The sequence below is a fragment of the Okeania sp. KiyG1 genome, from assembly GCF_014132355.1.
Taxonomy (GTDB): Bacteria; Cyanobacteriota; Cyanobacteriia; order Cyanobacteriales; family Microcoleaceae; genus Okeania.
Map to the genome: position 1 here is coordinate 1 of NZ_BLZO01000044.1, position 56,261 is coordinate 56,261.

The 56,261-nt window shown below is 35.8% G+C and carries 62 protein-coding genes and 10 pseudogenes (1 of these 72 running past the window's edge); 33 read left to right on the forward strand and 39 right to left on the reverse strand.

Going from position 1 to position 56,261, the window contains the following annotated elements; all coding sequences use genetic code 11:
- Positions 1–1,217: 1,217 nt before the first annotated feature.
- From SAGCYANO_RS07805 to SAGCYANO_RS07830, 6 genes and pseudogenes are all read right to left on the reverse strand, one after another.
- Positions 1,218–2,242: pseudogene (locus SAGCYANO_RS07805) on the reverse strand (ABC transporter permease).
- A 309-nt stretch (positions 2,243–2,551) separates the two neighbouring features.
- Positions 2,552–3,400 carry a dihydropteroate synthase gene (folP, locus tag SAGCYANO_RS07810; RefSeq protein WP_202219559.1) on the reverse strand — a complete coding sequence of 283 codons (849 nt, stop codon included), beginning with the start codon at positions 3,398–3,400 and terminating at the stop codon, positions 2,552–2,554.
- A 705-nt stretch (positions 3,401–4,105) separates the two neighbouring features.
- Positions 4,106–4,855 carry a triose-phosphate isomerase gene (gene tpiA / locus SAGCYANO_RS07815; protein ID WP_202219560.1) on the reverse strand — a complete coding sequence of 250 codons (750 nt, stop codon included), beginning with the start codon at positions 4,853–4,855 and terminating at the stop codon, positions 4,106–4,108.
- A 387-nt stretch (positions 4,856–5,242) separates the two neighbouring features.
- A complete protein-coding gene (locus SAGCYANO_RS07820) occupies positions 5,243–5,428 on the reverse strand; it encodes a PCP reductase family protein (protein ID WP_202219561.1) in 186 nt (61 codons plus the stop codon).
- Between the two features lie 57 nt (positions 5,429–5,485).
- Positions 5,486–6,070 (reverse strand): TIGR04376 family protein, encoded by a 585-nt coding sequence (locus SAGCYANO_RS07825; protein ID WP_202219562.1) that lies wholly within the window; start codon positions 6,068–6,070, stop codon positions 5,486–5,488.
- Between the two features lie 448 nt (positions 6,071–6,518).
- Positions 6,519–7,901: a hypothetical protein gene (locus SAGCYANO_RS07830; protein WP_202219563.1), complete on the reverse strand. Its 1,383-nt coding sequence runs from the start codon at positions 7,899–7,901 to the stop codon at positions 6,519–6,521.
- A gap of 458 nt (positions 7,902–8,359) precedes the next feature.
- Between SAGCYANO_RS07830 and SAGCYANO_RS07835 the strand changes: the two genes are divergently transcribed.
- Positions 8,360–8,806 (forward strand): DUF29 domain-containing protein, encoded by a 447-nt coding sequence (locus SAGCYANO_RS07835; protein ID WP_202219564.1) that lies wholly within the window; start codon positions 8,360–8,362, stop codon positions 8,804–8,806.
- Between the two features lie 165 nt (positions 8,807–8,971).
- Here SAGCYANO_RS07835 and SAGCYANO_RS50095 read toward each other — a convergent pair whose 3' ends face one another.
- The 6 genes from SAGCYANO_RS50095 to SAGCYANO_RS07850 form a co-directional block, all read right to left on the reverse strand.
- Positions 8,972–9,085 carry a hypothetical protein gene (locus SAGCYANO_RS50095; RefSeq protein ID WP_375339898.1) on the reverse strand — a complete coding sequence of 38 codons (114 nt, stop codon included), beginning with the start codon at positions 9,083–9,085 and terminating at the stop codon, positions 8,972–8,974.
- Between the two features lie 54 nt (positions 9,086–9,139).
- Entirely contained in the window at positions 9,140–9,532 is a 393-nt protein-coding gene (locus SAGCYANO_RS07840) for an ACP S-malonyltransferase (RefSeq protein WP_202219565.1), read from the reverse strand.
- Positions 9,529–9,906 (reverse strand): DUF433 domain-containing protein, encoded by a 378-nt coding sequence (locus SAGCYANO_RS07845; RefSeq protein ID WP_202219566.1) that lies wholly within the window; start codon positions 9,904–9,906, stop codon positions 9,529–9,531. Before SAGCYANO_RS07845 ends, SAGCYANO_RS07840 begins: the two co-directional genes overlap by 4 nt.
- A 274-nt stretch (positions 9,907–10,180) precedes the next feature.
- Positions 10,181–10,294 (reverse strand): hypothetical protein, encoded by a 114-nt coding sequence (locus SAGCYANO_RS50100; RefSeq protein WP_375339899.1) that lies wholly within the window; start codon positions 10,292–10,294, stop codon positions 10,181–10,183.
- Positions 10,291–10,395 (reverse strand): hypothetical protein, encoded by a 105-nt coding sequence (locus SAGCYANO_RS50105; RefSeq protein WP_375339901.1) that lies wholly within the window; start codon positions 10,393–10,395, stop codon positions 10,291–10,293. Before SAGCYANO_RS50105 ends, SAGCYANO_RS50100 begins: the two co-directional genes overlap by 4 nt.
- Positions 10,396–10,694: 299 nt before the next feature.
- Positions 10,695–10,901: a hypothetical protein gene (locus SAGCYANO_RS07850; RefSeq protein ID WP_202219567.1), complete on the reverse strand. Its 207-nt coding sequence runs from the start codon at positions 10,899–10,901 to the stop codon at positions 10,695–10,697.
- An 848-nt stretch (positions 10,902–11,749) separates the two neighbouring features.
- On the opposite strand from SAGCYANO_RS07850, the gene SAGCYANO_RS07855 reads away from it, so the two are divergent.
- The 4 genes from SAGCYANO_RS07855 to SAGCYANO_RS07870 all read left to right on the forward strand — a co-directional run bounded on the left by SAGCYANO_RS07855 (position 11,750) and on the right by SAGCYANO_RS07870 (position 13,495).
- The gene (locus SAGCYANO_RS07855) at positions 11,750–12,337 is read left to right on the forward strand and encodes a hypothetical protein (RefSeq protein ID WP_202219568.1); all 588 of its coding nucleotides are present in this window, start codon (positions 11,750–11,752) and stop codon (positions 12,335–12,337) included.
- Between the two features lie 101 nt (positions 12,338–12,438).
- A complete protein-coding gene (locus SAGCYANO_RS07860; RefSeq protein ID WP_202219629.1) occupies positions 12,439–12,660 on the forward strand; it encodes a hypothetical protein in 222 nt (73 codons plus the stop codon).
- Positions 12,660–12,896 carry a type II toxin-antitoxin system mRNA interferase toxin, RelE/StbE family gene (locus tag SAGCYANO_RS07865; RefSeq protein ID WP_202219569.1) on the forward strand — a complete coding sequence of 79 codons (237 nt, stop codon included), beginning with the start codon at positions 12,660–12,662 and terminating at the stop codon, positions 12,894–12,896. The genes SAGCYANO_RS07860 and SAGCYANO_RS07865 overlap by 1 nt, the downstream gene beginning before the upstream one ends.
- Before the next feature lie 110 nt (positions 12,897–13,006).
- Entirely contained in the window at positions 13,007–13,495 is a 489-nt protein-coding gene (locus tag SAGCYANO_RS07870) for a DUF29 domain-containing protein (protein WP_202219570.1), read from the forward strand.
- A 351-nt stretch (positions 13,496–13,846) separates the two neighbouring features.
- Here SAGCYANO_RS07870 and SAGCYANO_RS07875 read toward each other — a convergent pair.
- The 4 genes and pseudogenes from SAGCYANO_RS07875 to mnmG all read right to left on the reverse strand — a co-directional run.
- Positions 13,847–14,098, reverse strand: a pseudogene (locus SAGCYANO_RS07875) (type II toxin-antitoxin system RelE/ParE family toxin); the annotation flags it as partial.
- Between the two features lie 13 nt (positions 14,099–14,111).
- A complete protein-coding gene (locus SAGCYANO_RS07880; RefSeq protein ID WP_202219571.1) occupies positions 14,112–14,387 on the reverse strand; it encodes a type II toxin-antitoxin system ParD family antitoxin in 276 nt (91 codons plus the stop codon).
- 263 nt (positions 14,388–14,650) lie between these two features.
- Complete coding sequence (locus SAGCYANO_RS07885) at positions 14,651–15,721, reverse strand: hypothetical protein (protein ID WP_202219572.1); 1,071 nt, start codon at positions 15,719–15,721, stop codon at positions 14,651–14,653.
- A 564-nt stretch (positions 15,722–16,285) separates the two neighbouring features.
- A complete protein-coding gene (mnmG, locus tag SAGCYANO_RS07890) occupies positions 16,286–18,190 on the reverse strand; it encodes a tRNA uridine-5-carboxymethylaminomethyl(34) synthesis enzyme MnmG (protein WP_202219573.1) in 1,905 nt (634 codons plus the stop codon).
- Between the two features lie 371 nt (positions 18,191–18,561).
- Between mnmG and SAGCYANO_RS07895 the strand changes: the two genes are divergently transcribed.
- The 5 genes and pseudogenes from SAGCYANO_RS07895 (at position 18,562) to SAGCYANO_RS07915 (ending at position 21,757) form a co-directional block, all read left to right on the forward strand.
- On the forward strand, positions 18,562–18,711 hold the full coding sequence (locus tag SAGCYANO_RS07895) for a helix-turn-helix domain-containing protein (RefSeq protein ID WP_202219574.1): 150 nt from the start codon (positions 18,562–18,564) through the stop codon (positions 18,709–18,711).
- A 1,675-nt stretch (positions 18,712–20,386) separates the two neighbouring features.
- Positions 20,387–20,470 (forward strand): annotated as a pseudogene (locus tag SAGCYANO_RS50110) (hypothetical protein); the annotation flags it as partial.
- Positions 20,471–20,891: 421 nt separating this feature from the next.
- Positions 20,892–20,975: pseudogene (locus tag SAGCYANO_RS50115) on the forward strand (hypothetical protein); the annotation flags it as partial.
- A gap of 247 nt (positions 20,976–21,222) precedes the next feature.
- Positions 21,223–21,306 (forward strand): annotated as a pseudogene (locus SAGCYANO_RS50120) (hypothetical protein); the annotation flags it as partial.
- A gap of 259 nt (positions 21,307–21,565) precedes the next feature.
- Complete coding sequence (locus SAGCYANO_RS07915; RefSeq protein ID WP_202219575.1) at positions 21,566–21,757, forward strand: hypothetical protein; 192 nt, start codon at positions 21,566–21,568, stop codon at positions 21,755–21,757.
- Positions 21,758–22,083: 326 nt separating this feature from the next.
- Here SAGCYANO_RS07915 and SAGCYANO_RS07920 read toward each other — a convergent pair whose 3' ends face one another.
- Positions 22,084–22,710, reverse strand: coding sequence for a transposase (locus SAGCYANO_RS07920; RefSeq protein WP_237395947.1), 627 nt, complete (start codon positions 22,708–22,710; stop codon positions 22,084–22,086).
- A 20-nt stretch (positions 22,711–22,730) separates the two neighbouring features.
- On the opposite strand from SAGCYANO_RS07920, the gene SAGCYANO_RS44345 reads away from it, so the two are divergent.
- From SAGCYANO_RS44345 to SAGCYANO_RS07945, 6 genes are all read left to right on the forward strand, one after another.
- Entirely contained in the window at positions 22,731–22,919 is a 189-nt protein-coding gene (locus SAGCYANO_RS44345) for a hypothetical protein (protein WP_237395948.1), read from the forward strand.
- 37 nt (positions 22,920–22,956) lie between these two features.
- Positions 22,957–23,175: a PIN domain-containing protein gene (locus SAGCYANO_RS44350; RefSeq protein WP_237395950.1), complete on the forward strand. Its 219-nt coding sequence runs from the start codon at positions 22,957–22,959 to the stop codon at positions 23,173–23,175.
- A 1-nt stretch (position 23,176) separates the two neighbouring features.
- Positions 23,177–23,392, forward strand: a complete 216-nt coding sequence (locus SAGCYANO_RS07930) for a hypothetical protein (RefSeq protein ID WP_202219576.1) — start codon at positions 23,177–23,179, stop codon at positions 23,390–23,392.
- Between the two features lie 379 nt (positions 23,393–23,771).
- Entirely contained in the window at positions 23,772–24,401 is a 630-nt protein-coding gene (locus SAGCYANO_RS07935; RefSeq protein ID WP_202219577.1) for a Uma2 family endonuclease, read from the forward strand.
- 87 nt (positions 24,402–24,488) lie between these two features.
- Positions 24,489–25,121, forward strand: a complete 633-nt coding sequence (locus SAGCYANO_RS07940; RefSeq protein WP_202219578.1) for a tyrosine-type recombinase/integrase — start codon at positions 24,489–24,491, stop codon at positions 25,119–25,121.
- Positions 25,122–25,282: 161 nt separating this feature from the next.
- On the forward strand, positions 25,283–25,804 hold the full coding sequence (locus SAGCYANO_RS07945; protein WP_202219579.1) for a hypothetical protein: 522 nt from the start codon (positions 25,283–25,285) through the stop codon (positions 25,802–25,804).
- 123 nt (positions 25,805–25,927) lie between these two features.
- On the opposite strand, the gene SAGCYANO_RS47395 is transcribed toward SAGCYANO_RS07945, so the two are convergent.
- The 3 genes from SAGCYANO_RS47395 to SAGCYANO_RS50125 all read right to left on the reverse strand — a co-directional run bounded on the left by SAGCYANO_RS47395 (position 25,928) and on the right by SAGCYANO_RS50125 (position 27,078).
- Entirely contained in the window at positions 25,928–26,149 is a 222-nt protein-coding gene (locus tag SAGCYANO_RS47395) for a transposase family protein (protein WP_255502490.1), read from the reverse strand.
- The gene (locus tag SAGCYANO_RS07950) at positions 26,133–26,759 is read right to left on the reverse strand and encodes a transposase (RefSeq protein WP_255502491.1); all 627 of its coding nucleotides are present in this window, start codon (positions 26,757–26,759) and stop codon (positions 26,133–26,135) included. The genes SAGCYANO_RS47395 and SAGCYANO_RS07950 overlap by 17 nt, the downstream gene beginning before the upstream one ends.
- 235 nt (positions 26,760–26,994) lie before the next feature.
- Positions 26,995–27,078 (reverse strand): hypothetical protein, encoded by an 84-nt coding sequence (locus SAGCYANO_RS50125; RefSeq protein ID WP_375339902.1) that lies wholly within the window; start codon positions 27,076–27,078, stop codon positions 26,995–26,997.
- Between the two features lie 102 nt (positions 27,079–27,180).
- On the opposite strand from SAGCYANO_RS50125, the pseudogene SAGCYANO_RS50130 reads away from it, so the two are divergent.
- A pseudogene (locus SAGCYANO_RS50130) lies at positions 27,181–27,327 on the forward strand (hypothetical protein); the annotation flags it as partial.
- Between the two features lie 120 nt (positions 27,328–27,447).
- Positions 27,448–27,798, forward strand: a pseudogene (locus SAGCYANO_RS50135) (hypothetical protein).
- Positions 27,799–27,878: 80 nt separating this feature from the next.
- Here SAGCYANO_RS50135 and SAGCYANO_RS07970 read toward each other — a convergent pair.
- Positions 27,879–28,676 carry a site-specific DNA-methyltransferase gene (locus tag SAGCYANO_RS07970; RefSeq protein ID WP_202219581.1) on the reverse strand — a complete coding sequence of 266 codons (798 nt, stop codon included), beginning with the start codon at positions 28,674–28,676 and terminating at the stop codon, positions 27,879–27,881.
- A 444-nt stretch (positions 28,677–29,120) separates the two neighbouring features.
- Between SAGCYANO_RS07970 and SAGCYANO_RS07975 the strand changes: the two genes are divergently transcribed.
- The 9 genes from SAGCYANO_RS07975 to SAGCYANO_RS08010 all read left to right on the forward strand — a co-directional run bounded on the left by SAGCYANO_RS07975 (position 29,121) and on the right by SAGCYANO_RS08010 (position 34,519).
- Entirely contained in the window at positions 29,121–29,261 is a 141-nt protein-coding gene (locus tag SAGCYANO_RS07975; RefSeq protein WP_202219582.1) for a hypothetical protein, read from the forward strand.
- A gap of 16 nt (positions 29,262–29,277) precedes the next feature.
- Positions 29,278–29,949: a hypothetical protein gene (locus SAGCYANO_RS07980; protein WP_202219583.1), complete on the forward strand. Its 672-nt coding sequence runs from the start codon at positions 29,278–29,280 to the stop codon at positions 29,947–29,949.
- Positions 29,950–29,963: 14 nt separating this feature from the next.
- Positions 29,964–30,182, forward strand: coding sequence for a hypothetical protein (locus SAGCYANO_RS07985; RefSeq protein WP_202219584.1), 219 nt, complete (start codon positions 29,964–29,966; stop codon positions 30,180–30,182).
- Entirely contained in the window at positions 30,179–30,625 is a 447-nt protein-coding gene (locus SAGCYANO_RS44355; protein ID WP_237395952.1) for a hypothetical protein, read from the forward strand. Before SAGCYANO_RS07985 ends, SAGCYANO_RS44355 begins: the two co-directional genes overlap by 4 nt.
- A 23-nt stretch (positions 30,626–30,648) precedes the next feature.
- Positions 30,649–30,924 carry an HIRAN domain-containing protein gene (locus SAGCYANO_RS44360; protein ID WP_237395954.1) on the forward strand — a complete coding sequence of 92 codons (276 nt, stop codon included), beginning with the start codon at positions 30,649–30,651 and terminating at the stop codon, positions 30,922–30,924.
- A gap of 695 nt (positions 30,925–31,619) precedes the next feature.
- Positions 31,620–32,012 carry an ATP-binding protein gene (locus tag SAGCYANO_RS07995; protein ID WP_202219585.1) on the forward strand — a complete coding sequence of 131 codons (393 nt, stop codon included), beginning with the start codon at positions 31,620–31,622 and terminating at the stop codon, positions 32,010–32,012.
- 162 nt (positions 32,013–32,174) lie between these two features.
- A complete protein-coding gene (locus SAGCYANO_RS08000) occupies positions 32,175–33,026 on the forward strand; it encodes an AAA family ATPase (RefSeq protein ID WP_202219586.1) in 852 nt (283 codons plus the stop codon).
- A 576-nt stretch (positions 33,027–33,602) separates the two neighbouring features.
- Positions 33,603–34,172 carry a DUF4435 domain-containing protein gene (locus tag SAGCYANO_RS08005; RefSeq protein ID WP_255502494.1) on the forward strand — a complete coding sequence of 190 codons (570 nt, stop codon included), beginning with the start codon at positions 33,603–33,605 and terminating at the stop codon, positions 34,170–34,172.
- A 116-nt stretch (positions 34,173–34,288) separates the two neighbouring features.
- Positions 34,289–34,519 (forward strand): hypothetical protein, encoded by a 231-nt coding sequence (locus SAGCYANO_RS08010; protein WP_202219587.1) that lies wholly within the window; start codon positions 34,289–34,291, stop codon positions 34,517–34,519.
- 690 nt (positions 34,520–35,209) lie between these two features.
- Here the strand turns inward: SAGCYANO_RS08010 and SAGCYANO_RS08015 are convergent.
- The 10 genes from SAGCYANO_RS08015 to SAGCYANO_RS08060 all read right to left on the reverse strand — a co-directional run bounded on the left by SAGCYANO_RS08015 (position 35,210) and on the right by SAGCYANO_RS08060 (position 43,155).
- A complete protein-coding gene (locus SAGCYANO_RS08015) occupies positions 35,210–36,673 on the reverse strand; it encodes a hypothetical protein (protein ID WP_202219588.1) in 1,464 nt (487 codons plus the stop codon).
- A 194-nt stretch (positions 36,674–36,867) separates the two neighbouring features.
- Positions 36,868–37,395, reverse strand: a complete 528-nt coding sequence (locus SAGCYANO_RS08020; RefSeq protein ID WP_202219589.1) for a DUF29 family protein — start codon at positions 37,393–37,395, stop codon at positions 36,868–36,870.
- Positions 37,396–37,431: 36 nt separating this feature from the next.
- Positions 37,432–37,959: a DUF29 family protein gene (locus SAGCYANO_RS08025; RefSeq protein ID WP_202219590.1), complete on the reverse strand. Its 528-nt coding sequence runs from the start codon at positions 37,957–37,959 to the stop codon at positions 37,432–37,434.
- Positions 37,960–38,032: 73 nt separating this feature from the next.
- Positions 38,033–38,308 (reverse strand): hypothetical protein, encoded by a 276-nt coding sequence (locus SAGCYANO_RS08030; protein ID WP_202219591.1) that lies wholly within the window; start codon positions 38,306–38,308, stop codon positions 38,033–38,035.
- On the reverse strand, positions 38,305–38,592 hold the full coding sequence (locus SAGCYANO_RS08035; protein ID WP_202219592.1) for a UPF0175 family protein: 288 nt from the start codon (positions 38,590–38,592) through the stop codon (positions 38,305–38,307). Before SAGCYANO_RS08035 ends, SAGCYANO_RS08030 begins: the two co-directional genes overlap by 4 nt.
- Positions 38,593–38,629: 37 nt before the next feature.
- A complete protein-coding gene (locus SAGCYANO_RS08040) occupies positions 38,630–38,944 on the reverse strand; it encodes a DUF433 domain-containing protein (RefSeq protein ID WP_202219593.1) in 315 nt (104 codons plus the stop codon).
- 80 nt (positions 38,945–39,024) lie between these two features.
- A complete protein-coding gene (locus tag SAGCYANO_RS08045; protein WP_202219594.1) occupies positions 39,025–40,122 on the reverse strand; it encodes a TRAP transporter substrate-binding protein in 1,098 nt (365 codons plus the stop codon).
- Between the two features lie 20 nt (positions 40,123–40,142).
- Entirely contained in the window at positions 40,143–41,210 is a 1,068-nt protein-coding gene (locus SAGCYANO_RS08050) for a WD40 repeat domain-containing protein (RefSeq protein WP_202219595.1), read from the reverse strand.
- Between the two features lie 18 nt (positions 41,211–41,228).
- Positions 41,229–42,740: a caspase family protein gene (locus tag SAGCYANO_RS08055; protein ID WP_202219596.1), complete on the reverse strand. Its 1,512-nt coding sequence runs from the start codon at positions 42,738–42,740 to the stop codon at positions 41,229–41,231.
- Positions 42,733–43,155, reverse strand: coding sequence for a hypothetical protein (locus tag SAGCYANO_RS08060; protein ID WP_202219597.1), 423 nt, complete (start codon positions 43,153–43,155; stop codon positions 42,733–42,735). Before SAGCYANO_RS08060 ends, SAGCYANO_RS08055 begins: the two co-directional genes overlap by 8 nt.
- A gap of 519 nt (positions 43,156–43,674) precedes the next feature.
- On the opposite strand from SAGCYANO_RS08060, the pseudogene SAGCYANO_RS08065 reads away from it, so the two are divergent.
- The 6 genes and pseudogenes from SAGCYANO_RS08065 to SAGCYANO_RS08100 all read left to right on the forward strand — a co-directional run.
- Positions 43,675–43,791, forward strand: a pseudogene (locus tag SAGCYANO_RS08065) (DNA polymerase subunit beta); the annotation flags it as partial.
- Between the two features lie 320 nt (positions 43,792–44,111).
- A pseudogene (locus SAGCYANO_RS44365) lies at positions 44,112–44,612 on the forward strand (element excision factor XisH family protein).
- A complete protein-coding gene (locus SAGCYANO_RS08080; protein ID WP_202219599.1) occupies positions 44,582–44,917 on the forward strand; it encodes a XisI protein in 336 nt (111 codons plus the stop codon). Before SAGCYANO_RS44365 ends, SAGCYANO_RS08080 begins: the two are co-directional and overlap by 31 nt.
- A gap of 290 nt (positions 44,918–45,207) precedes the next feature.
- Positions 45,208–46,386: an ArnT family glycosyltransferase gene (locus SAGCYANO_RS50140; protein ID WP_375339900.1), complete on the forward strand. Its 1,179-nt coding sequence runs from the start codon at positions 45,208–45,210 to the stop codon at positions 46,384–46,386.
- Between the two features lie 256 nt (positions 46,387–46,642).
- Positions 46,643–48,778 (forward strand): phospholipid carrier-dependent glycosyltransferase, encoded by a 2,136-nt coding sequence (locus tag SAGCYANO_RS08095; protein ID WP_202219600.1) that lies wholly within the window; start codon positions 46,643–46,645, stop codon positions 48,776–48,778.
- Between the two features lie 634 nt (positions 48,779–49,412).
- The gene (locus SAGCYANO_RS08100) at positions 49,413–49,652 is read left to right on the forward strand and encodes a photosystem II protein, Psb35-related (protein WP_202219601.1); all 240 of its coding nucleotides are present in this window, start codon (positions 49,413–49,415) and stop codon (positions 49,650–49,652) included.
- A 305-nt stretch (positions 49,653–49,957) separates the two neighbouring features.
- On the opposite strand, the gene SAGCYANO_RS08105 is transcribed toward SAGCYANO_RS08100, so the two are convergent.
- The 8 genes and pseudogenes from SAGCYANO_RS08105 to SAGCYANO_RS08135 form a co-directional block, all read right to left on the reverse strand.
- Positions 49,958–50,941, reverse strand: a complete 984-nt coding sequence (locus SAGCYANO_RS08105) for a DNA polymerase III subunit delta' (RefSeq protein ID WP_202219602.1) — start codon at positions 50,939–50,941, stop codon at positions 49,958–49,960.
- A gap of 678 nt (positions 50,942–51,619) precedes the next feature.
- Positions 51,620–52,888, reverse strand: a complete 1,269-nt coding sequence (locus SAGCYANO_RS08115; RefSeq protein ID WP_202219604.1) for a hypothetical protein — start codon at positions 52,886–52,888, stop codon at positions 51,620–51,622.
- 628 nt (positions 52,889–53,516) lie between these two features.
- Complete coding sequence (locus SAGCYANO_RS08120; RefSeq protein WP_202219605.1) at positions 53,517–54,407, reverse strand: hypothetical protein; 891 nt, start codon at positions 54,405–54,407, stop codon at positions 53,517–53,519.
- Positions 54,408–54,446: 39 nt separating this feature from the next.
- Positions 54,447–54,509 (reverse strand): annotated as a pseudogene (locus SAGCYANO_RS50145) (hypothetical protein); the annotation flags it as partial.
- Between the two features lie 152 nt (positions 54,510–54,661).
- Entirely contained in the window at positions 54,662–54,967 is a 306-nt protein-coding gene (locus tag SAGCYANO_RS47400; RefSeq protein ID WP_255502492.1) for a transposase, read from the reverse strand.
- Positions 54,907–55,578 carry a transposase gene (locus SAGCYANO_RS08130; RefSeq protein ID WP_255502493.1) on the reverse strand — a complete coding sequence of 224 codons (672 nt, stop codon included), beginning with the start codon at positions 55,576–55,578 and terminating at the stop codon, positions 54,907–54,909. The genes SAGCYANO_RS47400 and SAGCYANO_RS08130 overlap by 61 nt, the downstream gene beginning before the upstream one ends.
- Positions 55,520–55,798, reverse strand: coding sequence for a helix-turn-helix domain-containing protein (locus SAGCYANO_RS44370; protein WP_307785837.1), 279 nt, complete (start codon positions 55,796–55,798; stop codon positions 55,520–55,522). The genes SAGCYANO_RS08130 and SAGCYANO_RS44370 overlap by 59 nt, the downstream gene beginning before the upstream one ends.
- Positions 55,799–56,081: 283 nt before the next feature.
- Positions 56,082–56,261: the 3' portion of a WD40 repeat domain-containing protein gene (locus SAGCYANO_RS08135; RefSeq protein ID WP_202219606.1), read on the reverse strand. The gene runs 309 nt beyond the window's last position; 180 of the gene's 489 nt are visible here — the last part of the coding sequence; its start codon lies beyond the right edge, outside the window; its stop codon occupies positions 56,082–56,084.

Genomic DNA, 56,261 nt, shown 5'->3' on the forward strand with positions numbered 1-56,261 from the left:
TTTGAGTTTTGAGTTTTGTAGCTCTATAAAATCTTACTTTTGACTTTTAACTTTTAACTTTTGAGTTTTGAATTTTGTAGCTCTATAAAATCTTACTTTTAACTTTTGACTTTTAACTTTTGAGTTTTGAGTTTTGTAGCTCTATAAAATCTTACTTTTGACTTTTGACTTTTAACTTTTGAATTTTGAGTTTTGTAGCTCTATAAAATCTTACTTTTGGCTTTTAACTTTTAACTTTTAACTTTTGAGTTTTGAGTTTTGTAGCTCTATAAAATCTTACTTTTGACTTTTAACTTTTAACTTTTGAGTTTTGAGTTTTGTAGCTCTATAAAATCTTACTTTTAACTTTTGACTTTTAACTTTTGACTTTTGAGTTTTGTAGCTCTATAAAATCTTACTTTTAACTTTTGACTTTTAACTTTTGACTTTTGAGTTTTGTAGCTCTATAAAATCTTACTTTTGGCTTTTAACTTTTAACTTTTAACTTTTGACTTTTGAGTTTTGTAGCTCTATAAAATCTTACTTTTAACTTTTAACTTTTAACTTTTGAATTTTGAGTTTTGTAGCTCTATAAAATCTTACTTTTGACTTTTAACTTTTAACTTTTAACTTTTGAGTTTTGAGTTTTGTAGCTCTATAAAATCTTACTTTTGGCTTTTAACTTTTAACTTTTAACTTTTGAGTTTTGAGTTTTGTAGCTCTATAAAATCTTACTTTTAACTTTTGACTTTTAACTTTTGACTTTTGAGTTTTGTAGCTCTATAAAATCTTACTTTTAACTTTTAACTTTTAACTTTTGAGTTTTGAGTTTTGTAGCTCTATAAAATCTTACTTTTGGCTTTTAACTTTTAACTTTTAACTTTTGAGTTTTGAGTTTTGTAGCTCTATAAAATCTTACTTTTAACTTTTGACTTTTAACTTTTGACTTTTGAGTTTTGTAGCTCTATAAAATCTTACTTTTAACTTTTAACTTTTAACTTTTGAGTTTTGAGTTTTGTAGCTCTATAAAATCTTACTTTTGGCTTTTAACTTTTAACTTTTAACTTTTGAGTTTTGAGTTTTGTAGCTCTATAAAATCTGACTTTTAACTTTTAACTTTTAACTTTTAACTTTTGACTTTTGACTTTTGAGTTTTGTAGCTCTATAAAATCTTACTTTTGACTTTTGACTTTTAACTTTTAACTTTTAACTTTTGACTTTTGACTTTTGACTTTCGATTAGTACCTAATTCTCGGATCGATATAAGCATTTAAAATATCAATAAAAATACTAACTACCACAACAATTCCGGCAAAAAATACAACAATTCCCTGTACTGTAGGATAATCTCGCGAACTAATTGCCTCATATAATCTATTCGCTAAACCAGGCCAAGAAAACGTGACTTCGGTTAATATTGCTCCTCCTAATAAAGCAGCAAAAGTTAATCCTAAAATTGTAATTACTGGAATCATGGCATTTTTGAAAGCATGAGCAAATAGTATTTTCAATTCAGGAATACCTCTAGCTCTAGCAGCTTCTACATAATCAGATTTTAATGTTCGTTTGAGATTAATTCTGACTATTCTTTCAAAAATACCACTGAGCAAAATTCCTAATGTTAAACTCGGCAAAGCTAAATAATATATAGATGTAAAAAATGATTTATATTACCACTAAAAATACTATCAATTGTGTATAAACCTGTAATAGTTGGAGGCGGGTTTTCAGTAATAGGAAAACGAGTACCTAAAGGAAACCATTTTAACTGTACTGCAAAAATTAATTGCAAAATCATGCCAGCCCAAAAAGGTGGAACTGCATAAGTAATAATTCCAAATAAACGCCCACCAATATCTAACTTGGTATCAGGGTTAGAAGCAGCAATAGAACCAACAGTAATACCAACAATTAAAGCGATCGCCATACTAAATACTGCTAATTCTACAGTGGCAGGAAAATAATTTTGAATAATTTGCCAAACTGACTCCCCGCGAGTGGTCATTGATGTGCCAAGGTCAAAACTGAGTAATTTTCCCAGATAATTAAGATATTGTTCTAATAGTGAGCCATCTAAACCAAGTTCTACTCGCAGAGCTTCTTTCGTTGCTGTTGATACTTTTGGTCCAAGAATAGCATCTACGGGGTCTCCCGGTGTTGCTCTTAATAACAAGAAAACTAATGTGCTAATAGTCCATAACATCAGTGGTGCTAATAGCAAACGTATTAATATATAAGAATATAGGGCTTTAGAGCGAGACATTATTTCAAGTCAAAATTCAAAATTCAAAAGTCAAAAGTCAATTTAAAGTTAAAATTCAAAAGTCAAAAGTAATTGCCTTTTATATCAAATCCAGTAGCATCGGTGTTATTCAGTATTTCAAAGATAAGAGTCCATATTGTAGGGGCGAATAGCATTCGCCCTCAACCATTGTGTGACGACGACAGAATTATATTATTCCGAAGCCAAAAAGTAAGCATTCAGCAGTCAGCTATCAGCTATTCCTACGGAATGCTGCGCAAACAGCTTTATTACCTTTAGTGGACAATTTAAATTCGTTGTTCTTGTGCTTCAATATTCATTCCTAAAAATAACATCAGCAACTCGACAAACTTCAGACATTTCTTTCACATCGTGAACTCGTAAAATATCTACAGACTCAGCGATCGCTGCCACACAACCTGCAGCAGTTCCCCAAACTCTTTGTTTAGCATCAGGTTGATTTAAAATTTTACCAATAAAACTTTTACGAGATAACCCTACTAAAATCGGACAATTTAAACTTCTAAATTTTGATAAATTGCGGATAATTTCTAAGTTTTGTTCGTAGTTTTTGGCAAAGCCAATACCAGGGTCAATAATAATTTTATCCCGTTCAATTCCTGCTGTTATAGCCGCCTCTATTTGACTCTCTAAAAATTGATATATTTCCCCAATTAAATCTTGATAATCTGTCAATTTTTGCATTGTTTTTGATGTACCCCGAATGTGCATTAATACAATCGGCACTTTAAGAGCAGCCACAACAGAAAACATCTCTGAGTCATAAGTACCCCCAGAAATATCATTAATTAAATTAGCACCAACTTCCACAGCTTTTTGTGCAACTACTGCCCTAGTTGTATCAACAGAAATTGGAATTTCAGCACAAATATTTTGCTGATTTCTTAATAACTTTATTATTGGTAAAACCCGATTAATTTCCTCATCCAGAGACACAACTTCAGCCCCAGGCCGAGTAGACTGACCGCCAATATCAATCATATCAGCACCAGAATCTACCATTTTTTTTGCTTGTATTAAAGATGCTTCTAATGTATTAAAATCACCACCATCGCTAAAACTATCTGGTGTTACATTCAAAATACCCATAATATAGGTACGTTTTCCCCAAGCAAAATTTTGATAATAATTGTGCATTTTAATGATGTTTATTTAAGAAGGAAGAAGAAAGAAGGAAGAAGGAAGAAGGCATAAAGCAGAAGGAAAAGAAGTAAGCATTTCCTGCGGAATGCTGCGCAAACAGCTATTAGCAGTCAGCTAGCCTCCTGCGGAGGAACTGCGTTAACAGCAAAAATACTTTCTCTTTAAGAACAGTTTTTAAATTAACAACTGACTTTAAGGTTAAGGAAAGCAACTTTTGTAGTAAGACAATTAATAAAGCTTTGATCGTAAACTAAAAACAATAGCTGATAGCTGACGGCTGAATATTTACGAAAAGAAAGTTTTAAAGGGAGAAGGTTTTTTATCACTAATTATCCGGACACGATATTAATTATTAATTATTGAAGTTGGGTATTACACCCGCAAAAGAAAAGATTAATGCAGTAATATTTAGATAATTTATGAGAGTTAATATTAGGATAATTTAAGCAAAAGGGAAGAAAAAAATTGTCAACTATAACTGTTAGTGGAGCAAAAACTAGGTTAAATGCTTAAACCAAATCTATAGATGATAGTGAGGTTTAATTATCCATAATTATTGGCACCATTTTATAGTTATTTTATAGTGCAAATTATTAATTAAATTGATGAATTTATATTTCTATTTTGCTGCAACATATTCTTTTTCCTCCCTTTTTTAGTTTCTACAAGAAGTCTAATTAATCATCAAAAATTATTAAATTATTTATAATTAATCAGACGAGAAAAACTATCTGGCATTAAACTTGCTCCCCCAACTAAAGCACCATCAATTTCTGGTTGAGCCATAATTTCATCAACATTATTAGGTTTAACAGACCCACCGTATTGAATAGTGACATTAGAATTAGTTAACTTACTACGAATTAAACCAATAACACGGTTAGCTTCTACAGCTTCACAAGTATCACCAGTACCAATTGCCCAGATAGGTTCATAAGCAATTACTAGATTTTCCTGATCCACATCAATTAAATCTGTGGCCAACTGAGAAAAGATATGTGACTCTGTTTCACCAGCAGCTCTTTGCTCCTTAGATTCTCCCACACAAAGAATAGGGGTTAAACCATACTTCTGAGCAGCTTGTAAGCGCAAATTAACTGTTTCGTCAGTTTCACCAAAATATTGACGACGCTCACTGTGGCCAACAATTACATAATTAACTCCAATTTCCTTGAGCATTTGGCCAGAAATTTCTCCTGTATATGCTCCCTCCTCTTCCCAATGAACATTTTGGGCACCCAACTTGATCCGACTCCCATGCAAATTTTTTGACATAAAATCTAGTGCAGTAAAGGGAGTGCAGAGAACTACTTCAGGTTTTTCAGGGACTTCTGTTTCAGGTTTTTCAGGGATTTCTATGAGTTTAGACATCAAACCCTGGAGAAACTCTTTAGCTTCTGCCTGGGTTTTGTACATTTTCCAGTTCCCAGCAATTATAATTTTTCTCACCGTTGATTTTGTAGACCTCAAACTTGACTATCTGCAACACTCCAGTCTAAGGCTTTATGAGTCCTTTTTCTAGACTTCAAAGAATAATTGTTTTCCTCATCACAATTGTGTTGATTGGGTTACGCCACTCCGCCAAGAAATGGCGAAATATTTTTGGAGCGGAGTTCAAATCCCCTACTTCCCCTCCTCCACGGTCGGGGTTAGGGGTGGGTTGGGAGGGGTTAGGGTGGGTTGACTTTTGACTTTTGACTTCATATTTTTGGAGCGGAGCTCAAATCCCTACTTCCCCTCCCTCCACGGTCGGGGTTAGGGGTGGGTTGGGAGGGGTTAGGGGTGGGTTAACTTTTGACTTTTGACTTTTAACTTTTGACTTTTAACTTAGTCATCCTACTGGCCAAATTCTAATCGAGCTTGCTCAACTATTTCTGCTGTGACGACTTCTTGCTCTGCTTCTCTGGCCAAATCTTCAATTCGCTTTCTGGCCTGAGTTCGCACAAAATAGGGAATGTTTTTTAATTTAATTTGAGCTTCTGGCGTCCATTGTAATTCGTTATTAAAATTAGAATCAGTCATTTTAAATCTTGCAACAAAGAAATTATTAATTATTAATTATTAATTATTAATTATTAATTATTCATTGTTTCTCATATCCCGCTTCATTTTTTCTAATTCTTCATCTGTTTCCAAACTTTTAAACTGTGCTTCTAAAGGGTCTAATGAATTAGCAAAATTATAGGAATTGGTTTGATTCCAGCCATCGGTTTCCCAGCGTTTTTCATTCTTAGCAGTATAACGGTTAGCTTCAGCTTGAACAGCCTTTGCTCGTACTTCCTCCCGACGTTGTTTAATTTGACGATAGAGTTCTTTTGCTCGTTGGATGCGCTGCTTACATCCTTGCATCTGTCCCCAATGTTGATTACCTTGGCGTAAAAAAAATGCTTCCCTTTCTTGAGCCGCGTGAGCTAGATCGGGTCTATTAGCTGTTTGCGCTTTTTCCACTCGGTTATGCCAACGCTTCACTTCTTGCGCTGTTGAAAGAATATCTTGCTCTGATTTTTTTTCTTGGCGCTGGAGTTGCGCTATCAGACGCAAAGTGTCTTCTTCTTGTTTGCGTAGTTGCTCTTCGAGTGCCTGAAGTTCTAAATGAGGATTATTCCGCAGAAACTCTTCAAGCCGATTTTCTAGAAATTCGCTGAAATCGTCAAATAAACCCATAGTTATTTCAGTTATCAGTTATCAGTTATCAGTTATCAGTTATCAGTACATCTCTCTGCCTATTTGCGCAGCATGACCTAGGAAAGTCAGAGGCTTGAGACCTGATTTTTTGGTCAAGATGATATAAAATTTAGGAGGATTAGACAGTGGAAAATTAGACATCTCCGGAAAAGAGGGAGTAGGGACGTTGCATGCAACGTCCGTACAGAATAGGGGGAAAGAATTGATAATTTCTGTACGATAGTTGATTTGATTTTTTATTACCACCAGATGTCTATTTAACTTGATAGCTTATATAGCAAAGAATGGGTTGATTAGGACTTATGGCGATCGCAAACCGTAAGATAGGGAAATATTTTTCCCACAGATAAGCTGTTCCCTGTTCCCTGTTCCCTGTTCCCTGTTCCCTGTTCCCTGTTCCCTGTTCCCTATTCCCTGTTCCCTTAAACTAAAACTGTTGCCCTACAAAAACAGAACGAACTTGACCGTTACGGCGAATCACAGCTTCTTGGTTTGCCACATTAACAAGAGTCCAACCACTACCACCAATATTCTCGCCTACATATATCCGACGAGCTACACCCTCTACTTCAAATAAAGCAGCGGAACGTTCCCCTAACTCCAAAATACCCACCAAGGTATTAATAGGAATCTGAACTTGACTTTCTGTCACTGTGTTCGTTGCAGGTATTTCTGCTGGCGGTGGAGGTAATTGTACTGGTTGTGTTGGCGCTTGTGACTCTTCTGATTTTGCTTCTGTTTCAGATTGAGTTTCTGCTTCTGCTGTCGTTTCTGGTTGGGACTGGGATGATGCTTCCGGTTGGCTTGTTGCTTCCGGTTTTGTTGCTACTTCTTGTGTTGGTTTTGCTTTCTCCTCTACTTTTGCAGCTTCTGTTTTTGCAGCTTCTGGTTTTGCAGTTTCTGTTTTTGCAGCTTCTGGTTTTGCAGTTTCTGTTTTTGCAGTTTTTGTTGCTTCCGACCTTTCTGTAACGTTTTCAGCAGCCTCTGCGGAGGCAGAAGCATTAGATGCAGATGCTGCTGATGGCTTTGGGGAAGATTCGGCAGATTTTGGTGCTGCTGCTACTGCTGAAGGTACAACAGTTGGCACTGGAGGAATTACCACCACTTTAGTTTCTGGAATAGTAATAGGTTCTTTTGCTACTTGTGCCTCCATGAGATCGACCAGTCGGTTGAGCGGTAATAGTAAGCTAGTGTTTGTAGGTTGGTTTGCAGGTACTGGTACTGTTGGTAAGTTGTTGCTTGCTGGAGCGGGTGGTATACCAGGAATTTGTTGTTGTTGTTTGCGAACTGCCTCTTTTTGTTCAATCATCTGGAGCGATCGCTCTATATATTCAGCAAATTCTTTATCTGCTACTGCTCTAGGACTTAATGTTTCTGATGATTCATTTGGCTTTTCTACATAACCTAAATAACCCAAAATTTTATTGAGTCCTCCCCTATTTACTAACCACAAAGAAAGGGTGACGAATATAGAGGCAAAAGCTGCTCCTAAAAGTAGTTTATCTAATGATTGACTTTGTTTTTTTTCTGCTTCTACTTTTTTGGCTAATTTTACCTTTTCCTCTTTATCAATTTCTTGAGGTTGAGTATTCTTTTGAGGCAGAACAATTTCAGGAACTTTAATCTGTGTTAAAGATACAACTTCTGGTTTAGTTACTGGAGTCGGCAAACGAGTACCACCATCCAATACTCGGTCAATATCGCGGAACATATCTTCCATCAAATTGTCGGCAAGATTTTCTACCGAAATAGGGTCTTGAAATCTTGTTTTTTCTGAACTTTCTTTAGTTTTTTGGTAGTTCGTGGTCATATTCTTTTTTTACTCCCTATCCTCAATAATTTTTGATTTAAGAGTTTGTTTAATTTTGATTCAGATATTTTAGTTTACCAAGATTATCTAGTAACTGTGTCTCAGATGAGATTAATTATAGACATTTTAACTATAGTTTATAAGTTGTTCAGCATTTAAGCTATATATCTTAAATTTTGGGAAAGGGAACAGGGAATACTGGAGCTGGCAACCGGGAGTATAAAATTTAAATAAGTTTTATTTTACTACATAACTTCCATATCATTATTTTGAGTTTTTGTCAACGACTGTTTGATTTTTGGGCCAAATTTCAGATTTGCTCGTAGCAGTCTGATAGTAACTGCCAGATAGAAAATATTATCACTGAGTTACAAGCAACTTTAATAGTCCAGTAGGGTGTGTTAGCGTAGCGTAACGCACCGCCTCTTCCATAACTTTTTCACAAATAGATATAAAACATGGTTAATCAAATTACCGATCTAAAATTACTGTATGAAGTTGATTATTTCCTGTGGTTAGAAGAAACAATCAAACTACTAAATAATCGTCAATTAGAAAACCTAGATTATGAGAACTTAATTGAGGAATTAGAAGCCTTGGGTAGAAGTGAAAAAAGTGCTGTTGAAAGTTTTGTGACTTTAATTATTCAACATTTACTATTTTATCAATATTGGTCAGAAGAAAGAGCTAATAACTCTAGGCATTGGTGTGGAGAAATTTTTGCTTTTCGGACTCAATTAGAATTAAAAATCACAACTTATTTACAGAATTATTTAGCTGAACGACTTGACTATCTTTATGGCAAAGCTAGAAAAATTGCTCAAGTTAGATCGGGACTTCAGTTACCAGAAATTAACCCTTATTCTTTGGAACAGATATTGGATGAAGATTGGCTACCAGAGTAATTATTCAACATTTCCTGCTCTATCAATACGATTACACCACACTGTAGGGAATGTAGGGAAGTTGCATCAAGTCCCTATAGTGTTATCGTTTGCAATACTTATTGTTTTTGTTGTTTAATTTCTGCTAATATTTCAGGTAATCTCTCGAAATCTGCCTCAGATAACTTACGCCCTGGTCGGTCTCCTCTTGGCATAAAACGCCTCGGTATCGTCTCGATGAGCTAATACATAACTTCGTAATTCTGATTCATTCATGGTTTGAAAATTAGGATGATTCATAGAATTATTACCTCTCCATTTCTGTCAAACTCTAAATTGAGAGCTAAGTCTGCACTACGGAATAAATAATCGACCTGCTCCCATATAATATTCAACATCAATTACAATTTCCACCAGCTTTTCAATACAAGATTCTCTGTAACTATACTCGCTGACTCGATCTGGATTGGCGATAGTAATAATGGGGAAAGAGGTAGACGTATTTTCTTGGCGCATTACTCGTTCGAGGGAATCTTCACCCTGAGCATTGCGGTTTGCTGTCAGCAAAAGCATTCGATTAGTTTGAGCAAATTCCCAAACAACTCGGTCATTGCTATTTGCTGGCAACCCAATCTGTCTAAATGTAACTAATCGAAGATCAATAAGGTCTAACCATCCTCCATTAACAAGACTTCCAGAAAGTAAGATAGCTTCTCGGTTTAAATTGTAGTCAACCAAAATAATCATTTTTTCTTTGCTTGACGCTTGGTTTTCCTTTCTATCAGTTTAACTCGAACTGCTTCATATCCTGGACGGGGAGGACTTGCCGCAATTTTTGCCAAGCGATCGCGATTCCGTTCTTCCCAATATGCTCGAATTTCTTCTGCCATCCTCAAAACTTCCTGATACTCTGCTTCAACTTCTACTTGATGGTTTTTAATATAAGAAAGAACACCATGGAGTTCTTCCTCAGTAAGATCGAAGACATCGCGAATGTACTTGGGTGGATACTCAGCTTTGAGATAATCCATAATGTCATAGAGAGTAATACGAGTACCTGAAATCGTCAGACCTCTTTCAGTACGGATAATAATTGCTTCTTTGTTAGATTGGTTTATCATATTCCTTGTGGTATGAAAAATTTCAGCAGTCTTGTTTCCATTGTAATTTATATTTTTTACAAGGAAACTGGCACTATTATAGAGAATATTAAGCTGAAATATTAAGAAGGGGTTTGGAGACCAAACCCCTACGAAATTGTAATTTATCGACAGATTTTGCTGACAATTTTCATTTAATTATTTGCATAGATCTTCTCACATCAGCACTTATTGTTTTTGTTGTTTAATTTCTGCTAAAATTTCAGGTAATTTCTCGAAATCTGCCTCAGATAACTTACGCCCTGGTCGGTCTCCTCTTGGCATAAAACGCCTCGGTATCGTCTCGATGAGCTAATACATAAGCTCGTAATTCTGATTCATTCATGGTTTGAAAATTAGGATGATTCATAGAATTTTTACCTCTCCATTTCTGTCAATTAAAACTTGGATACCTTCACCTGCGAGAATGAAAATATTATTGCTTCTTTCATCTAATCTAACTAGAGAAATTGTTCAAGAATTTAGAATTTAGAATTTAGAATTTAGAATTACCTCTTCTTATAAATTAAGAGGATTGAATAAAAGTAGCAGTAGGGTGTGTTACGCTGACGCTAACACACCGAAAATTAACATTGTAGATGGTGCGTTACATTTCATTAACGCACCCTACCGGACTACTAAACTTACCAATAGTAGAAATAAGAAATAAGCAAGAAGGAAAAAGGGATAAATATTTAATTAAAAAAAAGGCAAAGCATGGGAGTGGGGTAACTAGGAAGTCGCCCCATATAAATACCCCAGGGAAACCTTTATCCACGAACGGCGCGGATTAGTTTTGCTGCTGAGTGAGCGATCGCGCAAATAACTATGGAAGTACCAATGGCACTACCAACGATCAAACCAACTTCTTGATTTTCCATTGCTAAGTCGGTAATTTTATCTATTAAATTAGATCTAACTTCCTGGACTTGGATAGAAGTTGTTTGTGTTTGGTTTTCTGGAAAGTTATTTTCCATTATTATTCTCCAGTATTAAAGGTCAAGCTACTTAATTTTCACTTTAACTAATACTGAAGAAAAAAATGGTCCAACTTTGCCTCAATTTTAGGTAAGAGTTAGTGAGACAAAATTGGGAATATTGAACTGATTTTGCCGAATAACCATTAAACATTTAGCACTCGACTCTGGATAAGTAGTAGTATTAGCTTAACCAAAAGATTGGAGTCATGGAACTAAGATTGCTTGTTTTAGGATTCGGAGAATCTAAGTAGTAGTTGTTATGTACTTAGCAGTATTAAAGGTCAGTAGTAGTAGCAGCTTGACTAAAATACTGGAGTCATGGAACTAAATTGTTTAAACAAAAAGGCTAAACATTATATCAGAATATCGGAAGAATGTAATTTCCTTAACTCCTCCAATTATGTGATTTTTAATTTCAGATTGCAATATCAAAAGGTATTAATTTTGGTTCAAAAACGTCTAAATACCATTTAAAGAATTAGATAAAATTAGACAAATTGACAAAAACAACTTTACATCATGTAAAAGTTCATAACTAAGGTCTCGTGTTTATTATATAAAAGTTGATATTTATTATATAAAAGTAGGTACTTATTGTATGAAAATTTACATCATATAAAATTTGATATTATATAAAAGTTGATATTAAATCTGAATTATCGCCTTATTTATTGAAGTTGGAATATAACAGTTAATTTTGGTTCAAAAAGGTGTTGATTTTGGTTAAGTTTTCCCAATCATTATGGCATTTTTATAAACTAATAATGACCACACAGTTTTTAGTTTAAGTATGCTAAAAAAAAGGCAGTAGTAGTAGTTTGTAACCAAAATAAAAACGTAATGTCATGGGACGAAAACCAAGTTCAATAAAACTTAACAAAGAAGGTATAGAAATGATTGATACAGCTAGAAAGAAAAAAGGTTGGAATAAAATAGAGTGGCAGTGGTGGGCAAAAGCATATGTCTCCGAATCGACCTTGAAACGTTTTATTAGTGGCAAACCTGTTTCAGTTAAAAATTTTCAAAGCTTATGTAAAGTTGTAGGGATAGAAGACTGGCAGTCCCTGGTTGATTGGGAAAGTAGTGATAGTACCACCGTTGCCCAATTTTCTGAAGAACTTATCGACACTTCCCTTACCGAAAACAAACCACTATCTAAAGGAGGAATAGGTGTAACTGGGGTTTTCACTTCAGAAAAAAAGTTGGAAGTAGAAATGGCATTGGAGCGTTTACGGGAGCTTTTAATGGAATGCAAAATTGTAGTTAAATCTCCACAGGAAGCTAACTCCAACTATGGATGTTCCGTGTATGGTCTTTTTAGTCCAGATCAACAGTTAGAAATTGAAGTAGCATTGGAGCATCTAAGGGTACTTTTGCTTACTTGTACAATTACATTTCATAGCAGAAATACCTCTGAAACCTCCAACGATTAAACATAGATTTTATAGTTTTTCAAGGCTTTGTTGCACAAAGGGAGCAAATAGGGTAAAAATATAAAAATAATAGTAATAATTAAATTAGGATAGTATAGATTATGGCAACACTAGAAGAGGCTCTTATAATAGTTAACCAACTTTCCATTGAACAAAGAGAAATGTTATTAGAAATTGTTAAAAATCAAATGATTGAAGCTAGTCGAGAGGAAATAGCTCAAGAAGCAAAAGAAGCGATCGCCTCTTTTCATAGAGGAGAATTACAATCTCAGCCTATAGAAAATATTATCACTGAGTTACAAGCAACTTTAACAGAAGATTAATGAGAGAAATTGTTTTAACCCCAAAATTTAAACGGTCATTTCGTAAATTTGTGAAACGAAATTCTCAACTTGAGCAAAAAATTATTCAAACAATAAAGTTAATGCAAGAAGACATTTTTGCAACTTCTTTAAGCACTCACTCATTACAAGGTAAATTATTAGGGTTAAAAGCTTGTTCTTGTGGCTATGATTGTAGGATAGTTTTTTCTTTAGAGATTGATAAAAATACCACATAAGAAGTTATTATTTTGATTGATATTGGCACTCACGATATGGTTTATTAATCTTATATCGAAATTTTTGTGGCGCGATCGCTAACTTTTTCACAAACAAATAGACATAAAATATGGTTAATCACATTACCGATCTGAAATTACTGTATGAAGAAGATTATTTTCTGTGGTTAGAAGAAACAATCGAACTACTCAATAATCGTCAATTAGAAAACCTAGATTATGAAAACTTAATTGAAGAATTAGAAGCCTTGGGTAGAAGTGAAAAAAGTGCTGTTGAAAGTTTCGTGATTTTAATTATTCAACATTTACTACTTTATCAATATTGGTCAGAAGAAAGAGCTAATAACTCTAGGCATTGGCGTGGAGAAATTTTAACTTTTAGGACTCAATTAGAATTCAAACTCACAACAAACATTCCCCCCTTGGTAAGGGGGGTTAGGGGGGATTGTTCCTCTCTACGAAATAATTTAGCTGAACGACTTGACTATCTTTATGGCAAAGCTAGAAAAATTGCTCAAGTTAAATCAGAACTTCAGTTACCAGAAATTAATCCTTATTCTCTGGAAAAGATATTGGATGAAGATTGGCTACCAGAATAATTATTCAACTTCTCCTCCTTTATCAATATGAGCATCAGTTAGATACATAATTTTTTCACGGTTTATATAATCAACTAAAAGGTAAACCCACGGGGGCAAGATGCCTGCACTGGCATAATTTTTTCCCATTTCATATAATCAACTAAAAGGTAAACCCAAGCGGGCAAGATGCCCGGACTAGCAACATTTAATTGTTAATATCTGTACTTCCAAATAAAGACTCTAAATTACCGGAAAATTAAGGTATAAAGCCTCTCCATTCATGGAGAAAAAAGAAAAAAAATTCCTTTTAGCCAATCCTCTTCTTTATAATGAAGAGGTAATTATTAATTATTAATTATTAATTATTAATTATTGAAGATATCCACTAACTATTCTCACGATTTCTATTTCTACCTCAGTTACTTGATAAAAAATAATATAACCATCTAAGGGCACACCTCTTAAATTAGGCATGATTTGAGCATAACTTCGCCCCATCTTAGGAAAGTTAATTAAGTTTTTACACTTATCATCAAAGCCTTTAATAAAACGTTCACCTGCTTCTACACTAAAGTTACTAAAATAATCAGAAATCTCATCTAGATCGCGAATAGCTGCTTGAGATAAACTATATTTATTTACCTAAATTTTCCTCTCGCAACCGCTGAAATTTTTGCTTTAATTGTGCAATAACAATTTCTCCATCAACTTTTTCACCCCTTTCTAATTGTTCTAAACCTACTTTAACTTGAGCGCGAGTTTCATCAAGCCATTCTTGATAATCTTGTTCTTGTTTTTCTAATAGTTTTAAAGCGACATCAATCGCCTGTTGAATATTGGTATACCTTCCCTTATTAATTTGGGATTGAATAAATTTTTCTTGTTCGGGACTTAAGATAATATTCATCATCCAATTTTAAAAAATAAACTATATTTAATTCTATCCTTTTTTCAGGATTTATCTTACAAAAAGAGCTGATTTATTGATAAATAGAGCGAAAAGATTTAGCGGTCAGCGTCATTTCAGTTATCAGTTAACTTCAGACTTTAGTCTGAGGCTTGAAATACTGAGTTAAATATTTTTTTACCCCCTTAAAAGGAGAGGCTTTAGACCTCGTTTTTTGGTAACACACTGAAAATTAAACACCATAGGTGGTGCATTTACTGGATTTGTTAGGGTAAGGAACAACAGATAAATATAGCATCATTAAGGGCTGTATCATCACCACTTCTCTGCCAAGGTTCTACTCGGGTTTTGATACCGCAAATAGCACTCTGAGGTGGACAACTTTGGCGACTTGACCATCCCCCCCAATCCAATTGATAGGATGTTTGCAAAGAGGTTCCATCTTCACACCAAAACTGTGCATCTACAGCACCTGTATCATCCCCAGAACCAAGCTTAGGTTCAATCCTCAGACGACCCGAAACCACATAATATCCCTTTTTACAAGTTCCTAACTCAAATTTATTTCCCCACGACCCTGCTAATGAGGAAATTTCCTTAATTCTTGCTGGATCTTTGTGGGTACCACACCTGAGATAGATACCATTAAGTGCTGTGTCATCACCACTTCCCCGTCTGGTTTCTACTTTCAGTTCACCACCTAATACCCATTGATCTGTGGAGCATTGTTGCTGATTTCCCCAATTTCCCCAGTGTCCACCAAATGGGCCGATTTGACCGACCACCTTATACTCTTGCTTGGGAGGTTCTACTTTTACTTCTGGTAAGATAATTGGTAAGCTCGATTTCTCATTGATTTCTTTTCCCCACTTGATTGCAATTTGTGGTTGCCTAGTTCGATCTAGTTTCTGCATTGCTTCTTTAACTTCTGGGCTTTGTATATCCAGATTAAGTTGATAGTTGGTTGATGCAGCAGCAACTCCAATTTCTTCTACGACTTCCCCATCTGCATATTGTAGGTAAGCTCGAAAGGGTTCCGAAGCCATAAATTCCAGAAAATCCAATCCATAATAGGAAATTAATTGAGTATTAGGTGTAATTGAGTCAGCCGGATTGGTAGTGCAAATTACTGGAGAGACGACAGGTGCAGCAAAACGCTCTGGTGCTAACTCATGGCGAATATATTCGAGTTTTTGTTGTAATCGCTTTCCTACAATATCCGAGCGACAAGAAAATTCATTACCTGTTTGTCCGACCATACTGTTGTAGGTCTCTCGAACATCTCTGGCGACTTGCTGGGAAAGGTTGCTTCCAGAGGCTTCTAATTGTTCAATCATATTAGTGACGCTATCTTCCCATCGCCCAGGTTGTTGTTTTACTTCTTCAATTCCTTTGTTTAGAATGGCTAACGTCTCAGGAGCTACGCTTATCTCTGGCTTACAGCTATTACCGGATATAAGAAGTCCTATAAAAATGCAAAAATCTTTATGAGGTTCTGTTTTATCTTCACAAAATTAATCCTTTATAACGTATTTGAGTATTTGGTTTCACTGTTGTTCTACCCAACCTAAATTTTGATATTACCATAGTCATTTTATTAAATCGGTGAAAAATATAAAAATGCTTTGCGAGAGTTAGCACAATGAAAGAACCTATTATGATTATACTCTAGCTAAAAATCATCCTTTTCTTGTCGAATGTAGCCAAAACTAGCTACAAATCATGTTTCTTTGATAAGTTGGAATATCAATCAGGGGTTTGGAGACCAAACCCCTACGAAATCCAAATTTATCAACAGTAAGTAGACACAACAGTAGGGTGTGTTAGCGTCAGCGTAACTGAGCGAAAATTAACATTGTACATGGTGCGTTACATTTCATTAACGCACCCTACAAAAGCTTTTAACTTTTAACTCCCACAAGTCGATATTGCACTTCCAAATAAACCAACAAAGCATTAATATCTGCCGGATTTACTCCTCCAATTCGAGACGCCTGACCAATAGTTAAAGGCTGAACTTTCGATAATTTTTCCCGCGCTTCCAACGACAAAGTAGAAATAGCAAAATAATCTAAATTAGCAGGTAATTTTCGATTTTCTTGCCTACTAATTTGGTCGATTTGATTTTGTTGTCTTTGCAAATAACCGGAATATTTAATATCAATTTCGGCTCCTTCTTTTTCAACCAATTTCAAATCTAAATTCCCCAAATTATACTTTTCCAAATCAACATAATGGAAACCAGGTCGGCGCAACAAATCTGCCAAAGTAATCGAACCTTTAATTTTTATCTGAGTATCCGCAACAATATTAATAGCTACCTCCTCTAATTCTTTAATTCGAGTTGAATTTAACCGAGCTTTTTCAGCATTAATATTAGCTTGCTTTCTCTCAAATAACTCCCATCGACGGTCATCAATTAAACCAATTTCTCGACCCAAAGGAGTTAGTCTTTGGTCAGCATTATCGGACCGTAAAATCAAACGATATTCCGAACGACTCGTCAACATTCGATAGGGTTCTCGCAAATCTTTTGTACATAAATCATCCATCAAAGTACCAATATAACTTTGTTCTCTGGGGAAAATAATCATCTCTTCATTCTTAACAAATTTAACCGCATTTATTCCCGCCACAAGACCCTGAGCTGCTGCCTCTTCATATCCAGTGGTACCATTAATTTGACCAGCACAAAATAACCCCTCAACTTTCTTTGTCATCAACGTCGGATAACATTGAGTCGCAGGCAAATAATCATATTCCACAGCATAAGCAGGTCGTAACATCACACAATTTTCCAAACCAGGCAAACTCCGCAACATTTGTAATTGCAATTTCTCAGGCAAACCAGTAGAAAACCCCTGAATATAAAGTTCTGGAATATCACGACCTTCCGGTTCAATAAATATTTGATGACTACTTTTATCAGCAAAGCGAACAATTTTATCCTCAATACTCGGACAATAACGGGGACCCTTCGCATCCACCCACCCACCATAAACAGGAGACAAGTGCAAATTATTGCGAATCAGTTTGTGAGTTTCTTCAGTAGTGCGCGTCAGATAACAACACATTTGTTCCCGTTCCACCCACACTTCCGGGTCGAAACTAAACCAACGCACTTTTTCATCCCCTGGTTGCTCTTCCAGGTCAGTGTAGTCAACAGAACGTTTGTCAACTCTGGCAGGAGTACCCGTTTTCAGGCGTCCGGTTTCAAAACCAAGTTTATTGAGGGTTTCGGTTAAACCGATGGCAGGAAATTCACCCGCACGACCTGCTGGCATTGATTTGTTGCCTACCCAAATTACTCCCCCCAGGAATGTTCCGGTAGTGAGGATGACAGCTTTACATTTGAAGGCAACACCGAAGTAGGTTTCTACTCCAATAATTTCGTCGTTGTCTCCCAGAAGTAGGTCTGTAACCATGCTTTCCCGAACTCGGAGGTTTTCTTGGTTTTCGACAATGTTACGCATAACAGCGGCGTATTCCCGTTTGTCAGTTTGAGCGCGTAACGCCCAGACAGCAGGCCCACGAGATGAGTTAAGGATGCGTTTTTGGAGATAAGTGCGATCGCTCATTTTGCCGATTTCTCCACCCAAAGCATCCACCTCGTGTGTAAGTTGAGATTTTGCAGGTCCCCCAACAGCAGGGTTGCATGGTTGCCAGGCAATTTTATCCAGGTTGAGAGTGAGTAGGAGAGTGCGGCAACCGAGGCGCGCAGTTGCGAGAGCTGCTTCACACCCGGAGTGGCCGGCGCCTACTACAATGATGTCGTATTCGTCTTGGAAATCGAAAGTTTTGGTCATTTCAGTTATCAGTTATCAGTTATCAGTTATCAGTTATCAGTTATCAGTACCGACCCCTGAAGTCGGAAGTTTGAAAACCAGAATTTTCTTTTTCATCCCCTTGAAAAGGGAGACTTGAGACCTAATTTTTGGGTCATGGTAAATGTCTGAGTTATAGCTAAGAAAGAATTAGTTAGGACATAGACTGATGATAAATCTTAGGCAGCGGAAATGTTTTTCCAACTGTCCCCCTGTTCCCTGTTCCCTGCTATAGAAAGACATATAAATGATTGTAGCGACTAAATCAAATTTTTAATTTTTGCAGACTATAGTCTGAAGACTAAATAACCAGAGAATCTTAAGATAATCTTCAAATATATTTTCAGCTCAAAGTGAGTTTAGCAGAAGCATTTGGAAGGGTTTTGAAGCAAAAACGGGAAGCTTTAAAGTTAAGTCAAGAAGAGCTTGGGTTTGAAGCTGGTTTACACCGCACTTATATTAGTCTTTTGGAGCGTGGTTTAAAGTCACCAACTATAGATTAGGACTTACGCATATACGCTATATATAGTGCTAGAATCTGTTAGACAATAGTTTTTATACTCTATAAATAGTGTCTTTGCGTAAGTCCTGTAGATGTAATTTTTCGATGATCGACTGCTTTAATATTCTTCCTTCCCAGTTTATTGCAGAAGTTGAAAAGCTTATTAATACTACTAGTACTTACGCTGATAGGCTATATATAGTGCTACAAACTGTTGAACAATAGTTTTTATACTCTATAAATAGTGTCTTTGCGTAAGTCTTGTAGATGTAATTTTTCGATGATCGACTGCTTTAATATTCTTCCTTCCCAGTTTATTGCAGAAGTTGAAAAGCTTATTAATACTACTAGTACTTACGCTGATAGGCTATATATAGTGCTACAAACTGTTGAACAATAGTTTTTATACTCTATAAATAGTGTCTTTGCGTAAGTCTTGTAGATGTAATTTTTCGATGATCGACTGCTTTAATATTCTTCCTTCCCAGTTTATTGCAGAAGTTGAAAAGCTTATTAATACTACTAGTACTTACGCTGATAGGCTATATATAGTGCTACAAACTGTTGAACAATAGTTTTTATACTCTATAAATAGTGTCTTTGCGTAAGTCCTGTAGATGTAATTTTTCGATGATCGACTACTTTAATATTGTTCCTTCCCAGTTTATTGCAGAAGTTGAAAAGCTTATTAATACTACTAGTACTTACGCTGATAGGCTATATATAGTGCTACAAACTGTTGAACAATAGTTTTTATACTCTATAAATAGTGTCTTTGCGTAAGTCCTGTAGATGTAATTTTTCGATGATCGACTGCTTTAATATTCTTCCTTCCCAGTTTATTGCAGAAGTTGAAAAGCTTATTAATACTACTAGTACTTACGCTGATAGGCTATATATAGTGCTACAAACTGTTGAACAATAGTTTTTATACTCTATAAATAGTGTCTTTGCGTAAGTCCTGTAGATGTAATTTTTCGATGATCGACTGCTTTAATATTCTTCCTTCCCAGTTTATTGCAGAAGTTGAAAAGCTTATTAATACTACTAGTACTTACGCTGATAGGCTATATATAGTGCTACAAACTGTTGAACAATAGTTTTTATACTCTATAAATAGTGTCTTTGCGTAAGTCCTGTAGATGTAATTTTTCGATGATCGACTGCTTTAATATTCTTCCTTCCCAGTTTATTGCAGAAGTTGAAAAGCTTATTAATACTACTAGTACTTACGCTGATAGGCTATATATAGTGCTACAAACTGTTGAACAATAGTTTTTATACTCTATAAATAGTGTCTTTGCGTAAGTCCTGTAGATGTAATTTTTCGATGATCGACTGCTTTAATATTCTTCCTTCCCAGTTTATTGCAGAAGTTGAAAAGCTTATTAATACTACTAGTACTTACGCTGATAGGCTATATATAGTGCTACAAACTGTTGAACAATAGTTTTTATACTCTATAAATAGTGTCTTTGCGTAAGTCCTGTAGATGTAATTTTTCGATGATCGACTGCTTTAATATTGTTCCTTCCCAGTTTATTGCAGAAGTTGAAAAGCTTATTAATACTACTAGGACTTACCGAAGAATTAAGAATTAAATAATTAAATAATTAAATAATTTAGGTTTAAAGCCTCCCCTTTCAAGGGGAAACAAGAAAAAATTTTCCTTTTATTCAATCCTCTTCCTTTTAGGGAGAGGTAATTATCAATTATCCATTATCAATTATCAATTATTGAAGCTGATAGGCTATATATAGTGCTACAAACTGTTGAACAATAGTTTTTATACTCTATAAATAGTGTCTTTGCGTAAGTCTTGTAGATGTAATTTTTCGATGATCGACTACTTTAATATTGTTCCTTCCCAGTTTATTGCAGAAGTTGAAAAGCTTATTAATACTACTAGGACTTACGCTGATAGGCTATATAGTGCTACAAACTGTTGAACAATAGTTTTTATACTCTATAAATAGTGTCTTTGCGTAAGTCCTGTAGATGTAATTTTTCGATGATCGACTGCTTTAATATTGTTCCTTCCCAGTTTATTGCAGAAGTTGAAAAGCTTATTAATACTACTAGGACTTACCGAAGAATTAAGAATTAAATAATTAAATAATTAAATAATTTAGGTTTAAAGCCTCCCTTTCAAGGGGAAACAAGAAAAAATTTTCCTTTTATTCAATCCTCTTCCTTTTAGGGAGAGGTAATTATCAATTATCCATTATCAATTATCAATTATTGAAGCTGATAGGCTATATATAGTGCTACAAACTGTTGAACAATAGTTTTTATACTCTATAAATAGTGCCTTTGCGTAAGTCTTGTAGATGTAATTTTTCGATGATCGACTGCTTTAATATTGTTCCTTCCCAGTTTATTGCAGAAGTTGAAAAGCTTATTAATACTACTAGGACTTACCGAAGAATTAAGAATTAAATAATTAAATAATTAAATAATTTAGGTTTAAAGCCTCCCCTTTCAAGGGAAACAAGAAAAATTTTCCTTTTATTCAATCCTCTTCCTTTTAGGGAGAGGTAATTATCAATTATCCATTATCAATTATCAATTATTGAAGCTGATAGGCTATATATAGTGCTACAAACTGTTGAACAATAGTTTTTATACTCTATAAATAGTGTCTTTGCGTAAGTCCTGTAGATGTAATTTTTCGATGATCGACTGCTTTAATATTCTTCCTTCCCAGTTTATTGCAGAAGTTGAAAAGCTTATTAATACTACTAGGACTTACGCTGATAGGCTATATAGTGCTACAAACTGTTGAACAATAGTTTTTATACTCTATAAATAGTGCCTTTGCGTAAGTCCTGACTACTTCAAGCTAGTAAAAAAGAATGAAAATCCAGAAAATGGAGACTCTATTAACTTCCTCAGAAGTTGAGAGTAATAGTATCTATTTACAAGCTCGTCACGATGTTGAAGAAGCAATAAAACAAGTTGAATTGCCTGAAGAAAGTAGAAAATTTACTATCTATCCAGAAAGTGTTCAACAATTAATAATTAATAATAGAGCTGTTGGGAAATAACTTAGGTTAGCGAAAAATGAAAACTCAACTGATCAATTTTGGTTAGTAATCTTATTATTTATGCTGCCATCAGGTACAACTTCCACGGGTCCAGTCGCTGTTAACATTAATTTGTCATCAAAATCAACAAGCGTGATTACGGTAAATCTGATTGACAGCTCCATAGCGTTTGACACCGGCGAAGGCGTTTTCACATACCACCCTAGATTGATATGATGTCCGATTTTCAGTCTTTTGCTGCTCAGTTAATTCTCCCCTTTGGTCTTTTATGGGGTATGGGGATATTTTCATACTGGTGTTGAATACCTTGAAAGCCACTATCTACTTCAATTGGTATCTCCACGGGTATACTTCCTATCAACTTTTCTTCCTATACGGAATTTCTTGTCATGTAATTTTCCTTCTCTTGCCTGACTCAATACCAATACTTGTTTGTTTTGGTTTACTGCTGCTAGGTGTTGACTCGTATGACGCTTTTTTTTTCCCGAATAATTCAGTTTTTGTTTTTCTGAGTCAGTGGGTCGTTGCACAGGCCGTTCTGTCCCATCCATTATTACTCGTTCTACTCCAGGGAAACGCTCTATAAATGTCTGTACACAGTTAATTTGACACTCTGGTAGCGCCTTTTTTTCTCCCAGAGCTGCTTCTAATATAGGCTGTAAACGATGAGCCCAATGATGTGCCTGGCTGCGGTCGATGTCAAACAGGATACTGGCCAAATCAAAGGTAGGGTAACATTTAAAGTAGAAGAGAATATAAAATAATTTGTCTTCAGCATTGCGTAAACGAGCCTTACGGCCTCCTGCAACAGAGCGTTGACGAGGTTTGTCTGTTAATGTTTGCTCATATACCTGAGTAAACGCGAAGAGCAAGGATTGAAATGCTTTTCGATTTAATCCTGTTAATGCCCTGAGTAACCTATCCTGTTTTAAGGCCCGTTCAATATTTAGCATTTCTAAGCGCCTATTTCTTCTTGGCTGATTTTACCTTATTTCCCAACAACTCTATTAGAGTTTATTTAGATACCAGTGTTTATAATCGTCCTTTTGATGACCAAACACAAAATAAAATCGCCTTAGAAACTGAAGCAGTTTTGTTGATTTTAGGGATGATTGAAAATCGAGAGATTGAAGAGCGTGAACTCAAGTATTCTCGACTATGAAAATAGCCGTAATCCTAAATTAAATCAAAAACAGAAAATGGCTAATATAAGACAAGCCAAAACAAAAGAAGTAGAAAAAAGAGCCAAGGAGTTAGAAAATCAAGGAATTAAAACCTTTGATGCTCTTCACGTTGCCAGTGCAGAATCAGCAAACTGTGACTATTTTATAACTTGTGATCGACGATTAATTAATCGTTGTCAAACTTTATCAACTCTTAAAACTGTTAACCCTATTAATTTTATTGCTGAGGTGTAAAATGACAGTTAAAATACCTGAAAATGAACAATTAATCGAAAAAGTTTTACTGATTTTACAAAAGCAATTACCCCCTATTGATTTTTTGCGCTTTGTAGCAATCTTTAATCTAGGAAAAGGTGATTATCTGGCTTTCAAAAATCAACTACAAGAAAACGAAACCGTAGAAAGTTTATGTCAAAAAATAGATGAATATGAAACAGGAGCAAAACCTTAAATTTCAACTCTTAGCAGAAAAATAATTAATCATCACAAGGAGAGCGTCATAAAGTACAGGGTTGCAAAGTTTGTTTAAGGTGGCTCTCACTGCCTGCCACCTAAAGTTTTAGCCAGCCAGCAATACCATTAATATAAACTGGTCAGACAGTCGTGAAAAAGTTTATTGTGATATCTTTTCGGGGATTGATATTATTTATGGTAAAGTATCTGATGGTAATTTTTTTGGTAATTGTTGGATGAGGCCATACATCCCGACCCATATTTAGCTATTTTAGTTGTTGATTTAACCAGTTTTCCAAATCTACTATAGTTGCGCAGGTCAAAAATTTCATCACCTAAAATATCTAATAGGATGTCAATATTCAACCTAACCAATTATGACTCAAGCTCAAACCCAACCAAAACTTATCAGCTTTGATGAATTTATCGCCTGGTATCCTGATTCTTCAGAATTCCGGTACGAATTACACGACGGGGTTATTATAGAAATGCCTAAGCCAAAGGGAAAACATTCTAATTTAGCAGGTTCTTTAATAGAGCAACTGTTGATAAATATTAGGCAGATGGGTAAAGGTGGTATTTGGACTATTCCCAGGGAATCAATTGTCAAACCCAAGAGCGAAAAAACTGGCTATGAACCGGATATAATTGTCTTGAATAAAGAAGTTCTTGGTGCAGAACCCCGCTGGGAAAAGGAATCAGTTATACAAAATCCCGATACGGTGAAATTAATTGTCGAGGTTGTTTCGAGTAATTGGCGTGACGATTATTACAATAAACTTCGAGATTATGAGGAAATGGGTATTGAGGAATATTGGATTGTTGATTATGCAGCATTGGGACCGAGAAAGTTTATTGGCAATCCCAAACAACCTACATTTTTTGTTTGTAATTTGGTTGATGGGGAGTATCAGATGGTTCCATTTACTAAAGAGGCTGTAATTGTTTCTCCAACTTTTCCAAAGTTCAATTTATCAGCACAGGATATTTTTGCTCTAGCTTTTTAGCTTCAACATAAGTATTCATCTTGTCTAAAAAAATACAACATCTGCTACTATACTTAACTAATATGTTACTACATATATATACTTAAAATGCTAAATAAACTCCACCCACAACCAGATATAATTGCTGCTGTCTTAGCCTCTAAAAAATCTCCCAAAACCCGTAAAGAATACAGCCGAGACTTCCAAGAATTTAGCCAATTCTTAGGATATGACCCCTACTCCTTTCTACAATTATCACAACTAGAAGCCACAACAGCAGTATTAGCATACAGACAATTTCTCTACGACAAAGGACTCAAAGTCAACACTGTAAATAGAAAAATTGCTGCTATAAAATCCCTAGTTAATTTTGCTGTACAAATGGGAATATCAACTCTAACTTTAGCAGGAATTAAAAGTGACAAAGTAACAACATATCGCGACACAACAGGCATTCCCGGCACAGAATATAAAAAAATATTAGCCCTACCAGACAGAGAAACCTTCTCAGGACTCCGTGACTATGCTATCCTCAGACTCTTATGGGACTTAGCATTGAGACGTTCCGAAATCTCCAACATTAACGTAGGAGATGTCAACTGTCGCTCGCGCTCCCTATTAATAATAGGCAAAGGTAGACAAGACCAAGAAAAATTAACCCTACCCCAAAAAAGCGCCGAAGCGATCGCCAACTACCAACAATTAAGAGGCGGGAACAAAGAACAGCCATTATTTTATTAAAACAATCAATCAACATTAACGAGTCTATTCGCCAAGACCTGCAAGCTTTACCAAAAGAACTCCAAGAGACTTATGCAGAAAGTATTGCCAACAGATATCGCGCTCTCGCCGAACTTCTACTCCGCAAAGACCGTCCTCTAGAAGCTCTACGAGTAATTGACTTGCTCAAAGTTCAAGAACTCGAAGAGTACACCCGTAGCGTTCAGGGTAACGAAGACACTCTAAATGGCATTGAATTTTTGTCCCTAGAGCAAGAAATATGGGAAGGTTACGACAACATTCTCCAGTCGGCGAATGCAGTCAGCAGCGAACTGAACGAACTGAGTTTGATTCCTGAAACTAAGCGCACTCCCGTTCAACAGTCACGCTTTTCTGAACTAGAGAAACAAGAACAAAAGTTTCAGCAACAACTCAACAACTATTTCCAAAGGAACTCAGTGCAAAAAAAAGTAGATACACTGGTAAAAAAAGCAAAAGAACAAAGCTTAGACCTAAAATATTTCGATATCTTGCAAGACCAGTTAGGCAACCTTGAGCAAAACGGTGTTTTACTGTATCCTCTGGTATTGGATGACCGCATTGAACTTATAGTTAGCACCCTAGAGAAACCTCCTCAAAGGTACACTGTAAATGTAAAACTAGAGGAGTTGAATCAGACAATTAATAGAGTTGTTGGGAAATAACTTAGGTTAGCGAAAAATGAAAACTCAACTGATCAATTTTGGTTAGTAATCTTATTATTTATGCTGCCATCAGGTACAACTTCCACGGGTCCAGTCGCTGTTAACATTAATTTGTCATCAAAATCAACAAGCGTGATTACGGTAAATCTGATTGACAGCTCCATAGCGTTTGACACCGGCGAAGGCGTTTTCACATACCACCCTAGATTGATATGATGTCCGATTTTCAGTCTTTTGCTGCTCAGTTAATTCTCCCCCCTTTGGTCTTTTATGGGGTATGGGGATATTTTCATACTGGTGTTGAATACCTTGAAAGCCACTATCTACTTCAATTGGTATCTCCACGGGTATACTTCCTATCAACTTTTCTTCCTATACGGAATTTCTTGTCATGTAATTTTCCTTCTCTTGCCTGACTCAATACCAATACTTGTTTGTTTTGGTTTACTGCTGCTAGGTGTTGACTCGTATGACGCTTTTTTTTTCCCGAATAATTCAGTTTTTGTTTTTCTGAGTCAGTGGGTCGTTGCACAGGCCGTTCTGTCCCATCCATTATTACTCGTTCTACTCCAGGGAAACGCTCTATAAATGTCTGTACACAGTTAATTTGACGCTCTGGTAGCGCCTTTTTTTCTCCCAGAGCTGCTTCTAATATAGGCTGTAAACGATGAGTCCAATGATGTGCCTGGCTGCGGTCGATGTCAAACAGGATACTGGCCAAATCAAAGGTAGGGTAACATTTAAAGTAGAAGAGAATATAAAATAATTTGTCTTCAGCATTGCGTAAACGAGCCTTACGGCCTCCTCCAACAGAGCGTTGACGAGGTTTGTCTGTTAATGTTTGCTCATATACCTGAGTAAACGCGAAGAGCAAGGATTGAAATGCTTTTCGATTTAATCCTGTTAATGCCCTGAGTAACCTATCCTGTTTTAAGGCCCGTTCAATATTTAGCATTTCTAAGCGCCTATTTCTTCTTGGCTGATTTTACCTTATTTCCCAACAACTCTAATTAATAATTACCTCTCCTTGAAAGCGGATAGGATTGACTAATCATGAAAATTTTTTCTCTCTTGGTCGATTGGATATGGCGAGGAGACCCGCTCTTATCAGAGCCGCTCCGCTTTTAGCGCAGCTTTGCGATAGCAAACGCCATCCCTCGACCGCTTGTTTCTCCTTTAAAGGATAGGCTTTAAACCTTAATTATTCGTTCAATAATGGATAATTGATAATTACCTCTCCCTAAAAGGAAGAGGATTGAATAAAAGGAGAAAATTTATTTTTTCCCATTGAAAGGGGAGGCTTTAAACCTGAATTATTGAATTATTGAATTATTGAATTATTAATTATTCGGTAAAAAAGAGGAGAAGGAAACGGCGTTAAACCAATAAAAGTAAATTTTATCGAGTATTTGCAAGCTAAAGGTTGGAGAAAAGAAGCGTCTATAAGCGATAACTTAGGAAATGTAGATGCTGTGTTTAATAGAGCAGGTAATACCAAATTGATAAATGTTTGCTACAAATAGTTAGGGTATTTTTCTAATTTAGAATTTAGAATTTAGAATGCAGAATGGATAGATTTAATGCTATTTTTGATGTTGGAAGTTACATTTTTCGTGAAATATACTTTATATAAAAGTATTTTTATGGTGTTTATTATTCATAACATTCTTTTTAAAAATTGGTATAAAATAATAGCTGTAGAGTGGGAAACAGGAAATATTTCCTCAAGTCATCGCTCTATTAATAAAATGGCATTTGCTATTTAAAGACAAGATATTTTAGCTTGGTTTTTAATAGTTCCTTGTCGGACTTTAGCAAGATATCTGACTGATAGAATTGGTAATTTTGAAGAACTAGAACCATACTTTGATTTTTGGCGAAACTGTACGGCTTGCTATCCAGGTATTTTGATTATTATTGGCATAGAATATGATGATACAAGTTATGATGTACCGAGAATTCCTAAAGGTACATCTGGAAGAGCAAAAAATTAACCTTCAACATAATCATTATTTTGATGATAATGTAAATTCCCTTCAGTTAACCTCTCAATAATTACATCACAATTTTGTATTTATACACCAATCAAATTCCGACTATTTGCTTCACAAACGGCATAAGTTGTACCACTCCCGCCAAATGGATCGATAATTAAGTCTCCAGGTAAACTAGACATTTGAACAACTCGATCTAACAACTTTGTTGATAGTTGATTAGTCTTTCGCTTTTTACTTTTAAATTTCCAATGACGTACAGGAGGAATATCGTTCCAAACGTCTGTTAAATTAACACCCAAGGGATTCATTGCTTGACGATGACCGCCATAGTCTTTGATTTCTTTGCCACAATGACGACAAGTTTCTATAGGAGTCCTAATTTTTCTAAATACTTTTGGCTTACCTTTAGAATAATATAAAAGGCTGTAGTGACTGGGATAAAGTCTACCAGTTATTGGCATACTAACTTTTAAATTAATTGTTATCCAATGGCGAAAAGTTAAACCACAATTTATTAGATGAGAGCCTAATAATATATTCCATTTAGGTAAGTTATAAATAAATAAACTACCACCAGGTTTAAGGATGCGACAACATTCATCTATCCAGGCAAAACACCAATTCAAATATTCTTTATCTGCCAGAGAGTCATTAGATTTATTACCGTAATCTTTCCCTAAATTAAAAGGAGGATCGGCAAAAATTACATCAGCAATTTCATCTTTGATATTCGGTAAAATTTTCAGGCAGTTTGCCTCAAATAAAATACCTTGAGTTGAACTAAAACATGGTTCAATTTTTTGGGTATCCTCAAAGTATTTTTCCCAGGAAAATTTACTTAGGTTATTAAAGTTTAAAGAAAGTTGTTTTGCCATTTTATAATACAAAATTAGGGGTAAGTTGACAACTTTCCCCTAGACAAATTTAATGCTTTGACAGGCGCACAGTATTTCAACCATGCCATAACTCCCCGTGCAGTTCAAGGTACCTCATCTATTTATTTATAGTAATGCACAGTACTATAATTCAGTAGATATTAAAAAAATAATACTTAAATAGGGTTTGCTTATGGAAAGTCTTTTTGCTCTTTGTAGGGAATAGGGAATAGGGAATAGGGAATAGTGAAGAGTCAGAAGTTAGGGGAGTTATAGAGAAGTTGGTTGTTCATAGTGGCAAGAGTGATTTTTCTGCCCCCCTCACCCCAAAATCCGCTCCATGCATGAGCTTTTTGAGCTAAAACAGGCGCACTTTTTCAATACTTAAAAAGGCTAAAAGCAATATAAGTCAATGCTTTGATATTTAATCAGCAAGCCCTAAATATGGACAAAATTCATCTTGCTTATCATAGTAAATGTATGAATATGAAGTTGCGACCGCTAACTCTTGAACAAAATTTTCATACCAAAAAATTTAGGCGATCGCTCTATCAAAACTTAACAACAGAAGTTAATTTAGATTAAAAATTAATAGCTACTAATGTGCGATTTATTTAATATTATTGAAGTTAAAGAAGATTCAATTTTAGAAACTGAACAACTAGGAACTAAGGACAAATTTTGGTATTGCGAGGATGAACTTAATTATTTATACAAAAAAGCTAGACCTAATACTGGGGAAGCTTGGTCAGAAAAAATAGCATCAGAATTATGTGAGTTACTAAAGCTACCTTATGCACATTATGAATTAGCAATTTGGAAAGGTAATTTAGGCACAATTTCTCCTTCCTTTGTACCAGAAAATAACACTCTCATACTTGGTAATAAAATTTTAGTAAAAATAGACGAAAGTTATCCCGAATTTAATAATTATAAAGTTTCCGAACATACTCTTGATATTGTAGTTGAGGCGATCGCCTATAATTCTATCAATATCAATTTACCTTTAAACTGGAAACCTGCTGAAGGTATTGAAACAGCAATAGAAACTTTTGTTGGTTACTTATTATTAGATGCTTGGATAGGTAACACTGATAGACATCACGAAAATTGGGGATTTATTATGAATGATTCAGTAAGTTTAGCACCAACATTCGACCACGCATCTAGTCTCGGTAGAGAATTACTAGACCCCGAAAAACAGAAGAAAATAAATAATAAAGTTGTCAAAAATTATGCAGCTAAATCCAGGTCAGCAATGTATGAAAAATAGGAGATAAAAAAGCTATGTTAACACTAGATTTATTTGAAAAAGCAGCACAAGAATATCCCAAAGTTGGTCTAATTTGGCTCCAAAACTTAGCCAATATATCACCAGAGGATACTTTGTCTTTATTTGAACGTATACCTAAAAATTGTATCTCTGAAATTTCTATTGAATTTGCACAAAAAATTCTGACAATTAACCAAAATAGACTTCTACAAATAAGAGAAAATTTGCAATGAAAAAATTATTTTTAGCTTGGCAAGACCCAATTAGTCGTGCTTGGTTTCCAGTAGGTCGCTTAACTTATGAAAATGGTTGGTATGAATTTGTTTACTTGAAAGGTGCAGAAAAAGCAAAAAAAGATTGTGGTTTTGCTGGTATTTGGTCTTTAAATGAATTTGATAAAGTTTATCGCTCTCAGGAATTATTGCCTGTATTTTCTCATAGAATTATGAGGAAGTCTCGCCCGGATTATCCAGATTTTATTAGTTGGCAAAATCTCTTAAAAACAGAAGATGATCCTATGGTTTTATTGTCTCGTAGTGGAGGTAAAAAAGTAACAGATAATTATGAGATTTTTCCTTATCCAGAACAAGATAAAAATGGTGGTTATCATCTATATTTCTTTACTCATGGTTTCCGATATATGGCATCTGAAACTATTGACAGAATTAAAAATTAGAGGTAGGATAAATTTTGTATTTAATGCACGATGCACAAAACGATTTTGACTCAAATGCTTTAATGCTACGCACGGAAGATTTTTACCTTTTAGGTTTTTGCCCTCGATATTTATTAAATGATGTTTTTTTCCTACTAAAAAAGTATCCTGATGCAGTTAAAGTAACATTAGAACGGGTAAATCTACCACCGGCACCGTTACAAATGAGATTGCTTTGTCATTTAATAGTCAAACATGATGATTTTCAACCTTTTTCTAGTGAAATGTATGAATCTTTAGCTGTACCAATTTTTCATTAAATTTAAGTTGGCTTTGCTGTAAAGAATATAAAATTAATCCTTTGGGTAAAGTTCGTATTCATTTATCTAAGTAAAACACCAATTAAAATATTCACTATTCGCCAACAAATCATTAGATTTATGACCGTAATTTTTACCTAAATTAAAAGGTGGATCTGCAAAAATTACATCAGCAATTTTATCTTTGATATTCGGTAAAATTTTCAGGCAGTATGCCTTAAATAAAATACCTTGATAGGTTATTAAAGTCTCAAGAAAGTTGTTTTGCTATTAATACTCATTTAAAAAAAGAATGCCATAGCAATTCTCATAGTTATGAACTACATTTACGATCGCCCTAAATCCCCCTTAAAAAGCTATCCCTTATAAGGAACTCCTCAGAGACGAGGACACGGAGACGCGGAGAAACGGGGACACGGAGAGCAGGGGAGAAGGGGAGCAGGAGAGAAGGGAGAAATAGTCATAGCATCTAAGTAAAATTATTTAATTTATCAAAATCAATATACTTTTAAATACATTTTCTCTCTAGAAAAAGGCTTTTAAAGTATCCAACATAATTTGTCTATTTTGTCAATTTTTATGTTAAGAAAGATGTTTATAAAGCATAACTTAAAAAGGGGGACTTTGAAGACTCCCCCCTTAAAAAGGGTAAAATAAATAAAAGGAATGTAACCTGCAACAGGAGTAATAAAAATATGTCTGTATATATAAAGCATCTTGAAGCCAAAGGAATTTACGGAATTTTTGATATAAATTTAGATTTTCATCAAGGGGTTAATGTTTTATTTGCTAAAAATGGCAAAGGGAAGACTACTTTGCTACATATTATTGCTAATTTACTCAATGAAGACTATGAAAGATTCGCCTTTATTGATTTTGATTATATTAATCTGAGGATGAGTGATGAAAGTCAAGTCGAGTTAAAAAATAATAGAAATGATGGAGATATTATATTATTTTTGAATGGAGTAGAAGAAAAAAAATTCTATTTAAAAGAACTAAAAATATATTTCTACAGAGTTTTTCAAAGTGATTGCTGCTGCGGCTTCTGCTGCGACTGCTGCTGCGACAAGCATATGGGTAAATGATAATATTCCTAGTCAATCGTTAGAACAAGAATTCACAACATCTGCAGGAGAAAAATTAATAAAATCTACGGTTTCTGCTGCGGAAAGTATAGCTATAAATAATATTCTCAATCAATCATCAGAAAAAAATTAATAACAGCTTATTTTCCAGCTTTTAGAAGTATGATAGAAGCTTGGGCATCAACACAGGAAGAAAAAGACAAACTAAAAGATATTTATAATGAAGAAAAGCAACAACTAAAAACAGATTTTGCACGTCAAATTTTTGGAGACTTTGTACCCTTACTAAACTATCCATCTATTATTGAAATAGAGCAAGTATTAAACCAAGAAATTTCTGAAGCTTTTTATCAACTAAAGCAAGCAGAACAAAAATATTTAGGAAACATTCTACCTCAAATATTTAATACTCTCTCCAAAAATTCAAAACCTGTAGAAGAAGACTCAAATTCAATTCTAGAAGAAATCAAACAACTCAGTAACGAACTGAAATTTCAAATGCTTGAAGACCTCCGCACTGCTGTTGAATCATTTCAAGCTGATGAAGAATCTAAAAAAGCTGCTGTAAGGATTTTAATTACCTACAGAGAAGCACTGCAAAAAATATCTGATGAACAGAAAACTTACTTTCAAAATATTGAAAAATATCTAGATGCTATTAACTCATTTTTAGAAAGTAAAGAGATAGAAATTATCTTCAAAAATTTACCAACTTTAGGCATAAATTTTCATAATGGTAAGCCTCCTATTCCTGGAATAAGTAAAGCATTATCATCAGGAGAACGTCAAATTCTAACTATGATATATGCTGCCTCTCAGATGAGCGAACAAGAAATAGTTTTAATTGATGAACCTGAAATTTCTCTTCATGTAGACTGGCAACGTAAATTATTAGAAAAAATCTCTCAACAGTTAGGTAACAAACAAATTATTGCTTGTACTCATTCTCCAATAGTAGGAGCTGACTATGAAGACGAAATAATAATACTTGAACCTACAATAACTCAAAATTAGTAAGCATTTCCTGCGGACTGCTGCGCAAACATAAGTCAGCTATCAGCTATTGTTTTTAGTGAGTGGTAAAAGCTTTATTAATTCAGTCTGAGTTAAATATTACTAAACAAAACTGTCTCCCTTGACTTGAAAATTTGTATTCATTTAAACTCAGTATTTAAGAGGTATTATTGCTGAGATATGACGACTAATAGCTGGATGTTTACCAAAATTATTCATATAGTTTCCACAACAATAGTAGATAAGTCAAATTAAAATCAAACAGAACTTACACATTCAACACGAAAATGTTGGTTTGAGATTACTTTCCTGCGGAATGCTACGCAAACGCTATCGTTCCTAATGACAGAAATATTTTGTTTTGCGTAATACCATTTCTCCATGAAGTGGCACTTAATATAAAGATGAGAATAGTCAGTTTAATCAGGTCTGACCAATAATTATTAAGTGCATTATTACAGATAAATGGTATAAGTTCTATTAAAAAAGAGGAAAAATAATAATAATGGCAAAAAATACTCCTAAATTTACTCCACAAGAGTATCGAATTTACTTGATGAATAGTAGTAAAAACATATTTTAGTTGAAGGCAAAAATGATAAATATTTTATAGAAAGGATGTTGTCTTATTTGGCAAATGAAATAGATAAACCAGAACTAACAGAACAGGTTTTGGTAGATTCAGCAGAATCTTTAATTAAAGCTGATTCAGGAACAGGTAACAATAAACAAAAAATTCAGGAAATTGCTAAAAGTATAGTTGGTAAATCTTACAGTCATAAATTTATAGGTTTTGTAGACCGGGATTTCGATATGTTTGATTGGGATTATGAAAAAACTCAAATATTGCAAGACAATTTTCCAGGACATAATATAGAAGAACGAATTATTAGAACACGAGGACACTCATTAGAAAACTATTTATTTGAACTCGATATAGTTAGTAATTTTTTTGACATAAATACAACAATACCTAATCCCCAAATAGCTACAAATTTATTTAGGCAAATTTTTAAATCGGTAATATATTCAGCTTGTACTGTTGGTTTAGCTGCTACTAAAAGTAGCCTGTTACAAAGAATAGAATCTGGCGTTCCTTGGAGAAATTTTATTGAGTTAACCTCTGGGGAAATAATTTTTTATTAGAAGATTGGTTAATTTTTCTGACCGATAAACGTGATGTACCCAAGTGCAAAATTTTAGAACTTAAGCAAAATTATAAAATCTATATTCAACCTATTAATCAAACATCTTTTGAGATTGTGAAATGGCTATGTCATGGTCATATTGGTTATGATTTTTTGAGAGAAGCATATATTAAATGTGTTATGCAAATTATCAAAGATAGCAAAGAAGCTGATAGTAAAGTTAACTGGACAACAAAAGATAAGATGTTCCAGCAATTGATTAATTATTGGGTTCAGGAAATATTAAGTAATAACAGGATATATTTTCAAGCAATATTTGAAATGCTAGATTTATCATTAGATTAGATTAATTAAATTGAGCGTAATTCATTCAAATAGGTTCTATATAATTTTGCTTTCCTCTTTATTCAACTATTCCTGAGCAACCTCATCCTCTGAACTTTTCGGAAAATTTTAGCGTTGCATCCCACATTCCGCACGTCAATTTGTAACATTAAAAGTCGTATATGAACCCGTAGCTTGGTAAGTATTTATACTATACAAATCATCTCAATTACTTTTTTCCTCGATCAAATTCCGAATAAAAAATTTACGCATAAATACTTGCTTGATCGTGTACTCGATCGCGGCAGCTATGATTTTGTTCTAAAATTCTGTCTCCTGTCTTCCCCTCCTCCTGGGAGGGGCTAGGGTGGGTTGGGACTGGTTAGGGTGGGTTGTCTCCTGACTCCTTCTTCGGTTGCTACATTTTGTGGTGCCGAATGTGGGTTACATATTTGTGGGATGAATTTTAGGTTTGGAGAAAAAAGAAGTATCAAGTATTAAAGATGAGATTCACCTGTTCCAAAAAGATTCATCCCGCCCCTCAACAACACCCTTTCTTCTTCTTTCTTTCCTCCTGACTCCTGACTCCTGACTTCCCCTCCCCTCCTGGGAGGGGCTAGGGTGGGTTGGGAGGGGCTAGGGGTGGGTTGGGAGGGGTTAGGGGTGGGTTGACTCCTAAATAATTAAGATTAATATCATACACGCACTTCACTAACGCCGAAAATTTCCCTCCTGATAAGCAGTAATTTGCTCGTCACTCAACAGATCCATAAAATCTGCTAACTCACTATAAGTAATACATCGAACTTCTGGTAAACCACAGACAGACTCAGCAAACCGAAACATTGCGTTCCAGTAAGCACCGTTATTCCAAGCTGAAAAATGATGCCCAATATCTATAGGAGCGCGGTTGCCATTATAGTTTTTCTGGAAATATTTCATGTAAGTTTTCAGAGTATCCTCCTCATAACGTTTAGCATTACGAGGGTTTGGTTTTGCCTTAGAATGCAAATAATAAAAATTGTAATCCATTGACAGAACATTCTTTCCACGAGAGTTAGTCAGACTAGCTAACGGAAAATTCCAAATACCATTTTCCTTTCGCGGCCAATAGTTAGATAATGCTACTTTGCTAGTGTCATAGCGGAAACCATTTTTGGCTAAAACTTTATACAAACCAGGACTTCGAGCTAATAGTGGTGCGCGAAAACCTTCGATGGCAGTGCGATCAAATACTAGGGAACCTGGCAAATTATTAATTTTATGCGCTCCAAAGAAAAATTGCTCGAAATATTTAAACTCTTCGCTCCAGTCTTTCTCACTCCATTTGCTACCATCAAAATGACCTACCGCATGAGACCCGATCTCGTGACCTTCTTGATAAGCAAGATTAACCTGTTCCAGTCTCAGAGCAATATCTTCCGCTGTATCACCCCAACCAATATCCGACCGACCTTTTCCTTTCCCACCGGGAGCATCGTAAAGTTTTCGTTTGTCTTTGCTGACAAAATATACTGCACTGACAAAATAAGTGAACCGCAGGTTAATACCTTTTTTCTCCATTTCTTGAGCAAAGTTGCGCGATCTTTTCCAAGCGTCTAGGGATCTGGAACCATCAAATGCTAACATCACAAACTGGGGCGGTTTATCTATTTTGCTCACGATACCTTCATCTTGCATCAATTTGTAGAGGAAACGTGCATTCCAAAGGTTCAACTGACAGCTATTTCCACCATTAGCTTTGACACAAGCAGAAATTAATTCTTGAGGAAAAGGACCCATGACTTGGTTATTTTCCACACAATAACCGATAATTTTGTTGAGGGTAGCTCCCTCCGGACATCTTCTGTTTCCGTATGCTTGGAGAAATAATTTTTCTGACCATTGGTTACTATTGCAACTGCCTCCACCTCCCCATTCTCGACATTTTTTAATCATTGTTGGAGTGAATGGTCCAAGAGCGTATTCGCCGTTAGTATAGAAGTATCCACCTTTGTCGTTAATGGGCTTTTTTTCAAATTTTAATGTCTCTAATTTAGAACTTTTATTGTTAGTGAGTGTAGGGTTGTCCGAAATATTTGATGTGTTGCTACAGGCAGATATTAAGATTAAAATACTGTAGATAAAAAGGCTATGGTATGATTTTAGTTTTTTTAGCACTTTGATATTTTTCACTCCTCTGGTTATTAGCTCATAATCAGGACTTACGCACGGACACTATATCGAGTGAGCGCGTTAGCGGAGCTTGGCGTTAGCCAATGCCATTTGAGGGCGAATGCCATTCGCCCCTACATATTGCGTTTTTAAGGTGAATTTGCGTAAGTCCCAATCGTATTATAATGGAAGCGATCGCTTTTTTAATAGATCCCCTACTTATTCTTCCTACCAAATTTCCAATCTTCTCCACCGGGTAATAATGCCAAATTATCGTCAATAATTGCGGCTATTATCTCCGGTTGATGTGCGTAAATTAAGGATAATAAACTCAAAGCATTTTCAGTAACTTGAGCTGTTTCTACCATTTCTTTTAGTTGAAACGGACTGCAATTGCCATCTAATGCTTCTACGCTTGCATCTCGAATAGCTGCTTCTATAACTTGCGCGATCGCTTTTCCCCATTCATCTTCTTTGATGTAATAAGAAGTTTTATTTGGCCTCAAATTCAAGACTTGAATTTCAATAATTGCATAGCGGATAGATGCTGCCCAGGAATTGGTTAAACGTCCTTCCACCTGATTTTTAATTAAATGGATTAACATCACAGTTAAATAGGATTTGATTTTTCTGATGATGTCTTTTTTACTCATGGCATCCAGTTCGTCAATAAGTGCTAAGGCATCATGATTTCTACCTTCCATAATGCAAGTCCTTAAGTCGATTAATTCTTGAGTTGTCATTAGTTATTTTCCTCCTGAAATTAACAATTAAAAATGCTACTTATTTCTCTTACCAAACTTCCAATCTTCCCCACCGGGTAATAAAGTAAAATTTTGTTTAATAACTGCTGACAAATCATTGGCAGAATAACTGTAAGTTAAGGCTAAAAAACTCTTAGTAGTTGCGATTACAGAATTTATATCCACCATTTCTTCCATTTGAAATGGACTGTAAACCCCATTTTCAACCTCAGTGCTGGCACTATCAATAGCAGATTCTATAGCATTTTCTAACATTTCGTCCCATTCATCTTCTTTGATAAAATAAGAGGTTTTATTTGGCCTCAAATTCAAGTCTTGAATTTCAATAATTGCATAGCGGATAGATGCGGCCCAGGAATTAGTTAAACGTTTTTCTACCTGATTTTTAATTAAGTGAGTTAACATCACAATTAAATAGGATTTGATTTTTCTGATGATGTCTTTTTTACTCATGGCATCTAGTTCGTCAATAATTGCTAAGGCATCGTGATTTCTACCTTCCATAATGCAAGTCCTTAAATCAATTAATTCTTGAGTTGTCATCAGTTATTTTTCTCCTGAAATTAACAATTAATATACCAATTCACTTTAAATATGTCACAAATAGTTTCAAGCTTTAGCGAATGGCATTCGCCCTGACTCGATTTAGTTTCTGTGCGTAAGTCCTGATAATATCTAAATCCTTGTCTACAGGAACGGTAACTTCTTTAATTATTAACCATTTTGGGGGAGTTTTAATCCAATTTTTGACCGCAATAGGCGATCGCTCATCCAATAATTCTTGTTGCACTATTCGAGGAATTAAAACTTGACCGTACAGTTGAGGTAGCAGTTGAATTTGCCCGATTAGAAGTAAATAACAAATCGGCGAAGTATCCGAAACAACTATCATAACCTCTTTAACTTTCCCTCTTTTTCTAGTTGTTCGTGGGTTTGGCGATCGGCGAAGAAATCTTCTTCATCGTAGTCTAAATCTACTCCTTTAAGTTTAAGAAATTTATCAGCTTCTAAAGGGGTTGAAAAACCCAATAATTCTCGTAATTTACCACTACTAATAGAACCTTCGCGATAAGCCTCTACCACAATTATTTCTATGAGCTTACGTTCTAAATTTCCCCATTTTTCCTTTAGGAAAGAAGCAAGTTCATCTGGTAAGACAATCTGAATTTGCTGCATGAGTATTTCCTCTGGTTATTAACTAATACAGACATTTTTATAGTAACATTTTGAGACGCATCCGTACTAAAAAGGATGAGGGAGAAGCAGCAGATTTTTCCCGTTGTACTTGCTCCCACTCCAGACGAATTTCTGCATTAATCTCATCCTCGTGGTCAAAATAATATGCCATTGCTGCATGAGCTTCCGAAAGCATTAAATAAGGATGTTGGCGACACATTTCATCAACAGACCATCCATAAGCTAAATAATCCATAACAATTTGAGCAACGCGCACCCTGGGTATTCTTTGTAGTCGTGGGGGTTGATTTTCCTCTATTTTTATATGAGGATAGTTAACTTTTGCAGTCATAGTTTTTGGGGATATTTTATATAGGAGAAATATTTATATGCAATTACACAGATTTAGCAAACTGTCAGGCGTTCTAAACTTTATAATTTAAAGCTAAACTTACTAAATTCCAATTCAGCTGCCCCATACCACCTATATATCTGATTGCGGAAAGTTTTCCATTTTGTGTAGACGTCTTTAAATGTTTTGTCCTGATCAGCATAGTCTTTATAAATTTCAAAAGCTTTTCTTTCGAATTCATTTAGGATGCTTTTTTCATAGGAAATCAAGTTAATTTTCTTATTATCATCATTCTCATTCCTTAGTTCTTGTAGTGCTGACTGATTTGAACTATCCTGCTTGGCAATTGTTTTCAGGCTAGCTTCAAAACAAGCCACTTTGAAGATTTCCTGATACTCGCCTGGTAGTTCATTCCATTTATCCAGGTTTACCAGCACATCATCCGAACTACCTGGCTCCCACCAACCAGGATAATAGTAGTAAGACGCAGCTTCATTTAAACCTAATTTCTTATCCTCATAAGGTCCACTCCACTTTGCTGCATCAATCTCATTATTTTTCATCGCCTTCTGAATATCAACACCCGCTATATCTTTGCGGACTTTTACACCAAACTGCTTCATCACCTCAGCACCTAATCCAGGTATACGCATCCTTAGTCCTTCCATATCTTTTATATTAATTTGTTTCTTAAACCATCCTCCCATTTGGACACCAGTATAGCTTGCAGGAAAATTAATTATATTAAAGTCAGCATATATTTTCTGCATTGCCTCTAGCCCACCCCCCTCAAAGAGCCAAGCATTCTGCTGCTGGATATTTAGGCCAAAAGGGACTCCTGTACCAAAGGCTAGTGCTGGGTTTTGATCCATATAATAGAAACTACTCGTATGACCACACTCTACTGTTCTATTTTTTACCGCGTTTAATACTTCTAGTGGTTCTACTATCTTTTTTGCAGGATAGGGCGTAATCACAAATCGCCCATTAGTCATTTTTTCGACGCGCTGACAAACAATTTTTGCAGCTTCATAATAGACTTGTTTTTCATCCCAGCTAGTCGCCATTCGCCATTTAATATTTGGTTGTGTCTGGTTAATTACATCATGACAAGATACTAGAGCGGTACTACTTGCTATGCCAATTGCACTGTTGTAAAAAAATTTTCTACGTTTCATAATTTAGTCTTTTCTATGAATTACCTGGTTAGCCAAGCTTTAATACTTTTAGATTGATAACCAAATATAAGGATTTGCCCATCCTTGTAAAAGGTAAGGGCAATATTCTCTTTTGAATTGTCTGATAAACTATAGGTCTGGAGTGGTTTATTGTTTACTAGATCCCAGACTCGAACAGTTCCGTCACGACTTCCACTAGCCAATTTTTGTCCGTCTAGGCTAATGTCAAGAGATGTAACAGCTCTTGAATGCCCCTCCAATGAGTCTATTAACTGCCCGGTTTTGAGATTCCAAAGTTTGATTGTTCCATTATCACTGCCACTAACAAGAAATTCATCATTCTTGAATATAAGATGTGTCACCTCACCTGAATGGCTCTTCAGAGATAGTTTTTCTTCACCATTTTCCAGGTTCCAAAGTTTAATTGTTCCGTTGCTGCTACTACTAGCAAGAGTTTTTCCATCTGGGCTAATTGTAAGAAACTTAATATCAGGGTGTTTTTCCCCAAAAGAGATTATTGGTTTCCCAGTTTGTAGATTCCAAAGTCTGATTGTTCCATCATCACTACCACTAGCAAGAATGTTTCCATCTACTGGGCTAATTGTAAGAGACTCAATCAGAAATGAATGTGCATTTTTAATAGAACGAGGGGATGCTTCTTTTGGTATTTCCCAAATGTAAATATCATTGCTCAAACCTCCACTAACAAGGATGTTACCATTTAGACTGAACGCAAGAGACCTAGTACTTCCATCCATCTTAAATGGAGGGTTTATTGTTGGTTCTTCTTTTCTCCAATTCCACAGTTGAATATTCCCATCATTACTTCCAGTAGCAATAATTTGTCCATCTGCACTGATGGCGATGGATTCAATCTGGCCTGGATTTCCAGTCAATGTTTTTTCTAAAGGAACTTTCTTCCCTAGACTAGGAGTTTCAATAGTGTGGTCAGTAGGACTTGTAGAATCTGATTTTTGCTGCTCTGGTTGACCTATCAGTTTCGACAACACAAATCCAGATATTACCAAAACAACTATACTAAGGAGCAAAAATAAGATTAATGAGATAGTTTCTCTTCTTTGGGACATTCTCTTAACTCCTGGTATTCAACGATTAAATCGAGCAATTAGTAACCAGGAAGCCATTAAAATAGATATCAGCGCTCCACCAATAATAGCCATTACCATAAGAACTAAGAAAGAATAACTGCTAGAAATTTGATCATCTATAACACTTCGCAATGTCGGAACCAACGAAACCAGACAAAATGTGATAGAAGCAATCAATGGCAAAACAAATATTTTCATTTTGTAGCGGAATTGAACAAAAATCAAATTCGCTAAGATAACTAACAGCAACAGCCACAACCCAAACCAGGCATCAATCAAAGTAGCTTCTAGAAGACTAGCTAAAGCGATTGTTAACAAGACTCCTTCAAACCCAGTAAATGCAGACCTGAACAATAATTCTCTGGTAGAAGAGAAGTTAGTTGGCTGTCTAGAGGGTTGAGTTAGTTGAAGAACATTGTTTCTAAACAGGGTAGTACCCAACCAATTTCTTACTGTTTTTGTTTGTTCCATAATTGGATCTGTATCTTCATGCCTAAGTCTCCATTTTTCCCGAAGGTCTTTTAAATTCTTTATTGTTCTTGGAGTCAAAGGATTCTCCTCAGCCATTTTATCAGCAACAGTCTTTTTATATCTATCTAACTTTTGCTGATAATCTTGGTAAGGCTTTAGAACTTCCTGCCTAATTGCTTTAGCTTCTTCCGGCTTTAGCTTAAGCTCAATCCGTCTTTCTTCCAAAATGATTTCACTAACTGAGTCAATCTGACCTTCAGACTCTTCAGCATATCTGGAAACTAATTTGCGATACTCTATTTTGGGATCGCCGACAGGTGCTTTAGCGATGAAAATTTTGTGCCCGTCCTCCTCTATATCTATTTTTGGTTTCATTTTCATTGTGGTTTCTTCTTGAACTTTTTGCTTCGCATACTCATGCAACTCATCAACAGAAATCCAACCGTCCCTATCTTTATCAGCAGCTCCTGTTTCAATACCCTCGACAAGGTAACGGGTGTATACCGATAGTTCTGATTCCTTGAAATAGGATAATCCGTAGAAACTAGATGATTTAAGAACAACCCGCCCCTTGCAAGTTAGCTGATTCTTGATATCTACCACTCCTTTGGGATGTAAATTATAAGCTCCACTATAACAACAGTCAAGAATTATTACTTGTTGCTGAGAGTGACTATCTTTCATAATTTGACTTACTGTATTAGAATCAACCGCTGTTGATCTGAGGTATTTTTTGCTAGTCTTAGCAGTTGCAAAATAAAGACGACCACCGTCATCTATGAGTCCATGACCAGAAAAGTAGAACAGTATGAAATCATTCCTTCCCAGACCTGAAAACATTTCTTCAATTGTTCGTGTCATTGATGCGACATCAGGATTGATCATTTTCTTCACATGAGATGGCTCAAATTCTCCTAGCTGTGGATTAAGTAATACTCGCTCCATGGCCTCGACATCTTTTTTAGCAGCGGGAAGTGGTGATAACAATTCATCCGAGTCATACTCACTTACTCCGATCAGCAATGCTACTTTAACCATTGTTAATTTCTGATATTGATTTAACCAACTTTTCTACATCTTGTATAGCTGCCGATAAGTCTTTTTGACTCCCTACTTTCACCTTAATTGATGCTTTTTTATCAATTTTTACTTCAACCTCAGTTGCTTTCCCAGACAGACGCTCCCATAAAAATGTTATAAAAGTCTTTATATTTGCTAGATTAATCTCTACATTTAAGATTCCTGGTTCTTGCTCATCACCTTTAGCTCCTTCAGGTAATTTTGAAACAGGTACACGCGTAACTTCTACTTCTTCCAAGTTATTACGCATTTGTCTCAACAAATTCCGTGTAAAGACTTCTAGTAGTTCTTCATCATCTGGATTATTCGAATCTCTTAGATTATTAGAATCTCTAAAATCTATTGTGAACTGAAAATTAGATGTGTTAAGCATATTAACTTTCCAATAATGTGATGTAAGTTAAACAACAATTTATGAAGCAAATAGAAAACATTGGCCTTTCATCTGGGTAATTACAGGCTCAAAAATTTTCCCTGTAAGTAGGCATTTATGTAACTTTAACAGTATTGTAACCAACTTTAACATGATTTTTTTAGTAGGCGCTATATTAGAGTCAGGATTTACACAGAGACTCTACATATAGTGAGGGAAAATACTATTTGCCCCTACAGATGGTGGTTTAAAAGTCAATTTGTGTAAGTCCTGACTAATAGAAATCTCCAAAAATCAAAAATAAAATCAATTCTCACACAGAAATTATCAGTTCTTTCTCCCTATTGCCTACTGCCTACTCCCTCTTTTCTGGAGATGTCTAATATCATAATACCAGTATCTGATTAACATAATTTTTGAGAAACAGCAATACTTTTGATAATTGGTATTAAACTTGGCTAATATTTCATATTGTATGCTTAAAGTTAATTGAGTTTTATAAAGCAGGAATTAAAGGCAATGTCATTAATGAGATTATTACAAGAAAAACGTGGTGAAATTCTCAAGATTGCTGAACAGCATGGGGCTTTTAATTTACGGGTGTTTGGTTCAGTAGCAAGGGGAGAAGTTAACGAAGTCAGAAGTTAGAAGTCAACCCACCCTAACCCCTCCCTGGAGGGGAAGTCATAAGTGATTTTTGTAACGGGGATTTGAGCTTCGCTCCAAAAGTATTACGCCTTAAAAGGCGGGGTTTTAGACCCATATTATTTTGATAAAGAAACCAGCGATATTGATTTGTTGATTGATTATGATTTGGAAAAAATCACTTCTTTACAGAACTACCTATGCCAAATAACTAAGAAACCGGGTTTATTACCGTGATTATTGTTGTTCAAACCACGAAATTTCCTTGATAAACTCGGTTTCTATATAAAAAATGCCCTCAGTATTTCTTTATGCCAGCTAGAGATGCTTACCATAACAACTTAATTAATGCTTTAGTCAAAGATAATTGGAGCATAACTGATGACCCTTACGTTATCAAGTGGGGTTCCATTTCAGTTATCAGTTATCAGTTATCAGTTATCAGTATCTCTGGCACTCAGCATCGGGATTGAAAGACTAAAGCTGATTTTTTTCATTCCCTTGAAAGGAGAAACTTTAGACCTTGTTTTTTAGGAAAAATAGCAGTAGAACTGAAAAGTTTTGCAAGTCCTTCCCCAATCAATAACCTAGAAAATGCGGTTGGTCAGTATATCGTTTACCATGATGTACTCAAAAAAACAAATCCAGAAAGAATCCTCTATTTAGCAGTAGATGTAAAACCTTATAATGGCATATTCAGCGAACCCATCGGTGAATTAATGCTAGAAAACCAACGCTTAAATTTATTAGTTTTCCACAAATCAGAGGAGATAATTATTAAATGGATACCATCAGTAAATATCAACAAATAATTGAGAAAATAATCGGCGAATATGCTAAATTGCGATATTCTGATAGCGAAGTAGAAAGAAAAACGGTTTTTGACCGAGAACAAAACCATTATCTATTAATGATTGTGGGAGTAGAAGGTCATAAAATGGTTCATGGTTGCATACTTCATCTGGAAATTATAGATGATAAAATTTGGATTCATCGCGACGGAATTGAAGATGGTATAGCAGGAGAATTATTAGCAGAAGGGGTTCCTAAAGACAAAATTGTTTTAGGATTTTATACCCCCGAAAAACGTAAGATAACTGATTTTGCAGTTTGTTAATTTGAAGAGCGTTTTCGCTGGTGCAAATTCCGGTAGTAGACTGTTTGATCTTAAATGGTGCAATAGTAGGGGCGGGTTTTAGCTAGAATTTTAATGCTTACTCTAAGATTTACATAAACCCGCCCTTAGTACGGTGGCTTATATCATTGGGGGCGGGTTTATCTGACTCAATGTGAAAACTCTTTAACTTAATGGTGAAACCCGCCCCTACAGAGCCTGATTCCCTAATGCAAACTCATTAGTTGTGTCAGTCCACTACAATTTTTGCTGATAACTGATAACTGAAATTTATGATTGCCCAAGAAAAAAAACAACCTAAAACTAATCATTTCCTTACCTTAACTATTCTATGGTTATTCGCAGCAGTGAGCGATCGCTTCTGGTTTGCTTTTGATAAGTCTGTACCTGCTTGGGATCAAGCTGACTATCTCACGGGTTCCCTGACTTACTGGCGTGCTTTTCAAAATGTGCATCTGTTTTCTGGGGAATGGTGGCAGCATTTTTGGGAACTTTCGCCGAAGGTTCCGCCGTTGACTTATATTCTTACTGTTCCATTTCAAGTGATTTTTGGTAGGGGTGCTGATCAAGCAACTTTAGTACATCTATTTTTTAGTGCTATTTTACTGGCTTCAGTTTATAGTTTAGGCAGCAAATTATTTAATCAAAAAGTTGCTTTTTGGGCAGCAGTTTTATGTATATTATTTCCGGGTTTATATAGATATCGTTTACAGTATTTACTCGATTATCCTCTCACGGCAATGGTGACTTTAAGTTTCTGTTGTTTAACGTTTTGGTATTGGGATAGGGAACAGGGAATAGGGAATAGGGAACAGGCAACAGGCAACAGGCAACAGGCAACAGGCAACAGGGAAAATAAAGCGGGAAAAATTGACAAAGAAAATTTTAATTTTAATTCTGAAACAAAGTCTATTTTCGATAAATTACTGTCAAAAATATCTGCTATAGGGAACAGGGAACAGGCAACAGGCAACAGGGAACAGGGAATGGGGAAAATTGACAAGAAAAAATTTAATTTTAATTCTGAAACAACGTCTATTTTCGATAAATTACTGTCAAAAATATCTGCTATAGGGAACAGGGAACAGGGAACAGGGAACAGGGAACAGGGAATGGGGAAAATTGACAAGAAAAAATTTAATTTTAATTCTGAAACAACGTCTATTTTCGATAAATTACTGTCAAAAATATCTGCTATAGGGAACAGGGAACAGGCAACAGGCAACAGGGAACAGGGAATGGGGAAAATTGACAAGAAAAAATTTAATTTTAATTCTGAAACAACGTCTATTTTCGATAAATTACTGTCAAAAATATCTGCTATAGGGAACAGGGAACAGGGAACAGGCAACAGGGAACAGGGAATGGGGAAAATTGACAAGAAAAATTTAATTTTAATTCTGAAACAACGTCTATTTTCGATAAATTACTGTCAAAAATATCTGCTATAGGGAACAGGGAACAGGGAACAGGCAACAGGGAACAGGGAATGGGGAAAATTGACAAGAAAAATTTAATTTTAATTCTGAAACAACGTCTATTTTCGATAAATTACTGTCAAAAATATCTGCTGTAGCAAATAATTTACAGGACTTACGCACAGGCACTAAATTCAGTGAGGGCGAATGCCATTCGCCCCTACATATTGCGTTTTCAAGGTTAATTTGTGTAAGTCGTGATTTACTTATATTTTTAACTCTAAAAGATTTGCTTTGGGCAACTGCTTTTGGCTTGGCTTTTGGTGCTGCAATTTTAGTTAAACAAACTACCATATTTTTTCTCTTCATTCCGTTACTTTCGATAGGAATAAATATTCTCAGAAAACGGCAGTGGCAAAAGTTAATTCAACTAATTTTTTCTCTGTGTTTATCTATAGCAATTTTTTACCCTTGGGCGAGAACAAATTGGCTATTAATGTTAACTGCTGGTAAACGGGCAACTGTAGATTCTGCTATTGCTGAAGGCGACCCCAATTTATTGAGTTTGGATGCTTGGCTTTATTATTGGAAACTGCTGCCTTATCATGTTTCTTTGCCTCTATTAATTATTCCCATTGGCGGATTAATTTTTTACTTTATTCGGTCGTTCAAAAAACAGGATAAATTCTCATCAAATTACCTTCACTCTTGCCGATGGTTAGCTATTTTTTTAATTGGCGGTTATCTCATTTGCTCCCTTAATATCAACAAAGATTTTCGCTACACTTTGCCATTATTGCCAGTTTTATCAATTTTATTAGCCTTTGGTTTAATGCAGTTTCCGATAAAAGTAGGAAAACAAATTCGCTGGTTTACTATTGGTTTAGCCATTATTTTAATGTTATTAAATCTCTGGCCTGTAGGTGGAATTTTCTTCAGAAAAATTTCTGCCTGGTTGAGTCCTGGTGGTGTTTATTATGCACATTTAGGTAAAGAATGGCCTCATCAAAAAGTAATTGCTGAAATTGTCAAAACTGACCCCTATTTACGGTCAACTTTAGGAGTTTTACCCTCCACTCCAGAAATTAATCAACACAACTTAAATTATTACGGTGCTTTGCAAAATTTACAGGTTTACGGTAGGCAAGTAGGAACTAATTTAAAACAAGTACCTCAAGATGTGCGATCGCTCTCTTGGTTTGTCACGAAAACTAATGACCAAGGTTCGATAAAAAGAATTAAAAAAGCTCAAGCTGCTATTGTTAATATCATCGAACAAAACCCAAATTTTCAACTACAAAAAAGTTGGCAGTTGCCAGATAATAGCAACTTAAATCTTTATCATAATCAGTTTTTACCTGTAGAAGTTCATCCTCTGAATAAACCACAGGAAAAAGTCAAATTAGACTATGTGATTTTATCGCCAAAAATTAGACCGGGAGTGCCAATACCTATTACCTATAAATGGTCTGGTTCTTGGCAAGAATTACAGTCCGGTTTAGTGTTGTTAACTTATCGCCGAGAAAATATAGCAATTCCCACAGTTACGAAGTACATTTATAATCCCCCTAAATCCCCCTTACAAAGGGGAACTTTGAACGTTCCCCCCTTACAAAGGGGATATAAAACTGTATCTCATAGATTAAAGAACTGCTGTATTAATCAACCACAATTTCAGCAATTAGTTTCTGACAATATCTCAGAAAAATCTATTACAAGTTTCATTCACGATCGCGCTATTGGAATGGGGAGTTTATACCCTGGTCTGTCTCCAGCAAATAAGTCTGAGGTCGGGTTTGAAATTATTGAAAGAATAGGAATGTTACCCCCTGCCAATATTTCATCGGGAAATTACATATTAGAAGCGACTTACCTTAACCGGAAAACTGGAGAAACTTATCCTATTCCTATACAACCCCCCGTGCGTGTCGAAATTGACCCCCAGGCCGAAATATTACCAGCACCAGAATTAGATTTAGTGACACAGTTACGGATGTGGGGGCAAAAGTTGCCTCTGGGAATAAAAGGTTTAGAAACTGTATTTGAGGAAGTAGGGCGAGTTAATCAGTACGATCCAGTCCAAGATTATACCAAACAAGCAGAAAAAACTTTGGCATATCGTTTGCAGCAAGACCCCAATAATTTAGAGTTGCTTTATGGGTTGAGTTTGGCCAGAGTTTTACAACAGGATGCAGATGGAGCGATCGCTGCTTTGACTAGAGTAACTGAGTTAGATTCCCAAAACCCCTTTGCTTATGCTTATTTAGCTTTTGTTTATCTATATAACTTAAATCCAGGGGCGGCAGAAATAGCTTTGAAGTCTGCTTTGGAGCTTGACCCCACTCAGCCAGAAATTAGAGCTTTAAATGGAGTTGCTGCTTTGATGCAAGGAAATGTATTTAAGGCGTGGCGTTATCTGAAATAGGGAGTGGGGGAGTAGGGGAGAGGGGGAGTGGGGGAGTGGGGGAAATATTTGGCAATGGCGCTTAGATGGAAGATTTTTTTATACCCACATTAAACGGACTTGATATTATCAGGACTTACGCACTCGCCCCCCTAACCCCCCAAATCTGGGGGGAACCAGATTTACTTCCCCCAAGGTTGGCAGGGTCAATTTATTGTCACCAGAGAAAAAAGGAGGGGGTGGGAAGTGTGGGAAGGGTGGGAGGTTTGGGAAGTACAGGATCTCAAAAAGAATAGGCTTGTAAATATTCTCTGACGACAAAGAATTAGCCCTGCCAAATCTGGGGGAACCAGATTTACTCCCCCCAAGGTTGGGGGGTTGGGGGGGCAAAATGATGGTATGTGCGTAAGTTCTAATTATCTCAAATATCCAGGTAGAGAGTTGGGAAAAGTGGGAAAAACATTTCCCTATCTAAGCTTTAGCGTCAGTATTTAGTACTAAATACCTCATTCTTGACAATAAGTCAAGACTTAAGAAGTGTGGATTTCTATATTTTTTTACCCACAATACCGTAATTTATCCTAACTTGACACTTACTGCAATAAATTGTTACATTTGTTTACATAAAGATAAATAAATGTAAAGGAAAAAAGTTATGGTTATTTTAATCTCACTATTCGTTATCGGTTGGGTAGCTGCAGCAGTAATTGGAAGCCAAGCTTATTTCTTGGGCGAACAAACTAAGCCTATCCACGAGCGCAACTGGAGTTCCAAGTCTTTTGAAAATTTATCTGAATCTTTAACAGGCAATAGATTGGACTACAATCAGCGAATTCCGGCCTATAGTATGGACGCCTATACTAGCCAGCGCCTTGCTGATGGTTCAAATGTGTAGGCCATTTCAGTTATCAGTTATCAGTTATCAGTTATCAGTACCTCTATCGGTAAAGATTGATGATTTGATTTTTCGCTGACTCCTCTCTTTGAAACTTAATTGAAGTATTTTCATCCCAAGCAGATATTCTGCTGGGGTGATTTTTTTTATAAACAAAAGGGTAGTCCTGCATCGTAATGGTATACAGCAAAGAGGGATACCTGGCACGGGAGCAAGATGCTCCCACTGTTGGACTGACACAGCTAAAATGGTGCATTAGGTCATTAGGGTGGGGGGCGGGTTCATCTAAATTTAATGTTGAGCTATTAATTTAACGTGGAACCCGCCCCTACTACAGAACACATTGCCATGAAAGTACATTCCCAAACTAATCTAGGTTGGACATAGGAGAGTAAATATTTTCTAGCTGCCTCCAGATGTTTGAGACATTCCACTTTGTCAAGCTGCTGTTGTGGTTTTGCCCAATAACTATGCTGTAGATAATCTATCAACCATAACTGCGCCTCCATATCCAAATTTTTACTAATATCTCGCCCTACTTCTAGTGCTTGACGAATAGTCTTAATACCCTGAGTTACCGTTTCCAAAATATCCGCAGGAATTTCTTGTAGTTGTTGCCAAGCAGCGATCGCCTCTCCTGGACTACCTTGAGCCATCATCATCACCTCTGTATGTTTCAGAATTTCTTCATGGCCAGCTTTTTCCAATACGAGCTTCATATTCTCGTTGGCCAAACGATAAAAAGGAATGCGCTGACATCGGGACACCAAGGTGGGCAATAATGAATCAACTCCCGGAGCAATTAAAATTAAAGTTGCCCGTTTGCCTGGTTCTTCCAAAGTTTTCAACAAACCATTTGCAGCACTTTCTCTCATTGTTTCAGCTTGTTGCAAGACTACTACTGACCTTGCAGTTTCTAGGGGGGGACGGCCCAGAAATTCACTAATTTCCCGTACCTGTTCGAGACGAATTTGAGGTGGTGACTTGCGTTTGACTCCTGCCTCTGTTGCTTCTTTTGCTGAGAGTAGTTTTCCTTGGTGTAGATAGGTGGGTTCTACCCATAATAAGTCTGGATGATTTCTTTTGTGAATGCGATTTTTTAGAGATTGGTTAGCGGGGGAGTGGTTATTGGAGAATAGGAGTTCTATAAAACATTGGGCAGTTAAACTCCGTCCTATTCCTGGAGTGCCTACAAATAAATAGGCAGGGGCAATACGTTGGCGAGTAACTGCTTGAGTTAATAATTCTATGGCTTGGTTTTGTCCGATAATTGAGGTAAGTGAAGTCAAAAGTTAAAAGTTAAAAGTTAAAAGTTAAAAGTTAAAAGTCAAAATGTAGGGGCGAATGGCATTCGCCATCACTGGATTTAGTGTCTGTGCGTAAGTCCTGAAGGAGTCAGGAGTCGTAGGGGCTAATGGCCATTAGCCCCTACAGAAGTCAGGAGTTAGAAGAATGCGGGAGATGAGATTTTGATCTCCTACCTACAACCTTCTTCTATGATTATCCGAACATAATATAACCTCTCCCAGGAGGGGAATATCGAGAAAGATTTGGCAATAGCGCTCGTGAAGAGAACATTTTTTTATACCGAATTAAACAGATTTGATATAACTACCCAAATTTTTTGGTACAAAAAGAGTTGGGCAAGCGATCGGATTGAATAATATCATGTCCGAACGCAATCGTTTGTGTAAACCCAAGGGTGAATATCTACAGGAAATTTAGATTTTTTTCTTGCGAGGGTAGCTTTCTTCCCTCTTCTTTCCTCTTCCCTCTTCCAACTTCGGTCTTCCTTACCTTTGCTATACAATACCGATGCTACCGGACATGATATAAAATGTTTGAAGTCATATCATGTCTGTTTGAATCACCACATTGAAGAAGGCAGAAGGGACTTATGCTGTTGGCGCAGCATAACAAATATGGATTCTACCCCAAGCAAAAAGAGGCACTGAAAAACCAACGATCTATCTTGAAATCAAGAAAGAAAGGTCAATTCTACCAAAATTTGTACTGAGTGCTATTTGCATATTTTCCAAAACTTTAACTAACCATTGAACTTTCTTTTGTGTAGAAAATTCGTAATGCTTAAACAACAATGCAAATCGTTTGTCTAAGCTAGGTCTAACTTGTTGACAAACTAATAGTATTTTTAGTAACAATCCTGTTGTGGTTACAGGTCCTAAATTACCAACTAGATTAATAAAAAAGAAATGTTGTGGCTGCTTTGAACTATGCACAATTAATAAACTTAATAATTGATAGCAGGTCTTCATCATTAAAGATTCATTTAAGAACTGTTCATCACTATTAGACATAGTATTTTGTAAATACTTGTAGAGTTTATTCTTAAATTTAACTTCAATCCGATGAGATTCAACATTAAAGGATGTACTTAGGTATTCATAAAAACTATCTTTAAAAAGGTGATATGGTTGGGGAACTGTGGTATAAGCTAAAAACCGTTTAGCATAATCTCGATAAGTTTCATTACCTTCTACTTTTCCCACAAATTGTTTGATAGAGAATAATAGTTCATCATTGGATAATAAGGTAGGATTTGTAGCAAATGTAGCTCTTTTAACTTGACTAAGTTGTATTCTAACTAGGTGAGTAACATAATGGGATAAATCAATTTCATACTTTTGCTGTTTTTCTACTTGCATTTTTCTGATGGCTTGTTGATGTTCTTTACTGCTATTTGGACTCATTAATAAATATTTATATAAATAAGGATAGTGGTAATTAAGAATTTTTAAAGGTTTATTTAAAGGATCGTTGTTATTATTTGTAGATGATATATTTATTACTTCTACCATCCGTTTTAAACTCAAATACTCTCTACTTTGTGTAAAACATTTGATAAGTTCTAACATTTTTTTTGTTTCGCCAGGTCCGTAATAGGAAGACTCAGATTTATGAATTGTTTGCTCAAATAAATTCATCAATTGTTTTAAAGCATTTTTTTTGTCTTGAGGTAGTTGCTGATGATTAATTAAGATATAACAGCAACGATTCATAATGGCGTTAAATTTTTCTTGGCATTGAGGAAGTTGTATAATTCTCCTCACTGCTGTAGATATTTCGGGAACTTGGTATAGAGAGTATTGAATAAATAGTATCCGAAATCTCTCAATTATTTGCTCGATTGATTCAGTTACAACTAATTCCAAAAAGTGATTATAAATCTTTTGTTCTTCTCTAAAGATTTGTTGATCATCAGAATCTATAGTCATGATTTTTTTCCTGTAGATTTCATAGAAATTTGCCTCCATTAAAAAAGAACCAGGACTTACGCAAAATATCAATTTATACGCCATCTGTAGGGGCGGTTCGCGTAATTAGGAGCATTCCGGAACGGAAACCGCCCCTACTAGACGAACCGCCCCTACTAGATATGGTTGTTCTGCGTAAGTCCTGAGAACGTTATCAGTGATTAGGTATAATATACACTAGCAGTTATTTATATCATGTTCGGTTGAATACTTACACTTTGGAGGTCCGAAGGCAGAAGGCAACCCACCCTAACCCCTCCCAGGAGGGGAAGGCAGTAGGCAGTAGGGAATATTGGTTCAAGGCCAGAAGTTTTTTTTATAACTGATTATCCGTTAGCGTAGCTCCCCCTCCGGGGGAACATGATATTATTCGTAAGAAAGTTAGGTTTGTGATTGAATAGTTTTGGATATTGTATTATCTATCTCTATTATAGCCTTCACTCCAGTTCTGAAAGTGTCGCATTAGCTTGTATCCTAAACATACTCTCATTATGAATTTATTTCTGGATGAGGAGCGATAATGTGTATCAATTGTAACAAAAAATTATACTGCTGTTCTGAGCGTGCAAAAAAATACACATTGACTAACTTATATCATGTTCAAAATAATGCTGTTTAAAACTTCTGGCGTAAAGGGATTTTCATCTTTTTTTAGAGATTCAATCCAAAGCTGTCGTTGTGCTTTTTGTTCAGTGCTTTTCACTTGCTGAATAAACGCTTCAAAATCTTCAACAGCACCGTTAAAATCACCCGTTAATGCTCTGGCCAAACCTCTACTATCCCTAAACTGTGCATTTTCTGGTTGAAGTTCTACTGCATTATCACAAGCAAACATCACATCTGTGCCATGACTATGTAAGCTACCGTATCGACAGAGTTTATCCCAGTGTTTGCCAAGAATTTGTAAATTCGGATGATACTCTTGAGCCACATTATAAGCACGAATTGCTTCTTTAATTTTACCTTTTTGTGCTAACTTTCCACCTTCATCCCGGACGCCTGGTGCAGCAATCATTTTGGCTTCTGTTAATGGGTCAAATTTCAAGTTAGAATCTAGTTTTAATGCTTCTCGGTATTTAGTAGCAGCACCTTCAACATCACCATTATTGGTAACAATTCTGTTACCCTTTTCTAGGAAAAGTTGTGCTGAAGGTTGAACATCATCGCATAGATGCTTGTTGGGGTAGTTTTCAGGTTTGCTTTTCAGATAGTCATCCACCCAGTTGCAACCTCTAGCTACTAGATCGTCGAGGTCTAAATTCCATAGTCTGATAGTTTTGTCATCACTAACGGAAACGATCTGGTTACTATGGGGGCTAAAAGCAAGACTCTCAACCTGCTCTTTATGATCATTAAGAGTAAGTAAGGGAGTGCCATCAGGTTTCCAGACTCTGACTGTTTTGTCATTACTTGCTGTAGCAATTAAGTCTCCCTTGGGGCTAAAAGCAATGCCAAGCACCGGACCAGTATGCCCTATCAAGCTATCTTTGACAGTACCGTTAGGTTTCCAGAGTTTGACGGTTCTATCTCGACTGGCAGTAGCAATTAGGTCTCCGTTGGGACTGAATACAATACTGTAAATAGTCCGTTCTACTAAACTTACCCAAACTTACCCATGAGGGTTTTGGAGCTAGCTTCCTGTTTTCCTACGGAATGCTGCGCAAACACTGAAGACCACTGACCGCAGTCTGCAACTTATCTTCTCCACAGGCTTCAAATCGCTTGGAACTCAAGCTACTTGTTCACATAGTTTTCTAGATTGACAGCAGCATTCAAGTCTCTGTCTGCACTCAAACCACAGTTGCTACATTCGTAAGTTCTCTTATGTAACGGCATTTTCTGTTGATGCCCACAGTGAGAACATATTTGAGAACTTGGATAAAATCTATCTGCTATCACTAACTTACTTCCATACCATTCACACTTGTATGTAAGTTGACGCTTAAACTCATAAAACCCACAGTCTGCTATAGCACTTGCTAGTTTATGATCTCTTGGTCGATTGGATATGGCAAGGAAACCTCGCCATCCCTCGACCACTTTTTGACCATTCCACTTACATTCAAGTCTTCTATCACTATGGTGCTGTGGTTTTTAGCTAACCATGTTGTTACTTTATGCAGTGTATCTGCTCTGATATCAGCTACTTTTTTGTGCAATCTTGCTAGTTTTTTGATCGCTTTGACTCTGTTTTTCGACCCTGGCTTTTTTTTGCTGACAAGGCGTTGATAACGAGTTAGTCGTTTTTTCCTTTGTTTGTAGGCTTTAACGTTAGCGTAGGTTGTTCCATCGCTACAGGTGGCTAGGGCGTTTATACCCACATCTACACCGATAATATCTCGTTCTTTTGTAGTAGGATTTGATTGATGATCGTATTTAAAACTTATATACCAATTACCCGCACATTTTGAGATTGTCACGTTTTTAACTGGCACAGAAGGTAAGATTTCATAAGTTTTAACTATTCCTATTCTTGGTAGTTTTATGTAGTTTCCTTTCAGGATTTTGATACTTCCTTCTAAATAGAAACTGTCTTTTTTCCCTTTTTTCTTAAAGACCGGAAACCCACGTCCGGGAATAGTTAGAAAGTTTTTAAATGCCCTCTCTAAATCTCTTAATGCTTGCCCTTGGTGCACATTTTGATACTTCATAGTACCAGGGATTTTCACTTTTTACTTCCCTCACCAAACGCTTATGTAAAGTGATAGCACTCAGTCGTTTCTTGTTTGATTTATATTCACAGATGCAAGTTGCTGAACCCCAGTTGTAAGCGTGCCTAGCTACACCTGCGTGTTTAGCAAGTATTGTTTTTTGGTAATTGTTAACTTTTAATTTGGTCTTGATTGATTGCATTTGAACTGGTAATATCATGTCCGGATAATTAGTGATAAAAAAACTTTCTCCTTCTTCTCCTGTTCTTGTTCTTCCTTCTTCCTTCTTTCTTCTTCCTTTTTTCTTCTTCTTTCTTCTTTCTTCTTTCTTCCCTCCTGACTCCTGACTCCTGACTCCTCGGTCGTTATTTATAACTGTTCAACCGGACATGATATAAGCCATGAAAAAAAGTCTTTGATAATTTTGGTTTATAGATTAATGTATGATAGCAGATAATCAGCATATTTTCAATACTTATTAATATTTGTCAAATTTTGTCCAATTATTTGGCTTCAGTAGTTATCCCTTTATGTACTTCAAATGTATTGACTAGCTTGACTAGATTTCCATCAAATGTCCAGAGTTTAGCTTTCCCGTCAAGACTGGCAGTAGCAATCAGGTTTCCTTTGGGACTGATGGCAACATCGGTGATTTCATGGCCATGTTTTGTATTTACTTCTCT

What these genes read in the sequence shown, in the direction of transcription:
- folP (WP_202219559.1), bottom strand. Translation starts at nt 3,400, where the DNA reads ATGCACAATTATTATCAAAATTTTGCTTGGGGAAAACGTACCTATATT.
- SAGCYANO_RS07820 (WP_202219561.1), bottom strand. Translation starts at nt 5,428, where the DNA reads ATGACTGATTCTAATTTTAATAACGAATTACAATGGACGCCAGAAGCT.
- SAGCYANO_RS07825 (WP_202219562.1), bottom strand. Translation starts at nt 6,070, where the DNA reads ATGGGTTTATTTGACGATTTCAGCGAATTTCTAGAAAATCGGCTTGAA.
- SAGCYANO_RS07830 (WP_202219563.1), bottom strand. Translation starts at nt 7,901, where the DNA reads ATGACCACGAACTACCAAAAAACTAAAGAAAGTTCAGAAAAAACAAGA.
- SAGCYANO_RS07835 (WP_202219564.1), top strand. Translation starts at nt 8,360, where the DNA reads ATGGTTAATCAAATTACCGATCTAAAATTACTGTATGAAGTTGATTAT.
- SAGCYANO_RS50095 (WP_375339898.1), bottom strand. Translation starts at nt 9,085, where the DNA reads ATGAATCATCCTAATTTTCAAACCATGAATGAATCAGAATTACGAAGT.
- SAGCYANO_RS07840 (WP_202219565.1), bottom strand. Translation starts at nt 9,532, where the DNA reads ATGATTATTTTGGTTGACTACAATTTAAACCGAGAAGCTATCTTACTT.
- SAGCYANO_RS07845 (WP_202219566.1), bottom strand. Translation starts at nt 9,906, where the DNA reads ATGATAAACCAATCTAACAAAGAAGCAATTATTATCCGTACTGAAAGA.
- SAGCYANO_RS50100 (WP_375339899.1), bottom strand. Translation starts at nt 10,294, where the DNA reads ATGAATCATCCTAATTTTCAAACCATGAATGAATCAGAATTACGAGCT.
- SAGCYANO_RS07850 (WP_202219567.1), bottom strand. Translation starts at nt 10,901, where the DNA reads ATGGAAAATAACTTTCCAGAAAACCAAACACAAACAACTTCTATCCAA.
- SAGCYANO_RS07855 (WP_202219568.1), top strand. Translation starts at nt 11,750, where the DNA reads ATGGGACGAAAACCAAGTTCAATAAAACTTAACAAAGAAGGTATAGAA.
- SAGCYANO_RS07860 (WP_202219629.1), top strand. Translation starts at nt 12,439, where the DNA reads ATGGCAACACTAGAAGAGGCTCTTATAATAGTTAACCAACTTTCCATT.
- SAGCYANO_RS07865 (WP_202219569.1), top strand. Translation starts at nt 12,660, where the DNA reads ATGAGAGAAATTGTTTTAACCCCAAAATTTAAACGGTCATTTCGTAAA.
- SAGCYANO_RS07870 (WP_202219570.1), top strand. Translation starts at nt 13,007, where the DNA reads ATGGTTAATCACATTACCGATCTGAAATTACTGTATGAAGAAGATTAT.
- SAGCYANO_RS07880 (WP_202219571.1), bottom strand. Translation starts at nt 14,387, where the DNA reads ATGATGAATATTATCTTAAGTCCCGAACAAGAAAAATTTATTCAATCC.
- SAGCYANO_RS07885 (WP_202219572.1), bottom strand. Translation starts at nt 15,721, where the DNA reads ATGATTGAACAATTAGAAGCCTCTGGAAGCAACCTTTCCCAGCAAGTC.
- mnmG (WP_202219573.1), bottom strand. Translation starts at nt 18,190, where the DNA reads ATGACCAAAACTTTCGATTTCCAAGACGAATACGACATCATTGTAGTA.
- SAGCYANO_RS07915 (WP_202219575.1), top strand. Translation starts at nt 21,566, where the DNA reads ATGAAAATCCAGAAAATGGAGACTCTATTAACTTCCTCAGAAGTTGAG.
- SAGCYANO_RS07920 (WP_237395947.1), bottom strand. Translation starts at nt 22,710, where the DNA reads ATGCTAAATATTGAACGGGCCTTAAAACAGGATAGGTTACTCAGGGCA.
- SAGCYANO_RS44350 (WP_237395950.1), top strand. Translation starts at nt 22,957, where the DNA reads ATGGCTAATATAAGACAAGCCAAAACAAAAGAAGTAGAAAAAAGAGCC.
- SAGCYANO_RS07930 (WP_202219576.1), top strand. Translation starts at nt 23,177, where the DNA reads ATGACAGTTAAAATACCTGAAAATGAACAATTAATCGAAAAAGTTTTA.
- SAGCYANO_RS07935 (WP_202219577.1), top strand. Translation starts at nt 23,772, where the DNA reads ATGACTCAAGCTCAAACCCAACCAAAACTTATCAGCTTTGATGAATTT.
- SAGCYANO_RS07940 (WP_202219578.1), top strand. Translation starts at nt 24,489, where the DNA reads ATGCTAAATAAACTCCACCCACAACCAGATATAATTGCTGCTGTCTTA.
- SAGCYANO_RS07950 (WP_255502491.1), bottom strand. Translation starts at nt 26,759, where the DNA reads ATGCTAAATATTGAACGGGCCTTAAAACAGGATAGGTTACTCAGGGCA.
- SAGCYANO_RS07970 (WP_202219581.1), bottom strand. Translation starts at nt 28,676, where the DNA reads ATGGCAAAACAACTTTCTTTAAACTTTAATAACCTAAGTAAATTTTCC.
- SAGCYANO_RS07975 (WP_202219582.1), top strand. Translation starts at nt 29,121, where the DNA reads ATGGACAAAATTCATCTTGCTTATCATAGTAAATGTATGAATATGAAG.
- SAGCYANO_RS07980 (WP_202219583.1), top strand. Translation starts at nt 29,278, where the DNA reads ATGTGCGATTTATTTAATATTATTGAAGTTAAAGAAGATTCAATTTTA.
- SAGCYANO_RS07985 (WP_202219584.1), top strand. Translation starts at nt 29,964, where the DNA reads ATGTTAACACTAGATTTATTTGAAAAAGCAGCACAAGAATATCCCAAA.
- SAGCYANO_RS44355 (WP_237395952.1), top strand. Translation starts at nt 30,179, where the DNA reads ATGAAAAAATTATTTTTAGCTTGGCAAGACCCAATTAGTCGTGCTTGG.
- SAGCYANO_RS44360 (WP_237395954.1), top strand. Translation starts at nt 30,649, where the DNA reads ATGCACGATGCACAAAACGATTTTGACTCAAATGCTTTAATGCTACGC.
- SAGCYANO_RS07995 (WP_202219585.1), top strand. Translation starts at nt 31,620, where the DNA reads ATGTCTGTATATATAAAGCATCTTGAAGCCAAAGGAATTTACGGAATT.
- SAGCYANO_RS08000 (WP_202219586.1), top strand. Translation starts at nt 32,175, where the DNA reads ATGATAGAAGCTTGGGCATCAACACAGGAAGAAAAAGACAAACTAAAA.
- SAGCYANO_RS08020 (WP_202219589.1), bottom strand. Translation starts at nt 37,395, where the DNA reads ATGACAACTCAAGAATTAATCGACTTAAGGACTTGCATTATGGAAGGT.
- SAGCYANO_RS08025 (WP_202219590.1), bottom strand. Translation starts at nt 37,959, where the DNA reads ATGACAACTCAAGAATTAATTGATTTAAGGACTTGCATTATGGAAGGT.
- SAGCYANO_RS08030 (WP_202219591.1), bottom strand. Translation starts at nt 38,308, where the DNA reads ATGATAGTTGTTTCGGATACTTCGCCGATTTGTTATTTACTTCTAATC.
- SAGCYANO_RS08035 (WP_202219592.1), bottom strand. Translation starts at nt 38,592, where the DNA reads ATGCAGCAAATTCAGATTGTCTTACCAGATGAACTTGCTTCTTTCCTA.
- SAGCYANO_RS08040 (WP_202219593.1), bottom strand. Translation starts at nt 38,944, where the DNA reads ATGACTGCAAAAGTTAACTATCCTCATATAAAAATAGAGGAAAATCAA.
- SAGCYANO_RS08045 (WP_202219594.1), bottom strand. Translation starts at nt 40,122, where the DNA reads ATGAAACGTAGAAAATTTTTTTACAACAGTGCAATTGGCATAGCAAGT.
- SAGCYANO_RS08050 (WP_202219595.1), bottom strand. Translation starts at nt 41,210, where the DNA reads ATGTCCCAAAGAAGAGAAACTATCTCATTAATCTTATTTTTGCTCCTT.
- SAGCYANO_RS08055 (WP_202219596.1), bottom strand. Translation starts at nt 42,740, where the DNA reads ATGGTTAAAGTAGCATTGCTGATCGGAGTAAGTGAGTATGACTCGGAT.
- SAGCYANO_RS08060 (WP_202219597.1), bottom strand. Translation starts at nt 43,155, where the DNA reads ATGCTTAACACATCTAATTTTCAGTTCACAATAGATTTTAGAGATTCT.
- SAGCYANO_RS08080 (WP_202219599.1), top strand. Translation starts at nt 44,582, where the DNA reads ATGGATACCATCAGTAAATATCAACAAATAATTGAGAAAATAATCGGC.
- SAGCYANO_RS50140 (WP_375339900.1), top strand. Translation starts at nt 45,208, where the DNA reads ATGATTGCCCAAGAAAAAAAACAACCTAAAACTAATCATTTCCTTACC.
- SAGCYANO_RS08100 (WP_202219601.1), top strand. Translation starts at nt 49,413, where the DNA reads ATGGTTATTTTAATCTCACTATTCGTTATCGGTTGGGTAGCTGCAGCA.
- SAGCYANO_RS08115 (WP_202219604.1), bottom strand. Translation starts at nt 52,888, where the DNA reads ATGACTATAGATTCTGATGATCAACAAATCTTTAGAGAAGAACAAAAG.
- SAGCYANO_RS08130 (WP_255502493.1), bottom strand. Translation starts at nt 55,578, where the DNA reads ATGAAGTATCAAAATGTGCACCAAGGGCAAGCATTAAGAGATTTAGAG.
- SAGCYANO_RS44370 (WP_307785837.1), bottom strand. Translation starts at nt 55,798, where the DNA reads ATGATATTACCAGTTCAAATGCAATCAATCAAGACCAAATTAAAAGTT.